59 protein-coding genes (2 of these 59 only partly in view) are annotated in these 55604 nt (G+C 63.0%); 25 read left to right on the plus strand and 34 right to left on the minus strand.

Annotated features, from left to right (window positions below; all coding sequences use genetic code 11):
• Positions 1–89, plus strand: the end of a protein-coding gene (locus B5525_RS05170) for a malate synthase G (protein ID WP_079565036.1). It extends 2074 nt beyond the left edge of the window; 89 of the gene's 2163 nt are visible here — the last part of the coding sequence; its start codon lies beyond the left edge, outside the window; its stop codon occupies positions 87–89.
• Between the two features lie 75 nt (positions 90–164).
• Positions 165–365 (plus strand): CsbD family protein, encoded by a 201-nt coding sequence (locus B5525_RS05175; RefSeq protein WP_079565037.1) that lies wholly within the window; start codon positions 165–167, stop codon positions 363–365.
• Positions 366–435: 70 nt separating this feature from the next.
• Here the strand turns inward: B5525_RS05175 and B5525_RS43605 are convergent, their stop codons facing one another.
• On the minus strand, positions 436–591 hold the full coding sequence (locus tag B5525_RS43605; protein ID WP_154073071.1) for a Thivi_2564 family membrane protein: 156 nt from the start codon (positions 589–591) through the stop codon (positions 436–438).
• Between the two features lie 192 nt (positions 592–783).
• On the opposite strand from B5525_RS43605, the gene B5525_RS05180 reads away from it, so the two are divergent.
• A complete protein-coding gene (locus B5525_RS05180) occupies positions 784–2877 on the plus strand; it encodes a methyl-accepting chemotaxis protein (RefSeq protein ID WP_079565038.1) in 2094 nt (697 codons plus the stop codon).
• A 62-nt stretch (positions 2878–2939) separates the two neighbouring features.
• On the opposite strand, the gene B5525_RS05185 is transcribed toward B5525_RS05180, so the two are convergent.
• Entirely contained in the window at positions 2940–3617 is a 678-nt protein-coding gene (locus B5525_RS05185; protein ID WP_079572964.1) for a DUF2865 domain-containing protein, read from the minus strand.
• Between the two features lie 23 nt (positions 3618–3640).
• Positions 3641–4450, minus strand: coding sequence for a L,D-transpeptidase (locus B5525_RS05190; protein WP_079565039.1), 810 nt, complete (start codon positions 4448–4450; stop codon positions 3641–3643).
• Between the two features lie 234 nt (positions 4451–4684).
• Between B5525_RS05190 and B5525_RS05195 the strand changes: the two genes are divergently transcribed.
• From B5525_RS05195 to B5525_RS05205, 3 genes are all read left to right on the plus strand, one after another.
• Complete coding sequence (locus tag B5525_RS05195; protein ID WP_079572966.1) at positions 4685–5797, plus strand: AI-2E family transporter; 1113 nt, start codon at positions 4685–4687, stop codon at positions 5795–5797.
• 75 nt (positions 5798–5872) lie between these two features.
• A complete protein-coding gene (locus B5525_RS05200) occupies positions 5873–6244 on the plus strand; it encodes a DUF883 family protein (protein WP_079565040.1) in 372 nt (123 codons plus the stop codon).
• A 166-nt stretch (positions 6245–6410) separates the two neighbouring features.
• Positions 6411–6863, plus strand: a complete 453-nt coding sequence (locus tag B5525_RS05205; RefSeq protein ID WP_079565041.1) for a hypothetical protein — start codon at positions 6411–6413, stop codon at positions 6861–6863.
• Positions 6864–7611: 748 nt separating this feature from the next.
• Here B5525_RS05205 and B5525_RS05210 read toward each other — a convergent pair.
• A complete protein-coding gene (locus B5525_RS05210; protein ID WP_079565042.1) occupies positions 7612–8022 on the minus strand; it encodes a hypothetical protein in 411 nt (136 codons plus the stop codon).
• Between the two features lie 957 nt (positions 8023–8979).
• On the opposite strand from B5525_RS05210, the gene B5525_RS05220 reads away from it, so the two are divergent.
• Together B5525_RS05220 and B5525_RS05225 are read left to right on the plus strand one after the other, a co-directional pair.
• Entirely contained in the window at positions 8980–9396 is a 417-nt protein-coding gene (locus B5525_RS05220; protein ID WP_172899818.1) for a GlcG/HbpS family heme-binding protein, read from the plus strand.
• 169 nt (positions 9397–9565) lie between these two features.
• Complete coding sequence (locus B5525_RS05225) at positions 9566–9994, plus strand: GNAT family N-acetyltransferase (protein WP_172899819.1); 429 nt, start codon at positions 9566–9568, stop codon at positions 9992–9994.
• 337 nt (positions 9995–10331) lie between these two features.
• On the opposite strand, the gene B5525_RS05230 is transcribed toward B5525_RS05225, so the two are convergent.
• A complete protein-coding gene (locus B5525_RS05230; RefSeq protein WP_079565046.1) occupies positions 10332–11132 on the minus strand; it encodes a response regulator in 801 nt (266 codons plus the stop codon).
• Positions 11133–11346: 214 nt separating this feature from the next.
• On the opposite strand from B5525_RS05230, the gene B5525_RS05235 reads away from it, so the two are divergent.
• Together B5525_RS05235 and B5525_RS05240 are read left to right on the plus strand one after the other, a co-directional pair.
• Positions 11347–11574: a NepR family anti-sigma factor gene (locus B5525_RS05235; protein ID WP_079572968.1), complete on the plus strand. Its 228-nt coding sequence runs from the start codon at positions 11347–11349 to the stop codon at positions 11572–11574.
• Positions 11574–12122, plus strand: a complete 549-nt coding sequence (locus B5525_RS05240) for a sigma-70 family RNA polymerase sigma factor (RefSeq protein ID WP_079565047.1) — start codon at positions 11574–11576, stop codon at positions 12120–12122. Before B5525_RS05235 ends, B5525_RS05240 begins: the two co-directional genes overlap by 1 nt.
• 134 nt (positions 12123–12256) lie before the next feature.
• On the opposite strand, the gene B5525_RS05245 is transcribed toward B5525_RS05240, so the two are convergent.
• From B5525_RS05245 to urtA, 15 genes are all read right to left on the minus strand, one after another.
• Positions 12257–13909: a CHASE domain-containing protein gene (locus B5525_RS05245; RefSeq protein WP_079565048.1), complete on the minus strand. Its 1653-nt coding sequence runs from the start codon at positions 13907–13909 to the stop codon at positions 12257–12259.
• A 424-nt stretch (positions 13910–14333) separates the two neighbouring features.
• The gene (ureG, locus tag B5525_RS05250) at positions 14334–14969 is read right to left on the minus strand and encodes an urease accessory protein UreG (protein ID WP_079565049.1); all 636 of its coding nucleotides are present in this window, start codon (positions 14967–14969) and stop codon (positions 14334–14336) included.
• A 154-nt stretch (positions 14970–15123) separates the two neighbouring features.
• Positions 15124–15813, minus strand: a complete 690-nt coding sequence (locus B5525_RS05255; protein ID WP_079572970.1) for an urease accessory protein UreF — start codon at positions 15811–15813, stop codon at positions 15124–15126.
• An 88-nt stretch (positions 15814–15901) separates the two neighbouring features.
• The gene (gene ureE / locus B5525_RS05260; protein ID WP_079565050.1) at positions 15902–16534 is read right to left on the minus strand and encodes an urease accessory protein UreE; all 633 of its coding nucleotides are present in this window, start codon (positions 16532–16534) and stop codon (positions 15902–15904) included.
• Positions 16535–16564: 30 nt separating this feature from the next.
• Positions 16565–16864, minus strand: a complete 300-nt coding sequence (locus B5525_RS05265) for a putative quinol monooxygenase (protein ID WP_079565051.1) — start codon at positions 16862–16864, stop codon at positions 16565–16567.
• 60 nt (positions 16865–16924) lie between these two features.
• Positions 16925–18637 (minus strand): urease subunit alpha, encoded by a 1713-nt coding sequence (gene ureC, locus B5525_RS05270; RefSeq protein ID WP_079565052.1) that lies wholly within the window; start codon positions 18635–18637, stop codon positions 16925–16927.
• Positions 18634–19062 (minus strand): endonuclease domain-containing protein, encoded by a 429-nt coding sequence (locus B5525_RS05275; protein WP_079572972.1) that lies wholly within the window; start codon positions 19060–19062, stop codon positions 18634–18636. Before B5525_RS05275 ends, ureC begins: the two co-directional genes overlap by 4 nt.
• 68 nt (positions 19063–19130) lie before the next feature.
• Positions 19131–19436 (minus strand): urease subunit beta, encoded by a 306-nt coding sequence (locus tag B5525_RS05280; protein WP_079565053.1) that lies wholly within the window; start codon positions 19434–19436, stop codon positions 19131–19133.
• Between the two features lie 141 nt (positions 19437–19577).
• Positions 19578–19880 carry an urease subunit gamma gene (locus B5525_RS05285; RefSeq protein ID WP_079565054.1) on the minus strand — a complete coding sequence of 101 codons (303 nt, stop codon included), beginning with the start codon at positions 19878–19880 and terminating at the stop codon, positions 19578–19580.
• 62 nt (positions 19881–19942) lie between these two features.
• Positions 19943–20779: an urease accessory protein UreD gene (locus B5525_RS05290; RefSeq protein ID WP_079565055.1), complete on the minus strand. Its 837-nt coding sequence runs from the start codon at positions 20777–20779 to the stop codon at positions 19943–19945.
• A 61-nt stretch (positions 20780–20840) separates the two neighbouring features.
• Positions 20841–21536 (minus strand): urea ABC transporter ATP-binding subunit UrtE, encoded by a 696-nt coding sequence (urtE, locus tag B5525_RS05295; RefSeq protein WP_079565056.1) that lies wholly within the window; start codon positions 21534–21536, stop codon positions 20841–20843.
• A 94-nt stretch (positions 21537–21630) separates the two neighbouring features.
• Positions 21631–22392 carry an urea ABC transporter ATP-binding protein UrtD gene (gene urtD, locus B5525_RS05300; protein WP_079565057.1) on the minus strand — a complete coding sequence of 254 codons (762 nt, stop codon included), beginning with the start codon at positions 22390–22392 and terminating at the stop codon, positions 21631–21633.
• A gap of 3 nt (positions 22393–22395) precedes the next feature.
• Entirely contained in the window at positions 22396–23571 is a 1176-nt protein-coding gene (urtC, locus tag B5525_RS05305) for an urea ABC transporter permease subunit UrtC (protein ID WP_079565058.1), read from the minus strand.
• The gene (urtB, locus tag B5525_RS05310; protein WP_244568000.1) at positions 23568–25103 is read right to left on the minus strand and encodes an urea ABC transporter permease subunit UrtB; all 1536 of its coding nucleotides are present in this window, start codon (positions 25101–25103) and stop codon (positions 23568–23570) included. The genes urtC and urtB overlap by 4 nt, the downstream gene beginning before the upstream one ends.
• A 279-nt stretch (positions 25104–25382) precedes the next feature.
• Entirely contained in the window at positions 25383–26705 is a 1323-nt protein-coding gene (urtA, locus tag B5525_RS05315) for an urea ABC transporter substrate-binding protein (protein WP_079565060.1), read from the minus strand.
• A 554-nt stretch (positions 26706–27259) separates the two neighbouring features.
• Between urtA and B5525_RS05320 the strand changes: the two genes are divergently transcribed.
• From B5525_RS05320 to B5525_RS05330, 3 genes are all read left to right on the plus strand, one after another.
• A complete protein-coding gene (locus B5525_RS05320) occupies positions 27260–28708 on the plus strand; it encodes a DEAD/DEAH box helicase (protein WP_079565061.1) in 1449 nt (482 codons plus the stop codon).
• A 24-nt stretch (positions 28709–28732) separates the two neighbouring features.
• Positions 28733–29017, plus strand: coding sequence for a translation initiation factor IF-1 (gene infA / locus B5525_RS05325; RefSeq protein WP_079565062.1), 285 nt, complete (start codon positions 28733–28735; stop codon positions 29015–29017).
• A 392-nt stretch (positions 29018–29409) separates the two neighbouring features.
• Complete coding sequence (locus B5525_RS05330; RefSeq protein ID WP_011474122.1) at positions 29410–29622, plus strand: cold-shock protein; 213 nt, start codon at positions 29410–29412, stop codon at positions 29620–29622.
• 122 nt (positions 29623–29744) lie between these two features.
• Here the strand turns inward: B5525_RS05330 and B5525_RS05335 are convergent, their stop codons facing one another.
• The 4 genes from B5525_RS05335 to B5525_RS05350 form a co-directional block, all read right to left on the minus strand.
• On the minus strand, positions 29745–30359 hold the full coding sequence (locus B5525_RS05335; protein ID WP_244567836.1) for a TadE/TadG family type IV pilus assembly protein: 615 nt from the start codon (positions 30357–30359) through the stop codon (positions 29745–29747).
• Between the two features lie 11 nt (positions 30360–30370).
• Entirely contained in the window at positions 30371–30940 is a 570-nt protein-coding gene (locus B5525_RS05340; protein ID WP_079565064.1) for a TadE/TadG family type IV pilus assembly protein, read from the minus strand.
• A 249-nt stretch (positions 30941–31189) separates the two neighbouring features.
• Positions 31190–31696, minus strand: coding sequence for a pilus assembly protein N-terminal domain-containing protein (locus B5525_RS05345; protein ID WP_079565065.1), 507 nt, complete (start codon positions 31694–31696; stop codon positions 31190–31192).
• 123 nt (positions 31697–31819) lie between these two features.
• Entirely contained in the window at positions 31820–32650 is an 831-nt protein-coding gene (locus tag B5525_RS05350; protein WP_079565066.1) for a sterol desaturase family protein, read from the minus strand.
• Between the two features lie 303 nt (positions 32651–32953).
• Here B5525_RS05350 and B5525_RS43610 point away from each other — a divergent pair, with 303 nt between their 5' ends.
• From B5525_RS43610 to B5525_RS05390, 9 genes are all read left to right on the plus strand, one after another.
• Positions 32954–33094 carry a hypothetical protein gene (locus B5525_RS43610; protein ID WP_154073072.1) on the plus strand — a complete coding sequence of 47 codons (141 nt, stop codon included), beginning with the start codon at positions 32954–32956 and terminating at the stop codon, positions 33092–33094.
• A gap of 108 nt (positions 33095–33202) precedes the next feature.
• Positions 33203–33727, plus strand: a complete 525-nt coding sequence (locus tag B5525_RS05355) for an A24 family peptidase (RefSeq protein ID WP_079565067.1) — start codon at positions 33203–33205, stop codon at positions 33725–33727.
• Between the two features lie 129 nt (positions 33728–33856).
• Entirely contained in the window at positions 33857–34651 is a 795-nt protein-coding gene (gene cpaB, locus B5525_RS05360; protein WP_079565068.1) for a Flp pilus assembly protein CpaB, read from the plus strand.
• 17 nt (positions 34652–34668) lie between these two features.
• On the plus strand, positions 34669–36135 hold the full coding sequence (locus B5525_RS05365; protein WP_079572974.1) for a type II and III secretion system protein family protein: 1467 nt from the start codon (positions 34669–34671) through the stop codon (positions 36133–36135).
• A gap of 20 nt (positions 36136–36155) precedes the next feature.
• Positions 36156–36896: a CpaD family pilus assembly protein gene (locus tag B5525_RS05370; protein WP_079565069.1), complete on the plus strand. Its 741-nt coding sequence runs from the start codon at positions 36156–36158 to the stop codon at positions 36894–36896.
• On the plus strand, positions 36893–38158 hold the full coding sequence (locus B5525_RS05375) for an AAA family ATPase (protein ID WP_079565070.1): 1266 nt from the start codon (positions 36893–36895) through the stop codon (positions 38156–38158). Before B5525_RS05370 ends, B5525_RS05375 begins: the two co-directional genes overlap by 4 nt.
• 22 nt (positions 38159–38180) lie before the next feature.
• Positions 38181–39647: a CpaF family protein gene (locus B5525_RS05380; protein ID WP_079565071.1), complete on the plus strand. Its 1467-nt coding sequence runs from the start codon at positions 38181–38183 to the stop codon at positions 39645–39647.
• Positions 39648–39655: 8 nt separating this feature from the next.
• Positions 39656–40633 (plus strand): type II secretion system F family protein, encoded by a 978-nt coding sequence (locus B5525_RS05385; RefSeq protein WP_079565072.1) that lies wholly within the window; start codon positions 39656–39658, stop codon positions 40631–40633.
• A 9-nt stretch (positions 40634–40642) separates the two neighbouring features.
• Complete coding sequence (locus B5525_RS05390) at positions 40643–41617, plus strand: type II secretion system F family protein (protein ID WP_079565073.1); 975 nt, start codon at positions 40643–40645, stop codon at positions 41615–41617.
• A 178-nt stretch (positions 41618–41795) separates the two neighbouring features.
• On the opposite strand, the gene B5525_RS05395 is transcribed toward B5525_RS05390, so the two are convergent.
• The 3 genes from B5525_RS05395 to B5525_RS05405 all read right to left on the minus strand — a co-directional run bounded on the left by B5525_RS05395 (position 41796) and on the right by B5525_RS05405 (position 43788).
• Positions 41796–42425, minus strand: coding sequence for a hypothetical protein (locus B5525_RS05395; protein ID WP_079565074.1), 630 nt, complete (start codon positions 42423–42425; stop codon positions 41796–41798).
• Positions 42426–42521: 96 nt separating this feature from the next.
• A complete protein-coding gene (locus B5525_RS05400; RefSeq protein WP_079565075.1) occupies positions 42522–43358 on the minus strand; it encodes a tetratricopeptide repeat protein in 837 nt (278 codons plus the stop codon).
• Between the two features lie 226 nt (positions 43359–43584).
• Entirely contained in the window at positions 43585–43788 is a 204-nt protein-coding gene (locus tag B5525_RS05405; protein WP_079565076.1) for a hypothetical protein, read from the minus strand.
• Between the two features lie 268 nt (positions 43789–44056).
• Here B5525_RS05405 and B5525_RS05410 point away from each other — a divergent pair, with 268 nt between their 5' ends.
• A complete protein-coding gene (locus B5525_RS05410; protein ID WP_079565077.1) occupies positions 44057–44350 on the plus strand; it encodes a hypothetical protein in 294 nt (97 codons plus the stop codon).
• Between the two features lie 104 nt (positions 44351–44454).
• Here B5525_RS05410 and B5525_RS05415 read toward each other — a convergent pair whose 3' ends face one another.
• Positions 44455–44841, minus strand: coding sequence for a hypothetical protein (locus tag B5525_RS05415; RefSeq protein ID WP_079565078.1), 387 nt, complete (start codon positions 44839–44841; stop codon positions 44455–44457).
• A gap of 246 nt (positions 44842–45087) precedes the next feature.
• Here B5525_RS05415 and B5525_RS05420 point away from each other — a divergent pair, with 246 nt between their 5' ends.
• Complete coding sequence (locus B5525_RS05420) at positions 45088–46470, plus strand: leucyl aminopeptidase family protein (protein WP_079565079.1); 1383 nt, start codon at positions 45088–45090, stop codon at positions 46468–46470.
• Complete coding sequence (locus tag B5525_RS05425; protein ID WP_079565080.1) at positions 46463–47308, plus strand: NlpC/P60 family protein; 846 nt, start codon at positions 46463–46465, stop codon at positions 47306–47308. The genes B5525_RS05420 and B5525_RS05425 overlap by 8 nt, the downstream gene beginning before the upstream one ends.
• A gap of 59 nt (positions 47309–47367) precedes the next feature.
• Here the strand turns inward: B5525_RS05425 and B5525_RS05430 are convergent, their stop codons facing one another.
• From B5525_RS05430 to B5525_RS05455, 6 genes are all read right to left on the minus strand, one after another.
• Entirely contained in the window at positions 47368–49005 is a 1638-nt protein-coding gene (locus B5525_RS05430; protein ID WP_079565081.1) for an ABC transporter ATP-binding protein, read from the minus strand.
• A gap of 7 nt (positions 49006–49012) precedes the next feature.
• Positions 49013–50191, minus strand: coding sequence for an ABC transporter permease (locus tag B5525_RS05435; protein WP_079565082.1), 1179 nt, complete (start codon positions 50189–50191; stop codon positions 49013–49015).
• The gene (locus B5525_RS05440) at positions 50191–51297 is read right to left on the minus strand and encodes a microcin C ABC transporter permease YejB (RefSeq protein WP_079565083.1); all 1107 of its coding nucleotides are present in this window, start codon (positions 51295–51297) and stop codon (positions 50191–50193) included. The genes B5525_RS05435 and B5525_RS05440 overlap by 1 nt, the downstream gene beginning before the upstream one ends.
• Positions 51298–51300: 3 nt before the next feature.
• Positions 51301–53169, minus strand: coding sequence for an extracellular solute-binding protein (locus B5525_RS05445; RefSeq protein WP_079572976.1), 1869 nt, complete (start codon positions 53167–53169; stop codon positions 51301–51303).
• A gap of 14 nt (positions 53170–53183) precedes the next feature.
• Positions 53184–55082 carry an extracellular solute-binding protein gene (locus B5525_RS05450; RefSeq protein ID WP_079565084.1) on the minus strand — a complete coding sequence of 633 codons (1899 nt, stop codon included), beginning with the start codon at positions 55080–55082 and terminating at the stop codon, positions 53184–53186.
• 237 nt (positions 55083–55319) lie between these two features.
• Positions 55320–55604: the 3' portion of a c-type cytochrome gene (locus tag B5525_RS05455; protein WP_079565085.1), read on the minus strand. Its footprint extends 264 nt past the window's final position; only the last 285 of its 549 coding nucleotides appear in the window; the start codon falls outside the window, past its right edge; its stop codon occupies positions 55320–55322.

A 55604-nucleotide genomic window follows, 5' to 3' on the forward strand; every position in this document is an offset into this window, starting at 1 on the left:
ACCTGATCTTCAAGGGACGCGAGCAGCCGAATGGCTACACCGAGTTCATCCTCACCGCGCGCCGCCGGGAAGCCAAGGCCGCGGGCTGATTGTCGCGGCCCAACGCCGGAACGTTTGACTTGCCCGTCCGTTGAAAGGCCATCTCAACGCAAGAGGAGATGGCAATGGATTGGAACCGGGTCGAAGGCAACTGGAAGCAGTTCAAGGGCGCCGCCAAGGAGAAGTGGGGCAAGCTCACTGACGACGATCTCAACGTGATCGAGGGCCGCCGCGAGCAGCTTGAAGGCAAGCTGCAGCAGCGTTACGGCTTCGCCAAGGACCAGATCCACAGGGATGTGGACGACTGGTTCAGGACGCTGAAATAGGTTTCGTGCGACCGATCAATCAAAAGCCCCGGCATCCGCCGGGGCTTTTTTCGTTGCGCCACCATCGTCGCTAGAACACCGTGATGTATTTCAGGAGCGAGATCACGCCAAGGATGATCACCACCACCCGGGCGATCTGTTTGGCGCGGCCGTCGAGCGGCAGCAAATTGATCAGATAGAGCACGAGAATGACGACGAGAAAGGTGACGAGTACGCTGACCAGCATCCGGAAAATCCCCCCTGAAGCGCGTTTGAGCCAAATTAACGGTTTCTTAACGCGCGAGGGACTCTTCGGTTCCCCACCGGGAACCACAGCTTGGGGCGATAGCCGGAGCTGCTGCCCCGTACAAATACGGCAGCTTGACTGCCTAAATATTTACCTAATTTGGCTCAAATGGCTGAAATCCTGGGGGCTGCCATGCTGAACCGCCTGACCGTATCCGCGCTGCTGCAGACCGTCATCCTCATTATGTCGTTCTGCGTGGTGGTCGGATTTTCGCTCGGCGCCTGGGATTCCTGGAACCGCCTGCAGCTGACCAACCGTATCGCCGTCATCGCCGATGCCTCGGCGAACGTGTTCAAGGCGATGCATAATATGCGCACCGATCAATCCACGACCTTCCGGCTTTTGAACTCCGACCAGCCGGTCGCAAGCGATATCGACAAATATCTGCGCGAGATTCGCGATTCCGAAATGCCCGCAATGGCCACCGCGCTTGGGCTGCTGCCGTCGATCGAGTTTGCGCAACAGAATACGCTGGTGCCCGAGTTCGATCAGTTGTTCAAGCGCCTGACGGCGCAGCAGAAGGAATTCTGGGACGAGGTCGCCAAGCCGAAAGCCTCGCGCCGTGCCGCGTTGGCGCAGGAATATTTCGACACCACGGCGGCGCTGCTGAAGAATCTCGACAGGCTGTCGGCAGCTCTTGCCGCCGCCGTCAACCACCAGGACGCCACCATCGACCAGTTGCTCGCGATCAAGCAAACCGCCTGGCTGTTGCGCAACACCGCCGGTGAGGCATCGCTGATAATTTCGAAGGGGCTCGCCGCCGGCCGCATCGCGCCGGAATTGCGCCCAACCTATATGAAATTCATCGGCGGCACCGAGATCGCCTATACCGCGGTGGAAACCGCCGCATCGGGAATGCAGTTGCCTCCCGCACTCGCCACAGCCATCACGGCAACCAAGACCGCCTATTTCGAGCCGGATTATCTCGCGCTGCGCGACCGTCTGCTGAACACCCTGCTCGCGGGTGAGAAGGCGGAATTGACCGCGAACCAATGGAGCCCGATCACGGTCGGCCGCATGGGTTCGGCCGTCACCGTCGCCGAGCGCGCGCTCGAGGCCGCCAAGGACCATACCGCCGTCCAGCATTCGGCGGCCTTGCGCTCGCTGACGCTGCAGCTCGTACTGTTGGCTGCGGCATTTGCTCTGATGTTCGGCGCCATGATCGCCGTCACCCGGCGTGTGATCAAGCCACTGCACAATATGCGCGACGCCATGCTGAAGGTGGCCTCCGGCGACCTCTCCGTCGATACCGGCTACACCGAACGCCGCGACGAAATCGGCGCGCTGGCGGGCGCGCTGGAAACCTTCAAGCAGCAGGCCCAGGACAAGCTCAGGATCGAGCAGCAGGAGCGCGAGCGCAACGCCGGCGCGGCGACGCGTCAGAAGACGATCGAGGCCTATGTCGGCGAGTTCGAAGGCATGGTGCGCCAGTCGCTGCAGCAATTGGGCGACGCTTCCGGCCAGATGCGGACCACGTCGTCGAGCCTAACGGCGGTTTCCCGCCAGACCAACGAGCGCGTTCAGGTCGCCGAGAAGGCCTCCAGCGAAGCCTCGATGAGCGTCGAGAGCGTCGCTTCGGCTTCCGAGCAGTTGAGCGCTTCGATCAACGACATCAGCCAGCAGGCCGCGCATGCCGCGGGCATTGCCAGCCGCGCCGTGGGCCACGCGCGGGAAACCGACGGCACCGTGCAGGGTCTGGCGAAATCGGCGGGCCGGATCGGCGAAGTGGTCGGCCTGATCAACACCATCGCCGCCCAGACCAACCTGCTCGCGCTGAACGCGACCATCGAGGCCGCGCGCGCCGGTGAGGCCGGGCGAGGTTTTGCCGTGGTGGCCTCCGAGGTAAAATCGCTGGCCAGCCAGACCGCTGAGGCGACCGAAGAAATCTCCGAGCAGATCGCCGACATCCAGAAGGTCGCCGGCGACGCCATCGACGCCATCAAGGGCATCGGCAGCATCATCGGCGAGGTCAATGAAGTCGCGACCGCGATCGCCGCGGCGGTTCAGGAACAGGGCGCCGCCACCCAGGAAATCACCCGCAGCACCCAATACGCCGCGCAGGGCACCAAGAACGTTTCCGACAACATCAGCGGCGTCAAAACCGACGCCGATGCCGCCGCGGCAGCCGCCGAGAACGTCAAGCAGGCCTCGGCGACGCTGGAAACCCAGAGCCAGCAACTCGGCGACCAGGTGACCCAGTTCCTCGGCAGGATCCGCGCCGCCTGATCCTCCGTCTATCGTTAGCCTGGGCTTGGACGGCTATGCCCGGCCATGACAGTGAGTTGAAACTATTCCTTCGCCACCACCGGCACGTGCTGATAGCGGGCCTGCAGCGCTTTCGAGGCAGGGGTAAAATTCAAGGAGGCGCCGCGCCTGTCGGCGCCGCGGCCGGCGACCATCAGCCCATCGGCGCCGGCGACGAGGTCGCCCCTGCGTAGCGTCGGGTCGTCCTCGACCCTGACCGGCGCGAGGCCGAACTGGTCCTTGCCGTTGCAGGTGCATCCCGCCACGATCTCGTTGCGATAGCGGAACGCGTTCGGCAATTCCGAATACGGCTTGCCGCTCGTGGTGGCGGCATCGTCGATATCGCTGCCATAGACCACTTCGGTCTTGCTCGCCGGGCAGAAGCTGTTGCACGAGGCGGCCCGGCTTTCCTGGTCGGGGCCTTGCAGCGGGAAATAGCGTCCGTCGCAACTGCGCACGCAGAAGGCCTGACCGCCGCCATAGGTGGCGATGCGTGGACCCGGGTTGCCGCCTTGCTGCGGACCGAAGTTTTGCGGACCGGCGGGCTCGCCTTCGTTGGCATAGGGCGCCCGGATGATTTCCGGTACGTGCGGGCGGCCGCCTCCGAACGCGCTGAACAGCGCCGAGAAAAAATCTTCGGCTTGCGCCACGGGCGCCAGCGCCAGCGCGCATAGCGCCACCGCCCCGCCCATCGCCGCCTGCCTCACCGATTTCCTCAACATGCCGGCCTCCGCAACGCGTTTCGTCAATGCAACGGCGAAATCGAAAGATTCATCGCCTGACGGCCGGTCGTGACCTGCGTCACCGCCGGGCGCGAGGCCGCCGTCGGGTGAACGGTGATCGTGCCGGTCGACTCCAGGCCGCCGCCGATCGCGCGAGCCGCAAGGTGCGGCGCGTTCTTCGGCATCACCACGACCCTGGTGCCGACATCGACGCGGCTGAAGAGATCGCTGACGTCTTCATTGGTCAGGCGGATGCAGCCGGAGGAGACGAACTTGCCGATGGTGGTGGGATCATTGGTGCCGTGGATGCGGTATTCGCTGGAGCCGAGATACATGGCGCGGGCGCCGAGCGGATTGCCGGGGCCGCCGGCCATGAAGCGCGGCAGATAGGGCTGGCGCGCGATCATTTCCGCCGGCGGATGCCAGTCCGGCCATTCCGCCTTGCGGCTGATGTTCTGCACGCCGGCCCAGGTAAAGCCTTCGCGGCCGACGCCGACACCGTAGCGAATCGCGCGGCCTTGGCCGAGCACGTAATAGAGCGCGGTATTGCCGGTATCGATGATGACGGTGCCCGGCGCTTCTCGGGTGTCGAGCGACACCACGGTCCGGCGCAGCCGCTCCGGCAGCACGCTGCCGTCGGCAGCCATCGGTTGGTCCGGCGCGATCATGTTGTCCGAGGGAAATGCGCTCTGCGGCGCGGGAGCGTAGCCGAGCACTTGCGCGCTGGCCGTGCTTGCGAAGATGACCGGCGCCATCAGCATGGCTCCGGCGAGAAGGAGCGCGTTCGTGACGCGCAGCGATGGCCTGCGAGTTCTTCCGAGTGCCTGTGTCATGATCTGCCCCAGTACGGATAGCGCATCACGCGATGCTTCTGCGCAACCAACACGACGGGGGCCGCATGGTTCCCTCCGGCTCGGTGAGACGGACGTGTGTCAAGCGGGCCAGCGCTCACGATTCCGCGACGGAACCTTTTGCGGAGCCTGCGGGTTGTGCCCGCCTGGGCCCGCCTCGTCAGGCGATGCCGGGTCTCGCCAGCCATGTCAGCCGCCAGCAGCGGGGAGAGCCAGTTGCGTGTCCTTCCCAATGACCGTGCGCTTCCGGAAGAGGCGACCGGCACGCCGCTGCCCGACAGCCGAACCGAATTGCCGCCGGTGATCCGGCGCGCCGAGGTGGTTGCCTTCGCGCTGGTCGCATTGCTCGTCATCTGCGTCGTCGCCGTTCTCTATGTTGCAAAGGCGTTCTTCCTTCCGGTCGTGGCGGCCTTCGTGGTGGGGACCATGCTGTCGCCGGCGGCGAGCTTTCTCGAACGACGCCGTATTCCCCGCGCCGTGGCGGCGATCCTGATCGTGGCGGCCGTGGCCGCGATAACGACCTTCATCGTCGGCCTGATCTCGTCGCCCTTGATGGAGTGGAGCCACCGCCTGCCGGAGCTCGGATCCATCCTGAAGGACCGACTGCACGTGTTCGACCGGCCGCTGGCGCTCTGGCAGGAGCTGCAGAGCATGCTTGGCGGCTCCGATCCCCTGACTTCGCTGCAGATGCCGAAATTCGACTGGGTCCAGCCCACACTCGAATTCCTGTCGCCGACCTTCACCGAATTCCTGCTGTTCTTCGCAACCCTGATCCTGTTTATCGCCAGTTGGCGGGACCTGCGCCGCGCGCTGATCATGACTTTTGCCGGTCATGCGGAGCGGCTGCGAATGCTGCGGATTCTCAACGAGATCGAGGAGCATCTCGGCGGCTACCTGCTGACGGTGACGATGATCAATGTCGGCGTCGGTATCGCCACCGGCTTCGTCTGTGCGGTGACCGGCATGCCCAATCCGGCCGGACTTGGCGCCCTGGCCGCGACCTTGAACTATCTGCCCATCATCGGACCGGTTGCCACGTTCGTCATCCTGGCGGCGGTCGGCATCGTCGCATTTCCCTCGATCACCGCAGGCCTGATGGCGCCGCTGGCCTTTGTCGGAATTGCCTTCCTGGAGGGGCATTTTGTCACACCGACCATCATCGGGCGTCGCCTCTCGCTGAACGCACTCGCAGTTCTGCTGGCGCTGGCGTTCTGGACCTGGCTGTGGGGTCCGGTTGGCGGCTTTCTGTCGTCGCCGCTTCTGATCGTCGGCCTCATCCTGAAAGAGCATCTGATGCCGTTCGATACGCCGCAGCTGCCGACGGAGTGACGGGTTCATTTCACGGAACTTACGGCTGGGCGAGACGTTTGTGCCGTAGATGAATTCAGGATCCGGGAGCTTTGGATGTCCAGCACAGACGGCGAGATCGGCATGAGGAACCTGTCGGACAAAGCCGCCCAGCAACGCCTTGAGAAGGATGTAGCAGCCGTGAAGAACGATATCGCAGCCCTGACCGACCAGATCACCGACGCGCTCAACACCTTCGCCGGCGCGGCCAAGAAGCAGGCGCGCCGCGGTTACAAGCAGGCCCGCGAAAACGTCGATACCACCGTCGACGACATGACGGAGCGCGGCAGCGCGATGATGGATGCAGCCCAGGACGCCGCCACTTCGATCGAGGAGACGCTGGAAGACGTCATCACCCAGCGCCCGCTCGCGACCGTCGGCCTGGCGCTCGGCCTCGGCTTCCTGATCGGCGTGACGTGGCGCCGCTAGAGTTTTTTTGTCTGCCGTGGCTTTCGTCCTTCGAGACGGCCGCACTGCCGCCTCCTCGGGATGAGGCCCCAAATTCCTCTTGGTGAGGAGCGCGGCAACGCCGCGCGTCTCGAACCACAAGGCCGCGTTGTCGCATCCAGCGTTTTCCTTTAGCGGGACTTTGAAAATGTTTACGCACATGATCGATGATTTCAAGGAATCCGCCAGCAGCGCCCTGCGGCTGACGTCGCTGGCGGCCGCGGCTGTGCTGGCGCTGTTCGTAACCACCTCGTTCCTGTGCGCCGCCGTCTTCGTGGCCGTGCTCGAGAAATATGGTCTGGTGCAAGCCTGTCTTGCAGGCGCTGCGGTGTTCTTTGTCGCCACGCTGATCGCGGCCATCAGCTACATGGTGCGCAAGCGGCAGATCGAGAAGCAGCGCGAGGCACGCGCGGCGGCGGCCGCGAAATCCGCCGTGCACAGCGCGCTCGCCGATCCCATGGTGATGGCGGCCGGCCTCCAGGTGATCCGCGCCATCGGCATCAAGAAGCTGATCCCGATCCTGGCGGTGGGCGGCCTCGCACTGGGATTTTTGGCCAGCCGCAACGCGGGGGCGGCGAGCGACGAGGCGCCGGCGGAGTAGTGCCCAACCGTCATTGCGAGCTTCGTTCTCAAAAAGTCGTAGCCCTATCTTTAAGACCGTCATTGCGAGCGAAGCGAAGCAATCCATCGTGTAGCAAAAAAGAAAGAATGGATTGCTTCGCTTCGCTCGCAATGACGACAAGATATAGCTTCGCGATCTCGCCGCGCGTTTCGCGCGAGGTTTGGCCTGCTCGTTCCGCCCTCTCGTATCGGCGCAGGGAATGCCGGGCGCCCGATGCGCCCGATAGCCGCGTGCGCAATGGTAGTGGTAGAGCGCACACGCGTTAGTCAGGTCACACCGGCAAACACCCGGCATTCCCCGCGCAATGGTTTTACGGCTTACTTCGTGCTCTTCCCGGCGATCGGGCTTTTTTGTCACCGTCACCCCTGAGAAGCTTGCTTCTCACGAGCTTGACGCCAGCGTCGAGGCGTCAGAACCACACGATTTTGCCGTCCGCCTCACGCGCCGTTCGTCAAGAGCGCATCAGCGTCCACCGCATCCCGTCCCGCGTTCGTGACGATCGCGAAACGCCCCTCTCGGTGGGACGGGATGGCGGGCGTTATAAGCTGATTTGATTCTTCGGAAAATCAGAATATTTTTGCAAAAGGCGCTGGACAGGCAAATCAGTGATTTGCCCGTCGGGTCGGATCGCTCATGATTTCCGGCGTCGTCCCTGCTTTCGCAGGAACGACGTTGGCGTGAGTTTTCTGGCCATCGCTCGTGCCCCGCCCGCAGTACCGAGGCGAACTCAGGTCACGCAGCGGCCGGGCTCGAGCTGCTTGGCGACTTCGGTCAGCACGCTGACGACGGGCTCGCAGGCCACCGCGCGCTTGTCATTTCCCGACTTGATCCAGGACGGCGCGAACGAACTGGGGCGCACCGCCTGGGCGACGGGGATGCGGACCAGCACCGAGGTGTCGGAGAGCGCGTCGAGCTTCAGCGAAATCGTCTGCATCGGAACGTCGGACCGGACACTGCCCGCGCGATCCGCCTTGGCGGCGCGATTGATCCCAGCCGCCGGCGCCGCCGGCGTCGCGGCGGGAACCTCCGAGCGATTGAAGACGCCGCCGGAAAGGTCGCGCCCGGCGGCCAGCGGGATGGCACCCAGCGTCAGCGCAATGGCGGACGCACCGAAAATTATGCGCGAGGTCTGTGACATGTTGGTTGGTCCCTCGCCCCATGGCGATCATTAGTAAGAACATCGGGGAACCGTCCCGGTTCAGGACACAGCCATCACTTAACCGTGTGCCAAAAAAATTTTTCGGACCTGCGGGAACGACTCAGGGGGGTTTTGAGTCATCCCGGCAGCCGGTTATCCCCCCTGCCCCATTGACCGGCGATGTAGGGCGCGGCTGTGGTGATGCCAGTCGCGCCCTGCTTTTATTCAGCGATATCAGGATGTACGACGCGGGCCGGATTTCACTTCGGCAGTTCGACCGCGATTTTGGCGGCCACGTCGGACAATTCCCGCATCGCTTTTCGGCCTCCACCTGAAGGTCATCCAGCGAGCATCCAAACGGAACCGGCGGGCCCAGCCGCCTATCGGGATCGTTGCCCAGAGACCAGCGAGACGGCCGATCGCTTTGGCGTGAGGTCATGAAACAGTCTGGTGCTCACGGCGCTACCGGCGGACAGGCTGCTTGCGGCCCTGGGCCTCTCGCGGTCGAGTAATGTCTTTCTCAGTTTGAGATCACTGCCTTCTCTCGGCTATGGGGCGGCAAAAACGCCAGGACGATCGAAGGAATAGGAAAGAACAGGGTACCCAACAGGAACCAGACTCCCCTTGAGCGCCCCCTCTGTGCCGCGAATTTCGCAGTCAGATGACCGCACCAAGACATCAGGGCGAGGACGAGGATCACGAAAAGGATCGACGCGAGCATGGCGGCTCCTATCGTTGCTTTCCGTCGAAGATATAAGATTGAGGTCACGAACGCGACAAGGGCGTCAAAGTCCCTCGAATTTCAAACTGAGGCTACCCGCGACGGGGGAGTAGACGAGGACCATTCAGCGGCTGGCCGGCTTGCTCAGCTGTTCCCGGCTGCGGTATAATCAGTAGCCATGTGAACGGCGCGGGGCTGTTTGCGTGGCGCGGCAGCGCCAGTTCGGAGACATGGCGATGCGCCCCAAATTTTCCCTTTCATTCGAAGATGCCCAAACCGTCGCGGCCGCCTGCCTGGAAGCGGCGCGGCAACAAGAGGTCGAGGTCAGCGTAGCCGTGGTCGACGATTCCGGCGCCCTGCTTGGCTTTTCCCGGATGGACGGTGCGCGCGCCTACACCGTCGAACTCGCCTCCCAGAAGGCCCGCACCTCCGCCAGCGTCGGCGTTCCGACCGGCGTCATCGAAGCGATGTCCCGCGAACGACCAAGACAATCCGGCGGGTCGAACGCCGGCCGCGGTGGCGTCCCCGTGCACTACAAGGGACAGTGCGCCGGTGCGGTCGGCGTATCCGGCGCCAAGCCGGAAATCGACGAGATGATCGCGCAGGCGGGGCTTGCGGTATTGACCGCCGCTTGGGCATGCGGTTCGAGTTAAAAAGATCCGGCGCGCCTTTCGACGCAACAGCGGGTACTCGACAATCATTGCAATCTGCGCGACGCTGGAGCGGTGTCGGGCGATGGCAAAATACGAGGGCGGCACGGAAATGGTCATCGTGAAACGTCCGGGAGATTGCGCCTCCGAGGAGATTGCGCAATTTCGAGCCATGGTGGTGAAGGGCGGAGAGGTCGCGTCGAAGACGTTGGACGCGCTCATTCAGCGCGCCGAAGCACTCGCGTTTGTTACGGTCGACAACGCGCTCGCGGGCGTCGCCGGATTGAAAAACCCGAATCCGAGTCACAAACGCGAGGTGTTCGAAACGGCCGGCTCCCTTGAGTTGATCGACGGCTATCGGTTCGAGTTAGGATGGATCTATGTCGACGACGGATTTCGCAACAAGGGATATTCCCGGCAACTTGTAGCAGCACTCTTGCCCAAGGCGAACAACATGGGGGTGTACGCCACCTCGTTGATCGACAACGAACCGATGCATCGATCGCTGGCGCGCGAAGGCTTCGTCAAAGTCGGAAAATCATGGCCTTCAAAACGGAAAGGGAAATTTCTTGCGCTCTTCTTGAAGGATCGAGCTGGCTAGACGCCATACGCTGGATTTCACTTCGGCGGCCGCGGCAACGACCGATCCATTCGACTCCCGATTGACACACAACGTTTTTGCACGATGATCCGCGCAGGACACGATTCTTCAGGCTGAGGGAAAACCCATGTCGATCCCGCTAAAGCTGCACAAAGCCACTCCTCAACCACAAACCTGAGTTATTCAGCGAGCTAGGCGGCTTGCTGACTCAGCAAGCACAGCACGCAGCTAAGCAGCGTCGCCGCGACTCAACAAAAATCCGGCGCGCCTTAAAGCGCGCCGGATTTGTTTCAATAGAGAATGTGTCGAGCTGGCGTTACGCCACCCTTGTCTCGGCTCACGCCACCCTCGGCGCCCTGTTGCGCGAGTTGCGCTGGAAGAACAGCGCCTGGCTGGCGACCGCCGAGACCATCGCGGGCTGGAACGGTTTCGAGATCAGGAACGCCGGCTCGGGGCGCTCGCCGGTCAGGAAGCGCTCGGGATACGCGGTGATAAACACCACCGGCACCTCGAAGGTGCGCAGCAGTTCGTTGACCGCGTCGAGGCCCGAGGAGCCGTCGGCGAGCTGGATGTCGGCGAGGATCAGGCCGGGCTTCCGGTTCTTGGCCAGCGCCACCGCGTCGGAGTGGGTGCGGGCGACGCCGATCACGTGATGGCCGAGGTTCTTCACCAGGCTTTCGAGATCCATCGCGATGAAGGTCTCGTCCTCGATGATCAGCACGTCGGTGGCGATCTCCGCCGCCATCTCGCGGCCGGCGATGTCCGCCAGCTTGCGGGTCTCGGCGACGTCGGTGCCGAGAATGAAGGCCACTTCCTCCTCCGAAAAACCTTCCAGGGACAGCAGCAGGAAGGCCTGCCGCGGTAACGGGGTGATGTTGGACAGCCGGCGCTCCGACGGCAGCGGCAGCGTGGTCACATCTGCGTCATCGTTGAGCGAGACCGAGTTCCAAATCTGGGTAAAGAGGCGGAACAGCCCGGCGCGGGGCCCGTGCTGCTCGTCGAGCAGCGAAGGGTCCTGGAGCAGGGCCTCCAGCATGGCCCCGACATAGGCGTCGCCCGACGCCTGGTTTCCCGTCAGGGCGCGGGCATAGCGCCGCAGCAACGGTAAATGTTCGGCAACGAGCTGTGATCGGGACATCCCCACTCCATCCTTTTTCATTGGGCCAAGCTTGGGTAACGGGGTGACCCCGGTTCCCCTGCACACGCCTGACTACGCCCTGGCCAGAGAAAAGTTCCATCAAGGGCGGAACTTTTCGCCCGGGTTCGAATTAGCTTGCCGACAGAAGGCCCGAAACCAGGGATAATTCTTGAAGCTACAGGGACTTAACTCTCGGGGAAGCGTGGAACAGGACATGAAAGATTTAAAGTCTCAAGCCAGCAAGAATCCGGCAACGGGCAAGCAGGGCGGGCTCAACGCCGAAATTCAGTCGAGAATCGGCCATCAACTTCGGGCGATGTACGACGACGTCGTGCGCCAGGGGGTGCCGGACCGCTTCGCCGAGCTCATCCGCAAGCTTGATGTTCCCGAGTCGGACCCCCAACTGGGTGGGGCGGGCGACAAAAATGATGGAGGGGAGTAATGCCTCTCACGGATGCCCTACGCGACGACATTCTGGCGTCGGTCCCAAGCCTGCGCGCTTTCGCCATCTCGCTTTCAGGCAACGGCGATCGCGCCGACGATCTTGTGCAGGAAACGCTGCTGCGCGCGCTGGCCAATATCGACTCGTTCCAGCCCGGCTCCAACCTGCCGGCGTGGCTGTTCACGATCCTGCGCAACCTGTTTCGCTCCGATTACCGCAAGCGGCGGCGCGAGGTGGAGGACGCCGACGGCAGCTATGCCAAGACGCTGAAAACCCAGCCGGCGCAAAACGCGCATCTGGAGTTCGAGGAGTTCCGCGCCGCGCTCGACAAGCTTCCGCAGGACCAGCGCGAAGCGCTGATCCTGGTGGGCGCCTCCGGCTTCTCCTATGAGGATGCCGCCGCCATCTGCGGCTGCGCGGTCGGCACCATCAAGAGCCGCGTCAACCGCGCGCGCTCGAAACTCTCGGCACTGCTCTATGTCGACGGCGCGGAAGATTTCGGCCCCGACGAAACCGTCCGCGCCGTGATCGGCGGCAGCGGCGGGTAGCGCGGCAACCATCAACACATCGACGTCATTCCGGGACGGTCCGAAGGACCGGGCCCGGGAATCTCGAGATTCCCCGATGCGCAATCGCGCATCTGAGGTTCGCGCTTCGCGCGCCCCGGAATGACGCTGGCGCGTCACTTCCGCCCCCGCGGCGGCATGGCGAGTTGTTCGGTGCGGTCGCGTTCGGTCATGTCGACCACGGTCACCATCGGCGCGGTGAGTTCGTAGACATAGCTGACATCGGTGAAATAGCGCTTGGAGACGCCGCCGAGCGCTTCCGGCGCGACGCGGTCGAGCAGGATCAGGCCGAAATCGCTGTCCGCGCGGCGCGTCGCGGCCGAAGTGTTGAATTCTTCCCAGCGGAAATGAAAGATGGTGTCGGGCTCCTCGCCCGTCACTTCCCAATGCGCCACGATGTGCGGGTGCTTGCCGACCAGCGAAAGCCCCTCGTCGGAATGCGACGCCAGTTCGAAGAACAGCAGCGACAGGCTTTGCGCGGCGCGCGCGCTGACCGCGATATCGGGACCGGAGACCGCGATCCGCTCGGCATGCGGGATCGCGCGGGCCTCGAACAGGCCCTTCAGCTTGACGCCCTGCCACTGGCTTTCGCTGAGCAGCGAGACCACGTTCGACATCGCATGGATGCGGCCGATCAGCAGCTCGCGGGCGACGTCGATGTCGGAGCCATGGCGCAGCGTACGCGTCACGATCGACTGGATCACGGCGAGGATATTTTTCACCCGATGATTGAGCTCGTCGATGACGGCGGTCAGCCGGCGCTCGAAGCCGATCCTGACCTGGATTTCCCGGCTGAGCCTCAAATTGTTGTAGGCGACATAGCCGAACAGGCCGCAGACGATGATGGTCAGCGCCAGCCCGATGGCGGCCGCCACCGCCGCCGTCTCTTGCGCGCGCTTCGTCATGTTGGTCTTGGCGTAATAGCCGAGCGTCCAGTCGCGGCCGCCGAAGGTCACGGTCCGCAGCATCGACGGGGCCTGCGCCGATGCCGGCCGCGTCGTGACGTTGCCCTGATGGTCGGCGATCAGCTCGCTGCCGGCATCGCGCGGATCCCTCAGCACCACCGAGAACAACGAGAGATCGTCATTGGTCAGCATCAGCGACGCCAGATCATAGGAGAAGGTCACGAAGCCAACAGGCGAGGCGCCGCCTTGCTGCAGAACCGGGGCGGCCAGCACCAGCCCGATCGCCCCGTCCGGACGCAACAACGGGAACGGATCCGAGGCGACCGGCTTGCCGTCGGCCATGGCCCGCGCCAGCATCGGCCCCAGCACCGGGTGCCGGTCCAGCGACCAGCCGGCAAACGCCATCGTCTCCGGATTGCGCGGCTCGACATCCATCAGCACATCGAGCGGCCGATCGAGCGCGCCCTTGTCCAGCGGCTGATCGTCGTAATTGCGGATCACCGGATTCGGAAATCCCGCCGACTTGAGTTCCGCCCGCGCCGCATCGAGCTCATTCGGCTGGAGCCGCGCGATCCAGCTCGCAACCACGAAATCGGTCTTGAAGGCGTAGATCGATGCCCGCAACGGCTGCAGCATATTGGCCTTTATCACCGACGGCGTGCGGAAGAGGCCGGATGCGACGCGGGCCAAAAGCTCACGCTCGGTGAGCCGGTCCTGAACCAGGCTGGCATGGACGTCGATGGCGCGCGCCAGCGCAATCCCGTTAACCGTCAATTCCTGATCGTGGACACGGTAAGCCGCAAGCCCGGAGAGCAGAACCCCGATCAGTGCGATAAACCCGATGATGAAACCCAGCCGAACCACTCGTTTACTCTGGGAATGAGGAGTTGGCGAAGAACGGAAGCAGCAACATCTTTCGTCCGCCGTGGCGGCAACAATCCGATTGAGGCAACGCGTCGAAGCAGAATGAATGCCAAATGTCTTTGGATATTGGAGGAGCAGGCATCAGGACGCAACTGCGGTTGGCGATGAAGAACGGGAAGGCCACCCAAGGTGTGGTCCCGGCAAGGACCGGAAGATGTTAATTGCGCCGAGCCGTTTTTGTTCCATGGCAGCGCAAAGGTTGTAGCCGCGATGTGCAATTGCACATCGGAGTTCGATGCTCCGCATCGGCCCGGAAAGACGAATACAGGTTTTTCGCTCGCCACAATCGTTAACGCCAGAACCGCTGGCCAACAGCGTTAACGAATTCGCTCAGGCCGTCTTGATGCTCAGCCCGCCTTGATGCTCAGCCAGCCTTGGCCTGCGCCGGCTTCAGACCGCCCTTGGCCTCGATGAAGTCGATGATGCGCTCGAGCCCCTCGCTCTTCTTCAGGTTGGTCATGACGAACGGCCGCTCGCCGCGCATCCGTTTCGCGTCGGTGTCCATCTTCTCCAGGGAAGCGCCGACATGCGGGGCGAGGTCGATCTTGTTGATCACCAGAAGATCGGAACGGGTGATGCCTGGACCGCCCTTGGAGGGGATCTTGTCGCCGGCGGCGACGTCGATCACATAGATCGTGAGGTCCGCGAGTTCCGGCGAGAAGGTGGCGGCGAGATTGTCGCCGCCGGATTCGATCAGCACCAGATCGAGACCGGGGAATTTCGCGCGCATGTCGGCGACCGCGGCGAGGTTCATCGAGGCGTCCTCGCGGATCGCGGTGTGCGGACAGCCGCCGGTCTCGACGCCTGCGATGCGATCCGGCGTCAGCGATCCCGAGCGCACCAGGAATTCCGCATCCCATTTGGTGTAGATGTCGTTGGTGATGGCGGCGATGTCGTAGCGCTGGCGCATCGACTTGCAGAGCAGGTCCATCAGCGCGGTCTTTCCCGATCCGACCGGACCGCCGATGCCGACGCGAAGCGGGCCGTTCAAGCTGGACATGTGAAGCACTCTCTCTGATGTCGTCCCTGCGAAGGCAGGGACCCATAACCACTGGCGGTCGCGTTTGCAAAAGGTCTCTGCCCTCGTGCCCTCACGATGGGCCGCGGCGTATGGGTCCCCGCTTTCGCGGGGACGACGAAGATCGCGTGTCCCCTCATGACCGGAACAGCCTGGTATACTGCGTCTCGTGGCGCAGGCTGGCCAAATCAGCGCGGAAGGTGGCGCTGCCGAGATCGTCGAGCGCGGCGCCGAGCGCGCGGCTGGCAGTGGCGGCGACGACGGGCTCGAGCTGCGCCAGCACGCGCTGGCTGTCGGTCTGTCCGAGCGGCACCAGCCGGGCGCCGGCGGAGATCCAGTTCGACACCACCGCGTGCAGGAAGGCGTGCATGGTGGGGGCGAGCGGGATCGCATGCACTGAAGCGACAAGGCCCACCGCGACGGGATAGACGATGGCGCCGTCGCACTCGGCGATCACGGCATCAAGACCATCGCAATTCCATGCCGCGCGGGCGATCTCGATGAAGGCGCGGCCCTGCGCCGAGGTTTCAAGCTGGCGCTCGCGCGAGGGCACGAAGGCGGCCGAAAGCTCCGCGATTTCCCTCAAGGCGCGCGCGTCGCGCGAACCCGCGGCGCGGTGGGCATGGGCCAGGAATACGCCGTCGCAAAAGCCGCTGCCTTCCGCCAGCATCGCCGCCAGCCAATCGCTCAACGACGCGGCGTCGCCGATATCGCCGGCCTCCACCGCCCATTCGATGCCGCTGGAGTAGGAGAACGCGCCGACCGGAAAGGCCGGCGACAGCCAGGTCATCAGCCGGTACAGCGCCGCCGCCTCGGCTTCGTCCATCCTGGTCCGACGATCGATCGGCCGCGCGATGCCTTCGCCTGCCGCGCTCGCCTCCACCGCCCTGCTCCGCCGCGGCTTTGGCGGCGGCTTACTTGTGGTCATGAGCATGGGAATGGCCGTGATGGTCGTGCTCGCAATGCTCGTCGTGCTGATGGTGGTGGTCATCATGGCCATGATCATCATGATGAGCATGACCATGCGACGAATGGGCGTGGCTGCTGGCTTCCGCGTGGGCATGCGAATGGGCCTCGACATGGGCGTGCGAATGGGTTTCCGCATGCGCGTGGAAAGCCTCGGCATAGGCGCCGCCTTCGGGATCGAACGGCGCCTCGATCTCGATCACGCGCGCGCCGAGCCCCTTCACCATCGCCTCGATGACGTGGTCGCGGCGGATCCGCAGGCCCTTCGCCATGATCTGGGTCGGCAGATGACGGTTGCCGAGATGCCAGGCGACGCGGACCAGATGCTGCGGATCGTTGCAGCGGATCTCGGTCAGCGGCTCGGGGGCGGCGACCACCTCGATCAGCCTGCCGTCGTCGAGCACCAGCGCGTCGCCGCCGCGCAACGCCACCGCGTGTTCGAGGTCGAGCAGGAATTCAAGCCCGCGGGTGCCGGTCATTGCCATCCGCCGCCGGTGACGGTCGTCGAAATCGAGCACGACGGTATCGGCCGGCGGCGAACTCCAGCGATGCTGGCCCTGGACTCGGGTGGCGCGGATCATTTGAAAATGCTCACGGGCTTCTCGACCTTGTTAGCGGACGTCGACCTTTTCGGGCGTGATGACCTCGATCTTCGGCGGTGCGGCGAAGCATTTCACGGCGACGCGGCCGAACGTCTTCATGTGCTCGGCGGCGCGGTGCGGCACCAGCGCTTCGGCGTTTTCCCACTGCTCGACGAACACCATCTTGGTCGGATCGGTCACGCTCTCATGCAAGTCATAAGCGATGTTACCGGGCTCCTTCCGGGTTCCGGCGATGCAGGCGGTGGCGGCGGCGATGAACTCGGCGCGAGTTTCAGGTTTCACGGTCAGCGTGGCAACGACATAAATCACTTCAATCCTCCCAGCTTTTGTTCTGGCTTTGATCGCCGGGCGGGACCTTAGAACAGGACATCAGAACATGAAATAGCGCTGGGCCATCGGCAGCACCTCGGCGGGCGCGCAGGTCAGCAATTCCCCGTCGGCGCGGACCTCGTAGGTCTCGGGATCGACCTCGATCCTGGGGGTGGCGTCGTTGTGGATCATGCTCTTCTTGGAGATGCGGCCGCGGGTATTTTCAACCGCATAGAGCTTCTTGCCGATGCCGAGCTTGCGGGCAAGCCCGCCCGCCACCGCGGCCTTGGAGGAGAAGATCACCGAAGACGCGGTCAGCGACTTGCCGAAGGCGGCGAACATCGGCTGGTAATGCACCGGCTGCGGCGTCGGGATCGAGGCGTTGGGATCGCCCATCGGAGCGGCGACGATCGAGCCGCCCTTGATGATGCATTCCGGCTTGACGCCGAAGAACGCCGGCGACCACAGCACGAGGTCGGCGAGTTTTCCCTTTTCCACTGAGCCGATCAGTTTCGAGACGCCATGCGCGATCGCTGGGTTAATGGTGTATTTGGCGATGTAGCGCTTGACGCGAAAATTGTCGTTGTTGCCCTTGTCCTGCGGCAGCGATCCGCGCTGCTTCTTCATCTTGTCCGCAGTCTGCCAGGTGCGGATGATGACTTCGCCGAGCCGCCCCATAGCCTGCGAATCCGACGACATCATCGACAGCGCGCCGATGTCGTGCAGGATGTCTTCCGCCGCGATGGTTTCCTTGCGGATGCGGCTTTCGGCGAATGCGAGATCCTCGGCGATCGAGGGATCGAGATGGTGGCACACCATCAGCATGTCCAGATGCTCGTCGATGGTGTTGCGGGTGAACGGCCGCGTCGGGTTGGTCGAGGACGGCAGCACGTTCTTCAGGCCGGCGATCTTGATGATGTCGGGCGCATGGCCGCCGCCGGCACCTTCGGTGTGGAACGCATGGATGGTGCGGCCCTTGAAGGCCTTCACGGTGTCCTCGACGAAGCCCGATTCGTTCAGCGTATCGGAATGGATCATCACCTGGATGTCGTAATCGTCGGCCACCGACAGACAATTGTCGATCGCCGCCGGCGTGGTGCCCCAGTCCTCGTGCAGTTTCAAGGCGCAGGCGCCGGCCTTGATCATCTCCACCAAGGCGGCCGGCCGCGAGGCGTTGCCCTTGCCGGAAATGCCGAGATTGACCGGGAAAGCGTCGAACGACTGGATCATCCGCGCCATGTGCCAGGGGCCGGGCGTGCAGGTGGTCGCATAGGTGCCGTGCGACGGCCCGGTGCCGCCGCCCAGCATCGAGGTGACGCCACTCATCAGCGCATGCTCGATCTGCTGCGGGCAGATGAAATGGATGTGGCTGTCGAATCCGCCGGCGGTGAGGATTTTTCCTTCGCCCGCGATGACGTCGGTGCCGGGGCCGATCACGATGGTTACGCCGGGCTGGATGTCGGGGTTGCCGGCCTTGCCGATGGCGCTGATATAGCCTTTCTTGATGGCGACGTCGGCCTTGACGATGCCCCAGTGATCGACGATCAGCGCGTTGGTGATGACGGTGTCGGCTGCGCCCTGCTTGTTGGTGGCCTGCGACTGCCCCATGCCGTCGCGGATCACCTTGCCGCCGCCGAATTTCACTTCCTCGCCGTAGACCGTGAAGTCTTTCTCCACCTCGATGATGAGATCGGTGTCGGCGAGCCGCACCCGGTCGCCGGTGGTCGGCCCGAACATGTCGGCATAGACGGAACGCTTTATTTTGGTGCTCATGATTCCGCTCCATCGGCTGAGAAGTTTCCTCCCCCCTTGCGGGGGAGGGTTAGGGAGGGGGGTGCTCCTTGCTCCGCTGCCAGACCAATGGCAATCACGACGCCCTCTAGATTTTTGATCACGTCGTCGTTGGTGAACCGGAGCACGCGATATCCGCGGGAGGAAAACCATTGATCGCGCACCGCGTCGTGGCGAATACGCTCTTCGAAGTCATGGCTTTCGCCATCGACCTCAACGACGAGCTTGCAAGAGTGGGAAACGAAGTCCGCTATGTAGTTGCCCATCGGGCTCTGCCGGCGAAAGCCAAGCCCAGCGAGTCGATTTGCCTTCAGGTGACGCCATAATAAGGTTTCGGCGCGCGTCATCGTGCGTCTCAAGTGTTTGGCACGATCGCGCTGAATCCTGTCGACCTCGTTGTGCGGCATACCCCTCTCCCCAACCCTCCCCCGCAAGGGGGGAGGGTGCGCGACAGCTCCGCTCGCCTCCAGAAGAATCACAGCTTCCCCATCACCTCGCCGCGGAAGCCGTAGACCGTGCGCTTGCCGGCGAGCGTCACCAGTTGCACGTCGCGGGTCTGGCCGGGCTCGAACCGCACCGCGGTGCCGGCGGCGATGTCAAGCCGCATGCCGTGCGCCTTCTTGCGCTCGAATTTCAGCGCCGGATTGGTCTCGAAGAAATGGTAGTGCGAGCCGACCTGGATCGGCCGGTCGCCGGTATTCGCGACTGTGAGTGTCACCGTCTTGCGGCCGGCATTGAGTTCGATCTCGCCGTCCTGAATGAAGAGTTCGCCTGGAATCATTTTTCACCTTCCTACGTCATTCCGGGGCGAGGCGAAGCCTCGAACTCTGGTGTGCGATTGCACATCAGAGAATCTCGATCAATTACCTCTGGATTCCGGGTTCGGCCGTTCCGGCCGCCCCGGAATGACGACTTAGAATTCTCACCGGATCGGCTCGTGCACGGTGACGAGTTTTGTCCCGTCCGGAAACGTCGCCTCGACCTGGATGTCGTGGATCATCTCGGCGATGCCGTCCATGCACTGCGCGCGGGTGACAACCTGCGCACCGGCCTGCATCAAATCGGCCACGGTGCGGCCGTCGCGGGCGCCCTCAACGATGAAATCCGAGATGATGGCGATGGCTTCGGGATGGTTGAGCTTGACGCCGCGCTCCAGCCGGCGCCGCGCCACCATCGCCGCCATGGAAATCAGCAGCTTGTCCTTTTCGCGGGGAGAGAGATTCATGCGAGCACTCTGATAAATTTCGTCTGATCTGGTTGAGCCACAATCGAATCGAGCCTGCGCATCTAATTGAGCCATAGCCGCGGCAGCGCCTGACCCGAGGCACGGCCGAGCACCGCCATCATGTCGGCGCGAAGCTTCCCCGCATCTTGGGCACAGAAACGCGCCATTGCAAACCCGTTCCAGGAGGAGATGCCGACCTCGCCGCCGAAGGATGTCGTCAACTCGCGGATCCGCTCCACCAACGCCTCGTCGCCGGGCACGATCAGCGCGGTGCCGATTGCGACGCCACCCCTGGCGACCGCCGCTCTGCCGAGCTTTTCGCCGATGTCACCGTCGAGTCGGATATTCTCGGCGAATACCAGCCGGCCGCCGCGGGAGAGCCGCCAGCGGTCGGTGAACTCGCCCGACAGCATTCGTTCGCCCATCGCGGTGCGGCCGAACACCACGATTTCGCAGAGCAAGAGCGAGGCGCTGTCCGCAAGGTCAATATCGATGTGGCGCGATACCCGCGCCCGGTCGAACAGGATGGTTTCCTGCGGCAGCCAGGCGATCTGCGCGCCCGCAGCCGCCTTCAGGGAGATGTCGAGCTGCGCGGCCGGTCCCTCGGCCCGGTAGATTTTTTCCGCCGCCGCGGTCGTCACCGAAAGGCGCGTCCCCTCGCCTGCCGCGATCTCGATGCCGAACCGGTCGCCGCCGGCGACGCCGCCGGCGGTGTTGACGAACACCGCCGACAGCCCGTCGGCCTCGGGCGAGGGAAAGCGGACGCGCAAGGAACCTGATTCATGCAGATGGTGGCGGCGGGTCAGCCCTTCGACCTGATGCACGTCGAAAATCACCGAGCCCTGGGCCCGATTGGCCGCGAAGATCGCCGAAGTCGCGCTGGTGGTCCCGGTCCGCATCCGTCCCCAAATTCTTCCAGACAGGACGCGCGACCCCTGCCGGTCGCGTCATAAATCCAGTCTACAGCGCCATTTGACGGCTTATTTCGGCGGGGTCCATAGCGCTGCGATCGCAGGCATATTTCACCGCGCCCCGGTCCATCACGGCAAAATTGTCGCCGAGCTCGCAGGCAAAGTCGAGATATTGTTCGACCAGCACGATCGCGATGTTGCCGAGGCTGCGCAGATACTGGATCGCGCGGCCGATGTCCTTGATGATCGACGGCTGGATACCCTCGGTCGGCTCGTCGAGCAGCAGCAGCTTGGGCCGCATCACCAGCGCGCGTCCGATGGCGAGCTGCTGCTGCTGGCCGCCGGAAAGGTCGCCGCCGCGGCGGCCCAGCATCGACTGCAGCACCGGAAACAGCGAGAACACGTCATCCGGGATATTGCGATCGTCGCGCTTCAAGGGCCCAAAGCCGGTCTTGAGATTTTCCTCCACCGTCAGCAGCGGGAAGATCTCGCGGCCTTGCGGCACGAAGCCGATGCCCTTGCGCGCGCGCTCATAGGGTTTCAGCCCCGTGATGTCGGCGCCGTCGAACACGATCGAGCCCGAGGCGATCGGATACTGGCCGACCATGGCGCGCAGCAGCGAGGTCTTGCCGACGCCGTTGCGCCCCAGCACGCAGGTCACCTTGCCCGGCTCGGCCGAGATCGAGACGCCGCGCAGTGCCTGCGCCGCGCCGTAATAGAGGCTGATGTTGTTGACGTCGAGCATGTGGCACGTCCTCAATATGGCGAGTAGCGAATAGCGAGTAGCGAATAGTCAGAAAGAATTCCCATTCGCCATTCGCTACTCGCCATTCGCCCCTTCATCTACCCAGATACACTTCGATCACGCGCTCGTTCGACGAGACCTGATCGATGGTCCCCTCCGCCAGCACCGAGCCTTCGTGCAGGCAGGTCACCTTGACGCCGAGTTCACGGACGAAGGTCATGTCGTGCTCGACCACCATCACGGTCTTTTCCTTGTTGATCTCCTTCAGAAGCTCGGCGGTCTGATGGGTTTCGACGTCGGTCATTCCTGCGACGGGTTCGTCGACCAGCAGCAGCTTCGGATCCTGCGCCAGCAGCATGCCGATCTCGAGCCACTGCTTCTGGCCATGCGACAGGCTGCCGGCCAGGCGGTTGCGCGCATCGGCCAGCCGGATGGTTTCCAGCACCTTCTCGATGCGCTCGCTCTCGGGCCGGCTGCCACGCCAGAACAGCGTGCCCTTGACGCTGTGGTCGACATTGAGCGCCAGCAGGAGATTGTCCTCGATGGTCTGGCTCTCGAACACCGTCGGCTTCTGGAATTTCCGGCCGATCCCGAGCTCGGCGATCCGGGTCTCGTCCAGCCGCGTCAAATCGGTGACGCCGTCGAACAGCACCTCGCCTTCGTCCGGCTTGGTCTTGCCGGTGATGATGTCCATCATCGTGGTCTTGCCGGCGCCGTTGGGGCCGATGACGGCACGCATCTCGCCGGGCGCCAGCGTCAGCGACAGGTTGTTGATGGCGTGAAAGCCGTCGAACGAGACGTGCACGCCGTCGAGATAGAGCAGCGCCGAAGTCGCCCGGGAATCCATGACGTTCATCGCTCACTCCGCCATGTTCGGTTCTGAGACGCCGTCTTCGCGCGCAGCACTGGCGGCATTGGCCGTGACCGCCATTCGGTTCGCTTTCCACGGCTCCCACCAGGCATTGAAGGTGCCGACGATCCCCTTCGGCAGCAACAGTGTCACCAGGATGAACAGCGCGCCCAGCATGAACAGCCAGTACGGCGCCAGCGCGCCCGAGGTGAAGAAGGTTTTTGCGTAATTGACGACGACGGCGCCGAGCGCGGCGCCGATCAGCGTGCCCCGGCCGCCGACCGCGACCCAGATCACCGCCTCGATCGAATTGCCCGGCGCGAATTCGCCGGGGTTGATGATGCCGACCTGTGGCACATAGAGCGCGCCGGCGACGCCGGCCATGCAGGCCGACAGCGTGAACACGAACAGCTTGTAGGATTCGACACGGTAGCCGAGAAACCGCGTGCGGGATTCGGCGTCGCGCACCGCGATCAGGACCTTGCCGAGCTTGGAAGTCACCACCGCGCGGCAGATCAGGAAGGCGATGATCAGTGCTACGCAACTCAGCGCAAACAGCGCCGCGCGTGTGCCCTCGGCCTGCACGTTGAGGCCCAATATGTCCTTGAAGTCGGTGAGGCCGTTATTGCCGCCGAAACCGAAATCGTTGCGAAAGAACGCCAGCAGCAGCGCGTAGGTCATCGCCTGCGTGATGATCGACAGATAGACGCCGGTGACGCGGGAGCGGAACGCCAGCCAGCCGAAGCAGAAGGCCAGTAGCCCCGGGACCAGAAGCACCATCACGGCCGCGAACCAGAACATGTCAAAACCGTTCCAGTACCAGGGCAGCTTCGGATAGTTCAGGAACACCATGAAGTCGGGCAATATCGGATTGCCGTAGACGCCGCGGCTGCCGATCTGGCGCATCAGATACATGCCCATCGCGTAGCCGCCGAGCGCGAAAAACGCGCCGTGGCCGAGCGAGAGGATGCCGCAATAACCCCAGATCAGGTCGATCGCCAGCGCCAGGATGGCGTAGCAGACATATTTGCCCCACAGCGCGACCAGATAGGTCGGCACCTGCAGGAAGGAGCCCGCCGGCAGCAGCAGGTTCGACAGCGGGATCAGCACGCCGCAGGCGGCAACCACGAGCAGGAATACGGTCGCGCTGCGATCCAGCGAGCGGGTCAGCACGTGCGGCATCATGCTTCCACCGCCCGCCCCTTGAGCGCGAACAGCCCGCGCGGCCGCTTCTGGATGAACAGGATGATGAGCACCAGAATAGCGATCTTGCCGAGCACGGCGCCGGCCACCGGCTCGAGGAACTTGTTGGCGATGCCGAGCGTGAACGCGCCGACCAGCGTGCCCCAGAGATTGCCGACGCCGCCGAACACCACCACCATGAAGGAGTCGATGATATAGCTCTGGCCGAGGTTCGGGCTGACATTGTCGATCTGCGACAGCGCCACACCGGCGATGCCGGCGATGCCGGAGCCGAGGCCGAAGGTCAGCGCGTCGACGCGGGAGGTCGCGATCCCCATCGAAGCCGCCATCCGGCGATTTTGCGTCACCGCCCGCATCTCCAGACCGAGCGCGGTGTAGCGCAGCATCGCCAGCAGGATCGCAAACACGGCAAGCGTGAAGCAGAGAATCCACAGCCTGTTGTAGGTGATGGTGATCTGGCCGAGATCGAAGGCGCCGCTCATCCAGGAGGGATTGCCGACCTCCTGGTTGGTGGGGCCGAACATGGTGCGCACGGCCTGCTGCAGGACCAGCGACAGGCCCCAGGTGGCCAGCAGCGTTTCCAGCGGCCGGCCGTAGAGGAAGCGGATGATGGTGCGCTCGATCAGCACGCCGATGGCACCGGCGACGAGGAAGGCGAGCGGCACCGCGATCAGCAGCGAATAGTCGAACAGGCCGGGAAAGCTGGTGCGGATGGTCTGCTGCACCACGAAGGTGACATAGGCCCCGATCATCACCATCTCGCCATGCGCCATGTTGATGACGCCCATCACCCCGAAGGTGATGGCAAGGCCGATGGCCGCCAGCAGCAGCACCGAGCCGAGCGACAGGCCGTACCAGGCATTCTGCACCATCGACCACAACGCGAGCTTGTTCTGGATCGCGGTCGTGGCGGCGGCCGCGGCGCGCGCGACCAGCGGCGGCTGCTCGCCGGTCAGGCCCGTCAGCAGCGCCAGGGCTTCCTGATCGCCGCGGGCCCGGATGATGCCGATGGCTTCAAGCTTCTCGGGTTCGGTGGCGTCTTCCTTGAACAACAGGATTGCGGCGCGGGCCTCGGAAAACGCCAGCCTGGCGTCCTTGTTGGTCTCCTTCGCCAGCGCGCTGTCGATCGCCGGCAGCATGGCCTCGTCGTGGGTCTTGAACACCGACTGCGCGGCCTGCACGCGTTTGGCGGGGTCGGGCGACTGCAATGTCAGGCTGCCGAGTGCGGCCTCGACGTGACGGCGCAGCTTGTTGTTGAGACGTACGGACGCGGCGCTGTCGGGAATGCTGTCGACCGGCGCGCCGGTCAGGGCGTCGATGATCTTGCCGTCGGGCTGCTTGACATAGATCTTCTTGGTGTCCGGATCGGCCATCAGCCGGTCGTCCTGCAGCGCGCTGACAATGGCGTAGGCGAGCGGATTGCTGCTGGTGGCGAGCGTATCGACGGCTTCCTCGGTATCAGAAAATTCGTCGTTTGCGAATTTGGCGACCGCGTCTTCAAACGCGCCCGCCATCGCGGGCAATATCGTCGCGACGATCAACAATATGGCGAAGGGCAGCGCGCGGAAATTTCTCAAAACCTGGCTAAGCACTGGACGACCCCGGCAGGAGCAACAGGAGGGCGGCGGACATCGCCGCCCTCCCTTGTTGATTGCGACTTGGATCATGATCCGATTGGATTAAATCGGATCATGATCTCGTCTCTTTGGTTGAGCATGATCTCCGAGCAAACGCTTCGCGTTTGTCGAGGGAAAACCGGTACCCACTTTGCCGGATCATGCTCTAGAGGTTGATCAGGAGCCCTGACCGCCGCACTTGTTGGTCTTGGTGTTGTAGTTGCCGCACTTCTTGCCGACCCAATCGCCGATCAGGTCCTTGGAATCAGGCAGTTCCTTCGACCACGCATCGCCGGCGACCAGGCCGGGGGTCTTCCAGACCACGTCGAATTGGCCATTGCCCTTGATCTCGCCGATGAACACCGGCTTGGTGATGTGGTGGTTGGGCAACAGCTCGGACGTGCCGCCGGTCAGGTTCGCGGTCTTGGTGCCGGGCAGCGCGTCGATCACCTTGTCGGCGTCGGTCGACTTCGCCTTCTCGACCGCCTTCACCCACATGTTGAAGCCGATATAGGTGGCTTCCATCGGATCGTTGGTCGTGCGCTTCGGGTTCTTGGTGTAGGCCTGCCATTCCTTGATGAACTTCTCGTTCGCCGGGGTCTTGATCGACTCGAAGTAGTTCCAGGCGGCGAGATGGCCGAGCAGCGGCTTGGTGTCGATGCCGGCGAGTTCTTCTTCGCCGACCGAGAAGGCGACGACCGGGATATCGGTAGCCTTGATGCCCTGGTTGCCGAGCTCCTTGTAGAAGGGAACGTTGGCGTCGCCGTTGATGGTCGAGACCACCGCGGTCTTCTTGCCGGCGGAGCCGAACTTCTTGATGTCGGCGACGATGGTCTGCCAGTCGGAGTGACCGAACGGCGTGTAGTTGATCATGATGTCTTCCTGCTTGACGCCTTTCGACTTCAAGTAGGCTTCGAGAATCTTGTTGGTGGTGCGCGGATAGACGTAGTCGGTGCCCGCCAGCACCCAGCGCTTCACCTTTTCTTCCTTCATCAGATAATCGACGGCAGGGATCGCCTGCTGGTTCGGCGCCGCACCGGTATAGAACACGTTGCGCTCGCTCTCTTCGCCTTCATACTGCACCGGATAGAACAGGATCGAGTTCAGTTCCTTGAATACCGGCAGCACCGATTTGCGCGACACCGAGGTCCAGCAGCCGAACACGACCGCGACCTTGTCCTTGGTGATCAACTCACGGGCCTTTTCCGCGAACAGCGGCCAGTTCGACGCGGGGTCGACGACGACAGCCTCGAGCTTCTTGCCAAGCACGCCGCCCTTCTTGTTCTGCTCATCGATCATGAACAGCACCGTGTCCTTCAGCGTGGTTTCGCTGATGGCCATCGTGCCGGAGAGGGAATGAAGGACACCGACCTTGATGGTGTCGTCGGCCGCCTTGGCTGAAGTAAAGCCGGCCAAGCCCAAAACGAGCCCGGCGGTGGCCGCCAGCCAGCGGCGGCGGCTCAAAGGCGTCGCTATATCGTGAGAAAATTTAGTAAGCATGAGGTGTCATCTCCCTGACGCAGGCGTTAAACGCTGCGAACGGCCCCACGGCCGCCTGCGTTAATGGAATCGCAAGAACCATGCCACGGTGTGCAATGGCAGCAACCCAATGATTCAACTTGTGAATTTGGCAAATAACGCCAAAACTTCGAGGCTATCTGCCTAATTTTTGAACCAAAAAAATGTATGCCTAAGCGGCAAACTGTCTATTTAATGAGCAAATAAGGCGGATTGTCTATATTTGCGGCATCGCATTTTTTGCAGCGCAGCGCGTAAACAGGCCTCAAATCGGCATGAAACGCCTCGTTTGACGGGCTTTCTTAACCGCGTAACCGGCCGACGGCGCGATTGACCTTGAAAGCGCCGCGTTCGTGTTCCATATGAGTACCACGACCCAGGGAATCACCGGGTCATTGCGAGCCGCGTGTTCTGAGCCCGTCCAACGGTTTCTGGCTTGCCCCTTCAGCTAACCAAAACCGACGCCCCAAACACGCGGGTGTCTCTGACACCCTCGCGCGCTCCTGGCGAACACCGCCGGGCGCCTGCCTTGTTTAATGGAAAGAACCCTCCTTTTGACCTCCTTTCAGGATTTCGGCCTTGCCGATCCCATCTCGCGTGCACTCAAAGAAGAGAATTATCTCACGCCCACGCCCATCCAGGCGCAAACCATCCCCCTCGCGCTAGCCGGCCGTGACGTCGTCGGTATCGCCCAGACCGGCACCGGCAAGACCGCGTCCTTCGCGCTTCCGATCCTGCATCGGATCCTCGAAAATCGCGTCAAGCCGCAGCCCAAGGCCTGCCGCGTGCTGGTGCTCTCGCCGACGCGTGAATTGTCCGGACAGATCCTCGACAGCTTCAATGCCTATGGCCGCCACATGCGCCTGACCTCGACGCTGGCGATCGGCGGCGTCCCGATGGGACGGCAGGTCCGCTCGATCATGCCGGGCGTCGAAGTGCTGGTCGCCACGCCCGGCCGGCTGCTCGATCTCGTGCAGAGCAACGGGCTGAAACTCGGACAGGTCGAGTTCCTGGTCCTCGACGAGGCCGACCGCATGCTCGACATGGGCTTCATTAACGACATCAGGAAGATCGTCGCCAAGCTGCCGGTCAAGCGGCAGACGCTGTTCTTCTCGGCGACGATGCCGAAGGATATCGCCGAACTCGCCGAGGCGATGCTGCGGGATCCGGCGCGGGTGGCGGTGACGCCGGTCGCCTCGACCGTCGAGCGCATCACCCAGCGCATCATCCAGGTCGATCATTCGGCCAAGCCCACCTTGCTGGCGCAGCTCCTGAAGGAGGAGACAGTCGGCCGCGCGCTGGTCTTTACCCGCACCAAGCACGGCGCGGACAAGGTGGTGAAGGGCCTCGCCCGGGCCGGCATCACCGCCGACGCCATTCACGGCAACAAGTCGCAGAACCACCGCGAGCGGGTGCTGGCGGCCTTCCGCACCGGCGAGATCCGCACCCTGGTCGCCACCGACATCGCCGCCCGCGGCATTGACGTCGATGGCATCAGCCATGTGGTGAATTTCGATCTTCCCAACATTCCCGAAACCTATGTCCACCGCATCGGCCGCACCGCGCGCGCCGGCGCCGAAGGCATCGCGATCTCGCTGATCGCGGGCGCCGAGGAAATGGGCTATCTGCGCGACATCGAAAAGCTGATCCGCATCGCTCTGCCGAGAGAAGACCGCCGCACGCCGGGCCATCGCGAGGCGGCACCGGCGCCGGCGCAACATCGCGGGGCCAGATCCGGGCCGCGCGTGCACGCCGGCAGGAGCAATGAAGCCGCGCCGGGCGCGAAAGGGCCTCGCCGTAACCGCCGTCCTGGTGGTAATAATGGTGCTCCGCAAACCAACCGGCACGAGGCCAGCCGGCATGAGCCGATCCGTCCATCGTCGCCGCACGGCGGCGGCAAGGCTGAAGGGATGCAAGGCGTCGCCTTTTTGCATCGCGAAAGCCGTCCGAATACCAAGCCCAACCGCACACAACGACCACGCTAAGCGTCGATCGATCTGGAGATAAACATGGCTAAGGAAGAGCTAATCCAGTTCGAAGGACTGGTGACCGAAATCCTCCCCGATGCACGCTACCGCGTGCAGCTCGATGCAGGACACGAGATCGTGGCCTACACCGCGGGCAAGATGAAGAAGAACCGGATCAAGACGCTGGCTGGCGACCGGGTGACGATCGAGATGTCGCCCTATGACCTGGAAAAAGGCCGGCTCATCTTCCGGCACAAGGACGAACGTCCGGGCACCGGGGGTGCACCGCGTGGTGCACCGCCGCGCGGCCAGTTCCGCCGCAGGTAAGCGCTCGAGCCTTGGTTCTGATCGCACCCGGACCAAGGCCCTGTTCTTTGTTTTGACGCGTTTTCTGCCCCCGAACCGGCATCGCACGCGCTATCCGAGTGCGGCGCGGGCTTCGCTCCAAAACGCGATAAGACCGCGCGCGTGACGAAATCGTGTCGACGCGTGGGCAGCAGCCTCCAGGTTGCAAATCCGGCGCGAACAAAAAATCGTGCACGTCAGGATTGTTTCGAAGGCTATTTTGGAATAATATGACTTATCGATTTTCGGCCGGACGACATTAGCTATCCACCGGTACAGCCGGTTTAGACGCTGACGACCCTTCCAAAAATTCGATCTCACCAGCCTGTCGAAAGCAGGCTTCTAGTATACCTATCTTGAGAAGGGACTATCCCGTGAGCATGGGAACCGTGAAGTGGTTTAACGCAACCAAGGGCTTCGGCTTCATTCAACCGGACGACGGTGGCAACGACGTGTTCGTGCACATCAGCGCCGTAGAACGCGCCGGCCTTGGCACGCTGCGTGAAGGCCAGAAGATCTCCTACGAAATCGTGGCGGATCGCCGCTCTGGCAAGTCTTCGGCCGACAATCTTCGCGCCGCCGGCTAAACGAATTTCGACAGCTTACGCTGCGAAATTTTATCCGAAATAAAAAGGCCGCGCACCGTGCGCGGCCTTTTGATTTGAACGGCGTTTGGATTTGAAGGGCGCGCGTGAATTTGGGGGTAAAGCTAGTGCGGACAGGCAGGCCAGACGCCTGACGTCGGGGTCGGATAAATGACGCAGGACGACTGACGCGGCCGCGTATAAGCGTTGTCCTTCAGATTGATCCCGGCCTTTGCCATCACATAGCCGACAGTGGGCTTGTAGAGATAACTGGTTTCACTGAAGATCAGATACTGACCCGCAACTACGTTGCCCGCTGTGTCCTTCGCTATGATCGTCGACGGAATTGCAACCACAGTGCCTGGCGTGCGCCGCCCCGGTCCCAGCGGTTCGCTCCACTGGACATAGGCATTGGAAGTCGCAGGATCGATCCACAATTCGGTTATCGTTAAATTCAGCGGCGTCGGATCATATGGGTACAGCTCCGCCTTGGCCGTGATCGTAAAATTCGTGATATCGGCATCGCTCACGGAGAGCGATTGCGACGTGAGATCGCTCAGCAGCCGCGCCACCAGCGTCATCTTGCGATCGACCGCGACGCCCGATGAAAACTCGATCGTGCCGAAGAACATCAGCAGCATGACCGGCACAATCACGGCGAATTCGGTCGCCGCGATGCCGCGGCAATCATGGAGCAGACCGCAAAGCAAACGGCCTGTGCGATGTGCTATCTTCTGCATCGGCGTAACCATCAATAGGGTTCGACGTGAAAGGCGGTCGTGGCGGACAGCAGCCTTTTGCTGTTACTGGTGCCACGACCGATATTTGCAATGTTGTAGCCGAGACCGGTCACGAACAGCGGCCATTGATAGAAGCCGCGGACCACGACGGTCGCCGAGCTGTTCTTTGGCGGCAGCTGAAACGTAAGATTGCTGTTATCGTAATTTCCGGAACCGTCGATCGGGTCGGTGATCACGATCGCCGTGCCCGCGGGAGCGAATCTTACATCGATATCGATGGGGCAGGTCATCAGCACCTGAACGCGATTGCAGAGATCGGCCTTGAACGCCGCTTCCTGTTGCGCCGTGCTCAATCCGCTGTCCTGCAATTGATGCGTATAGAGCTGCCGACCGCTGTCCTGGATGCCCGACTCAAGATACTGGCTTGCAAAAAACACCATCGATGTCTCGATGATCGCAAACAGCAGGGCGATGAACACCGGCGCGACCAGTGCGAATTCGACGGCGGCCGAGCCCCGCCGGCTGCGGCGGAATCGGCGCAATCTGTTTCGCAACGAGGCTGTTGAAGCGGCACGCGACATCGAGAAATCCTTGCAGTCGAACAGCGACGAGCTGACCGCAAGGATTACCCGAAAGTGATTGTCGATTGGTTTCAGCCGACCGCGGCAGCGGGCCCCCTTCGGTTAACCTCGCGTTAGCCGTTTCCAGAGGAGCGACGAAACGCAAAAAAAGGACCGCGGCGAGGCGGTCCTGCTGTTGGCGATGCGGCGAGGTCGCCGCCACCGTGGCGCCTGCCGCCAGGCGGCTGTGGCCGAACCCGGCTGGCGTGGTTAGTTGGTCTTGCCTGCCGCCACGGCGCTGCCGCTGGCCTGGCTGGAGAGCGTGCCGGCCTGATCCATCACCGCCTTGAAGTAGCTATCGCCGTCACCAAGCGTGGCGCGCCGCTGGCAGATCGGCATGCAGCTATAGGACTCGCGGTCGATCCCGCGATAGATCGTGACCAGCTGGTCGGTGGGACCTTCGACCTGGATGACGCGGTCCACCAGCACCTCGCCGGCGCGGTCCATGGCAATGAAATTGGTGGCGCCGTACCCCTTGCCGGTGACCACGAGAATTCCGCCGGTCTGCAGGGTTACATCCGCAATCAGCGGGTTTCCGACCACGATGGTGGCGACACGGGTGGGAAGTTTGACGAGCTTGGCCTGATCGACATTGACCGCGATGGCATCCACGGACGGCTCCGCCATCACGGCAGCCGGCCACAGCAGCATCCCGATCGCAAGCGACCGAAATCCGAACGACGCGCGCGCGCGCCCACGCAGGAAACTGAACGACATACTCTACCCCGGGACGTTGACTAGCCGGCTAAAGCGATATGCAGCGGACCGGCGCCCGACAGGGGCAATCTAGCCGTCAATGTGTGAACGTTCCGCAAACGGCGCGGAACAAAGCTTACAGACCTAGAGTTGCCGGAACGGATAGACCAGCTGCCCGGCGATCTCGTGCGGAATCGCCGGTTCGTCCTTGCCGTAAACCTCGGGCAGCTTGTTTTCCGGCATCCGGAAGGTGCCAAACATCAGGTCCCAGAGCGGAAAAGTCCCGGCGAAGTTGGTATTGCCGCCCTCTTCCAGCGCGGTGTGATGCCAGCGGTGGAACACCGGCGTCGCCAGCACGTATTTGAACGGGCCGAGCGTCCAGTTGAGGTTGGCGTGAACGAAAGCCGAATGGAAGGTCGTGAACGGCCCGACCCACAGCATGATGTTCGGCGAGATCCCGGCCATCAGCAGGATGACGTCGACCATGATGGTGCCGAGGAACAGGTTCACCGGATGGAAGCGCGCCGCCGAAATCCAGTCGAGCTCCTCGGAGGAATGGTGGATCGCATGGTATTTCCAGAACCCGCCGCCGTGAAACAGCCGGTGCAGCCAGTACAGCATGAAGTCCGACGCCACCAGGAACAGAACCGCCTGGAGCCAGAGCGGCAATTCGGACAAGGGCCCGTGGCCATTGTCGTAGAAGGCGATCAGCGCGTCGGCGTCATGAATCTTGAAGACCACGCCGGCGCCGAGCACCATTAGCCCGATCCGCAATACCCGCGCGAACAATGGCACCAAGAACCAGTAGCAGAGGTCGGTGACCAGTTCGCGCTTGCGCCACCAGGGTGTGCCGGGGTTGCAGGCCCAGAAATGGGTCGCCACCGAGAATACCAGCGCCAGCCCGATCGTGATCGGCACTACCTTGGCAATCGTCCCGCCGAGCATCTCGACGACTTCGAGCGGTAAATTCGACATGGCGGCCTCATCTGATCAGGGACTTAAGGGGTAGCGCCCCGCGCTTAAGGAGCGGTGAATCGGGCCGGCCCATACTCTATAATCGAGGCGGCCGAAGCCCACACCGCATTGTAATCAATCCCTTCATTGGAAATTTACTCTGCTCGACAACTGGCCGACGCGGCGATGTTTGCGCGATCGAATTAACCGCACCTCAAGCTCCCGACCGTAGCGTTGCGCCGTGGTCACGGTGCTGAGAACGCGGCAAGGCCCTCGGCAGTCCGGGGCCTTTGTTGTTTCCACCGTATGTTGAGTGGCGTAACGATGCGTAAGCCAGAAGCAACCGCGGTCCGGAAAAACCCGCTCACGGCCGGTCACCGGGAAGAGGCGCCGACGGAACTCGTCTGCCTCGCGCTGGCGCTGGCGGTCGTCGTTCTCTTCATACGGATCGCCAGCATATGGTGACGCTTCCAGGGGACCAGCGCTGCGGGCAGTTTCCCGATTGTTCATTTCTCGCCGCTAGGCTTCTGCGACGCTTCGACCTCGCGTCAGCCACACGCGTCCGGTAAGCCCATGATCCTCGACATCGCGCGCCTTCTGCTGTTTCCCGCTCTGATGGCGTTCGCCGCCGCGAGCGACCTTTTCACCATGACGATCTCGAATCGGGTGTCGCTGGTGCTGGCGGCGGGCTTTCTGGTGCTCGCGCTGATGAGCGGCATGGCGCCTTACGACATCCTGATCCATGTCGGCGCCGGCGCGGCCGTGCTCGTGGTGGGCTTCGGCTGCTTCGCCATGGGCTGGATGGGCGGCGGCGATGCCAAGGTGGCGGCTGCGGCGGCGCTCTGGTTCGGCTTTGCCCACCTGTTGGACTATCTGGTTTATGCCTCGCTGTTCGGCGGCGCCCTGACGCTGCTGCTGCTGCAGTTCCGGCAATGGCCGCTGCCCTACCAGCTCGCCGGACAGCCCTGGCTCATCAAGCTGCACGCCAAGGAAAGCGGCATTCCCTACGGCATCGCGCTCGCGATCGGCGCGCTGATGGTCTACCCGGAGACCGAATGGATCAACGCGGTCGACCTCGCTCGCTTCGCGATTGGCTGATCGCGCCGGATAAACCCCGCGTTAAGGCGATTTAGATACGCCTCATTAACCATGCTTTGACGAATAGCTGGTCAACTCCCATCACGGCGGCGGAACCGTCGCGCGGGTTTTGTGGAAAGTGAAGCGTAAATGAATAGGGCACGCATTGTCGTCCTGAGCATCGCTGTCGGTGCCGGCGGCGTCGCCGCATATCTTGCTAGCGGGTCGGACGACAAGCCACAGCCGGCGGCACCGCAAGCACAGCTGCAGACCGTCGACGTTCTCGTCGCCAAGGCCGATATCGGCCTCGGCCAGACCGTCACGCCCCAAGACATGGTCTGGCAGACCTGGCCGGCGGCGTCGGCCAGCAATACCTTCATCCGCCGCAACGAGCGTCCCGACGCGACCACCCAGGTCGCCGGCTCGATCGCACGCGCCCCTTTCATCGCAGGCGAACCGATCCGCGAGCCGAAACTCGTCAAGGCCAACGGCTCCGGCTTCATGGCGGCCATCCTGCCCACCGGCATGCGTGCCATCTCGACCGAAATCTCGCCGGAAACCGGCGCGGGCGGCTTCATCCTGCCCAACGACCGCGTCGACGTCATCCTTTCCAAGCGCGAGAAGAATGCCGCGCTGCCGGGCTCGCCCGACGTCGTCAAATCGGAAATCATCATGTCGAATATCCGCGTTCTCGCGATCGACCAGGCTCCGAAGGAAAAGGACGGCCAGAACGCCGTGGTCGGCAAGACCGTCACGCTGGAGCTGAAGCCCGAGCAGGCCGAGATGCTGGCCCGCGCGCGCCAGACCGGCACGCTGCAACTGGCGCTGCGCAGCCTCGCCGATATGCACATGGTCGAAAACACCCAGGATCCGTCCGCGAGGGGCGGTGACACCATCAACGTGGTTCGCTACGGCGTCTCAAGCTCGACGACGACACAGAAGTGATCGAAAGGACGCTCGATATGAAATGCGGGGCAATTCAGCCGGCGATGCGGACCTTCCTGGTCCGCGCCCTGTCGTTTTCGGCGGTCACGGCGCTCACGATCAATCCGGCGCTGACGCCCGTGCTGGCGGCCGATTATCGCGCGCCGGCCCCCGTGGTCGCCGATGGCCAGCTGAATGCGCGTTTCCTCTCGCTCGGCATCGGCAAATCGATCGTGATCGACCTGCCGCGCGACATCAAGGATGTGCTGGTCGCCGATCCCAAGATCGCCAACGCCGTGGTCCGCTCGGCGCAGCGCGCCTACATCATCGGTGCCACGGTCGGCCAGACCAACATCGTGTTCTTCGATTCCGCGGGCCAGCAGATCGCCGCCTACGACATCGCGGTCAAGCGTGACCTCAACGGCGTGCGCGCCGCGCTGAAGCAGACGCTGCCCAACGCCGACATCCAGATCGACGGCCTCGGCGAGGGCGTGATCCTGACCGGCTCGGCAGCCAGCCCGATCGACGCGCAGCAGGCGGGCGATCTGGCGGCGCGGTTGGTCGGCGGCGCCGACAAGGTCGTCAACTCGATCACGGTCCGCGGCCGCGACCAGGTGATGCTGAAGGTTACGGTCGCCGAGGTGCAGCGCTCGATCGTCAAGCAGATGGGCATCGACCTCAGTGCCAGCATGAATTACGGCACGACGGCCGTGACCTTCAACAACAGCACCCCATTCACCGCAAACAACGGGCCTCTTGTCCCCACCAACAATTTGACGACATCGTTCGGCTCGACGCCGTCGGTGCAGGCCACGCTGCGCGCGATGGAAAGCGCGGGCGTGGTGCGGACGCTGGCGGAGCCGAACCTGACGGCGATCTCCGGAGAGTCCGCGACCTTCATTTCGGGCGGCGAATTTCCGATTCCGACCGGCGTGACCTGCCAGACGACCACGAACGGCGCGATCGGAAACTGCGTTCAGACCGTTAGTTTCAAGAAATTCGGCATCTCGCTCAACTTCACACCGGTGGTGCTGACCGAGGGGCGGATCAGCCTGCGGGTGATGACCGAAGTGTCGGAAGTCTCGCTCGAAAACTCCTTGAACGGCGGCGCCGGTGGAACCTCGATTCCTTCGATCAAGACCCGCCGCGCGGAGACGACGCTGGAGATTCCGTCGGGCGGCGCGATGGCCATGGCGGGCCTGATCCAGGATCAGACCAAACAGGCGATCAACGGATTGCCCGGCCTGTCGACATTGCCGGTTCTCGGGTCGCTGTTCCGCAGCCGGGATTACGTCAACAACCAGACCGAACTGATGGTGATCGTGACGCCCTTTATCGTTCGCGCCGTCGCGCCGAAGGATCTGTCGCGCCCGGATGACGGGTTTGCGGCGGCATCCGATCCGCAGGCCGATCTGCTCGGCAGCATCAATCGCATCTACGGCGTCCCGGGCCGCGTCGAGCCGGCGCGGAATTATCGCGGCACCTACGGCTTTATCACCGACTGAGCCGGGACGAGGATCATACGATGACAACCCAAATACCCCTCGATTGCAATCGAGCCCTGCGCATCGCCGGCGCGCTTGTCGGTCTGGCCCTGGCGCTGGGAGCCTGCACGCACACCGATGAGGCGTTGACGACGGCGAGCGTTCCCGCCGATTACCGCCTGCGTCATCCGATCGCCGTTCAGGAAGCCGACCAATCCGTGGTGATCTTCGTCGGTCATGCCCGTGGCGGTCTCTCCGCCGAACAGCGCGCCGACGTGATGGGACTGGCACAAACCTGGCTCCACGAAGGCACCGGCGCGATCAACGCCGACGTGCCGGTCGACACGCCCAACGCCCGCGCGGCCGCAGACGCGGTGCGGGAAATCCAGTCCCTGCTCGCAGCCGCCGGCGTGCCGCCGCGCGGACTTCTCGTGCGCCATTATCATCCCAACGACCCGCGCCAGCTGGCGGCGATCCGGCTGAGCTATCCGAGAATCTCGGCGGTCGCCGGCCCCTGCGGCGTCTGGCCGGAGGATCTCGGCCCCTCGATCAAGAACAAGAGCTATCTCGAGAACCAGCAGTACTTCAATTTCGGCTGCGCCTATCAGCGCAACATGGCGGCGATGGTCGACAATCCCGCGGACCTCGTGCAACCGCGGGCTGAAACGCCGCCCTACACGATGCGACGCGCCGAAGCGTTCGAGAAGTATCGCAAGGGCACTTCGACCGCGACCAGTTATCCCGAGTCCGACAGGGCCAAACTCAGCGATACAGGCAAATGATCAGCTACGCACGCCAGAATCCCGAGGAACAGCCGGAGGGCACGCCGCCGGCTGAGGATCATATTGCGCCTGCCCCGCGGGTCTCCGTGCAAGCCTTCTGCGAGACGGTTGAAACCGCCGCCGCCGTGCAATCGGCTGGCGAAGACCGCCGGCTCGGCAAGGCGCACCTCAAGATCCAGATGGGCGGCATGGCTGCCGCCATCGAGGCCTATCGCACGGCGCCGACGCCGAACGTGATCATCCTGGAAACCGAAGGCCGCACCGATATCCTGACCGGGCTCGACCAGCTCGCCACCGTGTGCGATGCCGGAACCCGCGTCATCGTGATCGGCCGCATCAACGACGTCACGCTCTATCGCGAACTGGTACGCCGCGGCGTCAGCGACTACGTGCTTGCGCCGGTCAACACGCTGGACGTGGTGCGCTCGATCTGCGGGCTGTTCTCGGCGCCGGAGGCCAAGTCCGTTGGCCGGGTCATCGCCATCGTCGGCGCCAAGGGCGGCGTCGGCGCTTCCACCATCGCGCACAACGTGGCTTGGGCGATCGCGCGCGATCTCGCGCTGGATTCCGTCGTGGCCGATCTCGACCTCGCCTTCGGCACCGCGGGTCTCGACTACAACCAGGATCCGGCGCAAGGCATCGCGGATGCGGTGTTCTCGCCCGACCGGGTCGATACCGCTTTCATCGACCGCCTGCTGTCGAAATGCACCGACCATCTCAGCCTGCTGGCGGCGCCGGCGACGCTGGACAAGGTCTACGATTTCGGCGCCGACGCGTTCGACTCGATTTTCGACACGCTTCGCACCACCATGCCGTGCATCGTGCTCGACGTTCCCCACCAATGGTCGGGCTGGGCCAAGCGCGCTTTGGTGAGCGCCGACGATATCCTGATCGTCGCGGCGCCTGACCTCGCCAATCTGCGCAACACCAAGAATATCTTCGACCTGCTGAAGGCGTCGCGGCCCAACGACCGCATGCCGCTCTACTGCCTCAACCAAGTCGGCGTGCCGAAGCGGCCGGAAATCAATTCGAGCGAGTTCGCCAAGGCCATCGAGAGCGACCCGATCGCCACCATCCCGTTCGAACCGCAATTATTCGGCTCGGCGGCCAACAACGGGCAGATGATCGCGGAAATCTCCGCCACTCACCGCACCACCGAGATGTTCCTGCAGATCGCGCAGCGGCTGACCGGCCGCGGCGAGACCAAGAAGCCGAAAGGTTCGTTCCTGTCACCCCTGATCGAGAAGCTGCGGGCAAAGTAAGCCACCCGCGTGGAGTGAAGTCGTGTTTGGTAAGCGTAGCGGACCTGATATCGAATCCCGGGCGGTCAAGCCCGCCACCGGCGCGCTGGAACCCTCCAGCGCGGCGCCGGCTGTTCCGCGCAGCGCATCGCCTCCGCCGACCGTTTCCTCCCCGCCGCTGGCGCCGGCCAAGCCGGCCGCGCCCGTTGTCGAAAACCGGCGCTCGGACAATTATTACCAGGTCAAGGCGACCATCTTCGGCGCCCTGATCGAGGCGATCGACCTCGCCCAGCTCGCCAAGCTCGACGGCGAGTCGGCGCGCGAGGAAATCCGCGACATCGTCAACGAGATCATCGCGATCAAGAACATCGTGATGTCGATCGCCGAGCAGGAGGAACTGCTCGACGATATCTGCAACGACGTCCTCGGATACGGTCCGCTGGAACCGCTGCTGTCGCGCGACGACATCTCCGACATCATGGTCAATGGTGCGGGCACGGTGTTCATCGAGGTCTCCGGCCGCATCCAGCGCACCGGAATCCGCTTTCGCGACAATCAGCAATTGCTGAACATCTGTCAGCGCATCGTCAGCCAGGTCGGCCGGCGCGTCGATGAATCATCGCCGATCTGCGACGCGCGCCTCGCCGACGGCTCCCGCGTCAACGCCATTGTTCCGCCGCTGGCGCTCGACGGCCCCGCGCTCACGATCCGCAAATTCAAGAAGGACAAGCTGACGCTGGATCAACTGGTCAGGTTCGGCGCGATCTCGCCGGAAGGCGCGGAGATCCTGCAGATCATCGGGCGCTGCCGGGCCAACGTGCTGATTTCCGGCGGCACCGGCTCCGGCAAGACGACGCTCCTGAACTGCCTGACCAACTATATCGACGACGAAGAGCGCATCATCACCTGCGAAGACGCCGCCGAACTTCAGCTGCAGCAGCCGCACGTGGTGAGGCTGGAAACTCGCCCGCCCAACATCGAGGGCGAAGGCCAGATCACGATGCGCGAACTGGTCCGCAACTGCCTGCGTATGCGTCCTGAACGCATCATCGTCGGCGAAGTTCGCGGACCCGAGGCATTCGACCTGCTGCAGGCCATGAACACCGGTCACGACGGCTCGATGGGCACGCTGCACGCCAACAACCCCCGCGAAGCCCTGTCGCGCTGCGAATCGATGATCACCATGGGGGGATTTTCGCTGCCGTCGCGAACCATCCGCGAGATGATCTGCGCCTCGATCGACGTCATCATCCAGGCCGCCCGCCTGCGCGACGGCTCACGCCGCATCACCCACATTACCGAGGTGATGGGCATGGAAGGCGATACCATCATCACCCAGGACCTGTTCCTCTACGACCTCGTCGGCGAGGACGCCAACGGCAACCTGATCGGCCGGCATCGCTCGACCGGTATCGGACGGCCGCGGTTCTGGGATCGCGCCCGGTATTACGGCGAAGAGAAGCGGCTGGCCGCGGCGCTCGACGCCGCCGAAGTCAAGTCAGAGACCTAGAGGAGCCCATGAAAATTCAAGCGCTCGCACTGGCCTTCCTCGCCGCCACCGCAATCGGCGGCATTGCCTGGGTGTTCATCTATCCCCTGCTGTCGGGGGAGAGAAAAGCCGAGAGCCGCCGGGCGTCGGTGGCGAAGTCGGAGCCGACCGCCGCCCGCGGCGTCGACAAGACCCAGCGCTCGCGCCGCGAGCAGGTCGAATCGTCGCTGAGGGATCTCGAGGCGCGGCGGCAGAAGGAAAGCAAGGTGGCGCTGTCTACGCGCCTGATGCAGGCCGGACTCGACTGGTCTACCCAGAAATTCATGGTCGTCTCGGGCGTTCTTGCCGCGGTCTTCTTCGTGGGCGCCATTGCGGCCGGCGGCGGGCTGCTTGCCGCCGTGGGCCTCGCCTTCGCCGCCGGTTTCGGCCTGCCGCGCTGGGCTTTGAGCTTCCTGAAGAAGCGGCGGGAAAAGAACTTCCTCAAGGCACTGCCGGACGCCGTCGACGTGATCGTTCGCGGCATCAAGGCCGGCCTGCCGCTGTTCGAATCGATCAAGGTCGTCGCCGCCGACGCGCCGGAGCCGCTCAAGGGCGAGTTCCTCGCCATCATCGAAACCCAGGCGATCGGCATGCCGCTCGGCGAGGCCTGCGCGCGCCTGTTTGAACGCATGCCGGTGCCGGAGGCGAACTTTTTCGGAATCGTCATCGCGATCCAGCAGAAATCCGGCGGCAATCTCTCCGAGGCGCTCGGCAACCTGTCCAAGGTGCTGCGCGACCGCAAGAAGATGGCGGAGAAGATCCAGGCGATGTCGATGGAAGCCAAGGCGTCGGCGGGGATCATCGGCTCGTTGCCGCCGATCGTCATGCTGCTGGTCTATCTATCGACCCCGGAATACATCTCGCTGCTGTGGACCCATCCGACCGGTCAATTGATGCTGGTCGGCTGCGTGGTCTGGATGTCCATCGGCATCTTCGTAATGAAGAAAATGATCAACTTCGACTTCTGAAGGTGCAGTATGATCCAGTTTCTGATCGAAAAGATCCACGATGCCCACTTCATGGCGATGTTGCTCGCCGCCATCGCCGTAAGCGCGACTGCCTACACGCTGATCATGCCGCTGTTCGCGGGCGAAGGCCTGCAAAAGCGCATGAAGGCGGTCGCCAATGAACGCGAACGGATCCGGCAGCGGGAACGCGACCGCCTCAACAAGAGCGAAAAGGTAACCCTGCGCCAGACTCCGAAGCAGCTGGTTTCCAAGGTGGTGGAAGACTTCAACCTCGGAAAATGGCTGGCGCAGGAAGCCGCGCGCGAAAAGCTCACCATGGCCGGCTATCGCGGTCAGGCGCCCTACATCACCTTCCTGTTCTTCCGGTTGGTGACGCCGATCGTCATGTTCCTGGCCTCGATCCTGTACGTGTTCGTGATTTCGCATATGGAGAAATCGCTGCCGGTCAAGATCGGTATTTGCATCGGAACCGCTTATCTCGGATTACAGGCGCCGATGATGTTCTTGAAGAACGCGATCAGCAAGCGCCAGCTGTCGATCAAGCGGGCCTTTCCCGACGCGCTCGACCTGCTCTTGATCTGTATCGAAGCCGGCATGTCGATCGAAGTCGCGTTCCGCAAGGTCTCGACCGAGATCGTGGGCCAGTCGATCGCGCTGTCGGAGGAATTCACGCTGACCACGGCCGAACTGTCCTACCTGCAGGACCGCAAGGTGGCTTACGAAAACCTGGCGAAGCGCACCGGGCTTGAAGGCGTCAAGTCGGTCTGCCTGGCGCTGATGCAGTCGGAGCGCTACGGAACGCCGCTGGCGCAGAGCCTGCGCGTCATGGCACAGGAAAACCGCGACATGCGCATGAACGAGGCCGAGAAGAAGGCCGCAGCGCTGCCGCCGAAACTGACCGTGCCGATGATCCTGTTCTTCCTGCCGGTGCTGTTCGTCGTCATCCTCGGGCCGACCGGCATCAAGGTCGCCGCGATGCAGTGAGGCCGGCGGACTACCTCAACACCATGCAACCGCTCACCGTAATTTTGTGTGATGCCGTCATCGCCCGGCTTGACCGGGCGATCCAGTAAAGGCCCCGGGTTCGAAACCTGTGGTCCTGCGAATATCCGGAACGCTCCCCCGAAATGAAGAGGGTGGCGGAGCGTGCAGCACGGGAGGCTCAGACGTTGACGCCAAGGTTAGCGACGAATCGCATGAAGTCCTGCAAGCCCAGATCTTTGGTGTCTTCTAGCAACAGAAGGTTCTCTCTGGCTCTCACTGATAGCTCATCCGCTCGGCCAAGAATCTTGGCGAGCCCAACGATTCGCTTTGCCCGAGAGGCGTGAATTGGGCTGTGCAGCCATGCGTCACGTCCTGGACCTGTCAATAGCTTGTATGCGCCTTCCGGAGTAGCCGCTCTGTCAAGATACGGCAGTCCAATCTCCTTGAAGGCTGCCACGAGCTGATCAGCAACTTGGTTAACATCGGCAGACGAGGCCACACTCCAACGCATCTGGCCTTCCCCCGCATTGTTCCCCAGCTCGGCCCCCAGCGAATACGTTTGTCCCTTATCCTTCTTGCTAAGCAGCGCGTTATTCGCATTGATGAGATCTTCAAGATCATCACACCTGACAGCAACATCCGCAACGACATCAAAGTCGCGTGGGTGCTTAATGAACGCAAGGTGCAAAGAGGCTCTCCCGGCAGGAACGCGCCGAAGGAAAGACCGACTGACTGGTTTGCTCTCGAATCCGTCAGCCGCAATACGCGCCCCGACAGCCTCTAAGAGTGCGCGCTCGATATTCTTCATCAAACGAACCTCACCGGCGATTACTGGACTGGATCCCTTGGGTTCACAGGGATGACGATCTTGCCCAGATTTTGGGTTCAGCGCGATCCGTCCCGATCAATTCGGCCGACTGGCCAACGCCACCGGAATCGTCGCAGGCGCGCCGACGCGCGGAGCATCCGCTCCGAGGCGCGGACCGTCCTTGCGGTTCAGCATCTCCTTGAGATAGGCGACATTCGCCGCCGCCTCGTCCGCCGGCAGATCACCCTTGACGATGGTTTCGGCCTCGGCGAAGCGGCCCTGCAGGCCGACCACCAGGCCGAGATTCTGCCGCACCCGCGCATCTGCCTTGCCGCTGGCGTAAGCCCGGCGGAGAATCTCTTCCGCCTTCGGCAGATCCTTGGAAAGCACATAAGAGAGGCCGAGGTTCGACAGCACCGAGGGCTCCTCGGGCACGATCTTCAGGGCGCTGTCGTAATAGCGCCGCGCCTCGTCGTGCTTGCCGAGCTGATCGAGCGCGGTGCCCTGCACCGACAGAATGCGCCAGTCCGGATTGTCGGGCGAATGGGCGCGGCTGAGCACGTCGAACGCCTGCTGGAAATTTCCGTTATCGGCGAGCGCGCGGCCGTAACCGGCCATCAGCGCCTTGTTGCCGGGATGGACGAGGGTGGCCTGCTCGAACACCGCGACGGCCTGGGCGCGCTGCCCGGTGGCGCGTAGCGCCTGGCCGTAGGCCAAGGCGGCGTCGGGATCCTTGGGGCTGGCGCGATAACGATCGCCATAGGAATCCACCGCGCGCCGCGGATCGGCATCAGGGCCCGGCGCAGCTTCGGACTTCGATGTGATCGATCCGGTGATGTCGGACATGGTCTGGCAGCCGCCGAGGCCGACGGCCAAAATCGCCGTCATTGCCGCGGACGCAAGAAGCCGCGCAAGACTGGACTGCTGACGCATGCACTTAACTCATGATTTTGGCGGATAGACAGAGCCGGACGTGTCAGCAATAGGCTGTTAACCCTAACGTCGGGTTAATTGCCGCGTGCAGCGCAACCGGGCCCGGCGGCCGGGATGCAGAGGCCGGTGATGAGATCTGGGCCGGAGGCCTGAATCGGGATGCGCTCGCTTGCGTGATGAAAGTTCGGATCAAGCCACCCACTGGACGGCGGCCGAGCCCAACCGGTCAATACTCGATAGCCAGGCGCTTCCTGATTTCATCGATCCGCTTGTCGAGCGCATCGAAGCGGGCATGCAAGCTTCTGTCCTGAAGGTAGAAGATATAGCCCAGTGCCAGAAATCCGAAGATCCAGTGATGGCTCTCCAGATAGGCGAACACCGCTTCGATCGCGTGACCGACGACGACGACAATACTCCACGCAACGTCCATCGCATTCCCTCCCCGTTCAGAGAATGACATTCCGATAGTGCAAGACCGGCGTTGATGGTGAAGCGCCGACCCCCAATGCATCCTCGCCGGATTTTGTGATCGCGAAAGCCTATCACGATCGCCCCACGCCGTGTAGTGCATGCAGGCTCGATCATGATCCGATTGATCGGATCATGATCTCATCTCTTGTTCGAGCATGATCTTTTCGGAAAACCGGTATCCACTTTTCCGGATCATGCTTTGGGCCCGAACGGGAAGGACGTCTTGAATGTTGCGAAATCTCTTCGGTCCGATGGCGGTCGCGGTCCTGCTGTTGTCGGCGACGGCAACAATGGCGGCGCCGGCGCATGGCAAGCGGCCTGTGGTGCGCCACTGGCACGGTTACGGCTTTTTGCCCGGCTACCGTACACCCGAGCAGATCGAGGCGCAGGAAGCGCGACACCCGAACCAGGTCTGGTGGTATGGCGGCCCGCGCTTCTATCGCGGCCGCTGGAACGGCGGCGGCTTCGGTCCGTGCTGGACCCAGACGCCGATCGGCAATGTGTGGAATTGCGGCCGATAATCGGTCGCAACTGCACCGGGCCCTTCGGCGCTCGCCGAACTTAAGGCGCTTCGCACACTCGCGAGAGAAATGGCCTCAACCGACGGCGCCGAGCGGCATTGCCATTATTCGCAGACCGAGACGCGGCGAATTCCCCAGCCATGGCGCGTCTTCACGCGCTGCCGAACCACATAGCAAACGCCCTCGTCGTCGTAATAGGGCCAGTATCCGCCGTAGCCATAATAGGGGTAGCCGAAACCGAATCCGCCGCGAAAGCCGCCACCGCGGAAACCACCCCCGCCGAAACCGTGGCCGCCACCGAAACCGTGACCTCCGCCGAAACCGTGACCTCCGCCACCACCTCCATGACCGCCGGCAAGCGCCGATGTCGTGGATGCTCCCAACAGCAGCGCCGACCCGCCGATCAGGCTGAAACCGTACATGAACAGCAACGTGGTGACGGCAAGGCTGCGCGTCAGGAAATTGCGAAAACGGGTTGGATTCTGGACCATCGTTTCTCCCGGCTCCGTCGCCTGATACGCAAAGGCAACGCTCTTAGCAACAGCGTAGACAGGAGTCACGCGTGCGCGTCAAATCACCTGGATGTCACCGCGCGAAACATCCGGAAACAACGCTGGACCAGCCGTCCAGGCTGGTTTGGTCCCGCAAGCCAATGTAGAAGCAAAGAGCCCGCGAATGTCAGGACAATTCACCCGTTCCGCGGTCCTGATCCGTTTCAATCGAAGCCCGAGAACAGCATGCCTTCCTGGTTCGAGACCGCGCCCGACGTAACTGCCATTCCCATCAGCTTCGCAACCAAAGCGAATTGGGAGGCGATCTGCGCCGGCCTTGCCCCAGAGGCCCGGCAGTTCGCGCTGGCAAACGGCTTTGCCGCCAAGCCCGGATCGTACCTTGCGCTGCCGGCCGTGGACGGCAGCATCGCGCACGTGCTGTTCGGCCTGGAAGACGCGAGCAGCAAATACCGCGATTTGTTCAGGCCCGGGCAGTTGCCGGGCCTGCTGTCGCCTGGCGTCTATCGCTTTGCCAACGCGCCGCACGATGCGCGCCTCGCCGCGCTGGCCTTCGCGCTCGGCAGCTATCGCTTCGGCCGCTACCGCAAGGCGGATGGTTCGGACGTAAGATTGGTGCCTCCTGACGGCGTTGACATCGCCGCCATCACGCGCATGGCGGAGGCGGCCACGCTGGCCCGCGACCTCATCAATACGCCGTCGAACGACATGGGGCCGGAAGAACTGGCGCTGGCGGCGCAAGTTCTTGCCGAGCGCTTCGGCGCCAGTTTCAACTGCATCGTCGGCGAAGAGCTGACGCGACAGAATTTTCCGCTGATCCACGCGGTCGGGAGGGCATCATCGCGCGCGCCGCGGCTGATCGATGTCCGCTGGGGCGATCCCGGTCATCCCAGGGTGACGCTGGTCGGCAAGGGCGTCTGTTTCGATACCGGCGGGCTCGATCTGAAACCGTCCGCCGGCATGCTGATCATGAAGAAGGACATGGGCGGCGCCGCCAACGTGCTGGCGCTGGCGCAGATGGTGATGGATGCGAAGCTGAAGGTGCGGCTGCGGGTGCTGATCCCCGCGGTCGAGAACGCGGTTTCAGGCAACGCCTTCCGCCCGCTCGACGTCTTCCCCTCGCGCAAGGGCATCACGGTGGAGATCGGCAACACCGACGCCGAGGGCCGGCTGGTGCTGGCGGATGCGCTGGCGCTGGCGGACGAGGAAAAACCGGATCTGTTGATCGATATGGGCACGCTGACCGGTGCGGCGCGCGTAGCGCTGGGGCCGGATTTACCGCCCTTTTACACCAATGATGAGACGCTGGCGCAAGACGTGGCGCGCTGCGCCAGCGAGGAGAACGATCCGTTATGGCGATTGCCGCTGTGGCCGCCCTACGACGCTTGGCTCGATTCCAAGGTCGCCGACGTCAACAACGCGCCGGGCGGCACCTTTGCCGGCTCGATTACCTGCGCGCTGTTCCTGCAGCGCTTCGTCGAGGCCGCGAAAAGCTGGCTGCATGTCGACATCTATGGCTGGACGCCATCGGCAAAGCCAGGGCGCCCGGAAGGCGGCGAGTGTCAGGCCGCGCGCGCGATCTTCAAACTGCTCGGGGAACGCTATGGATGATCCACGCCTGACGCCGGCGCGGCCGGATCTTGCCGCCAAATATCTGGAAGGCAAGGTCAAGGCTGAGCGTTTTGTCACAGGCGAGGAGTTCGAAATATCGGACGTCATCGCGCCTGTTCGCGAGCGTCCTTCCAGCGAAGCCCCGCTGTTGACGCAGGCATTGAAGGGCGAGCGCGTCACCATCTATGACCGGGATGGCGAAGGCTTTGCCTGGGGGCAGCTCAACAGCGACGGCTATGTCGGCTGGCTGCCCGATCGCGCGCTGACTAAGCCTGCCGCGGCGCCGACGCACAAGGTGACGGCGATCCGAACCTTTGCCTTTCCCGGGCCATCGATCAAGCTGCGGCCGGCCGAGACGCTGGTGATGGGAGCGCTGGTCGGCGTGATCCGCGAAGACGGCCCGTTCGCCGTCACGCGCGAGGGCTGGTATCTGCCGCGCCAGCATCTCGGCGGCATCGATCGCTTTGTGGGGGACTTCGTCGCGGTGGCCGAACGCTTCGTCGGCACGCCGTATTTGTGGGGCGGCAAGAGCAGTTTTGGGATCGATTGTTCCGGCCTGGTCCAGGTCGCGCTGAACGCTGCCGGCACCGGCTGCCCGCGCGACAGCGATATGCAGCAGGAGAGCCTCGGCCGGTTATTGGGGCTATCGGAATCCAGCCGGCTTGAGCGCGGCGACCTGATGTTCTGGAAGGGCCATGTCGCGATCGTGCGCGACGCCGGCACCATCGTCCACGCCAACGCCCATCACATGGCGACCGCGATTGAAAACACGCGCGAGGCCATCGCCCGCATCAAGGCCGCCGGCAGCGAAATCATCGCGATCAAGCGGCTGGGGTGAGATGCCGAGACTCTATCTTCACCTCTCCACCGGCAGAGGTACAAGGGAATCCGCGGCAATCATTCCGCGACCGCGCCGCCCGGCGCCGCCTCGATCCGGAACGCGGCGGCGAACAGAGCGCGGGTATAGTCGGTCTTCGGGTTCTTGAACAATTCCGAAGCCGGGCCCTCCTCGACCACCTTGCCGTGCCGCATCACGATCAGATGGCTCGCCAGCGAGGCTACCACGCGCAGATCGTGCGAGATGAACATGTAGGTCAGATCGCGCTTGCGCTGCAGCTCGCGCAACAGGTCGACCATCTGCGCCTGGAACAGCATGTCGAGCGCGCTGGTCGGCTCGTCCAGCACGACGAAATTCGGCTCCAGCACCACCGCGCGCGCGATCGAGATGCGCTGGCGCTGGCCGCCGGAGAATTCATGCGGATAACGGAACCGCGTCGCCGGATCCATGCCGACATCCCTGAGCGCCTTGATCACCCGCATTTCGCGCTCCTCCCGCGACAGCGCGGATTGATGCACGCTCAGTCCTTCGGCGACGATATCGCCGACCGACATGCGCGGGGAGAGCGCGCCGAACGGGTCCTGGAACACGATCTGCATGTCGCGGCGGAACGGCCGCATCGCCTTGAAGCGCAGGCCCTGGATGTCCTTGCCCAAAAACACGATCGGCCCGTCGGAGGAGATCAGCCGCAACAGCGCGAGCCCCAGCGTGGTCTTGCCGGAGCCGGATTCGCCGACCACGCCCAGCGTCTCGCCCTTGCGCACCGACAGCGTGACGCCGTCGACCGCCTTGATATGCCCGACGGTCGCGCGCAAGAGGCCGCGCTTGATGGGAAACCACACCTTCAGATCGCGCGAAGAAATCACGACCGGCGATTCCGGGCGCGGCGGCGCCGGATCTGGCTTCGGTTCCGCCGCCAGCAGCGCTTTTGTGTAGGGATGTTTCGGGGCGTTGAACACCTGCTCCACCGGCCCCTGCTCGACGATCTTGCCGCCGTTCATGACGCAGACGACGTCGGCGATACGGCGCACGATGCCGAGATCATGGGTGATGAACAACAGGCTCATGCCGAGCCGGGTGCGGATGTCCGCCAGCAGCGCCAGGATCTGCGCCTGCACGGTGACGTCGAGCGCGGTGGTCGGCTCGTCCGCGATCAACAGGTCGGGTTCGTTGGCGAGCGCCATCGCGATCATGACGCGCTGGCGCTGGCCGCCGGACAATTGATGCGGGTAGCTGGCGAGCCGCGTTTCCGGTTCGGGAATGCCGACCTGCGTCAGCAGGTCCAGCGTCCGCGTCCGCGCCATCGCGCCGCTGACCGGCTGGTGCAGGTGCAGGATCTCGACGATCTGCGACTCGATCGTGTGCAGCGGATTGAGCGAGGTCATCGGTTCCTGGAAGATGATCGAAATGTCGTTGCCGCGGATGCCGCGGATATTGTGCTCCGAGAGCTCAAGCAACTCCCTTCCCTTGAAGCGGATGCTCCCCGAAGGGTGCGACGCGGTCGGGTACGGCAGCAGCTTCAGGATCGACAGGGCGCTGACGGATTTGCCGGAACCGGACTCCCCGACCAGCGCCACGCACTCGCCGCGCCTGATTTCGTAGGAGATATGATCGACCGCGACCGAGGTGCCGCTCGGCTGGTGGAACGCCACCGACAGATCGCGGACATCGAGCAGGGGCTGGTTGATGGCGTCCATGCGGGTCCTACCTGAACGTCTTGCGCGGATCGAACGCGTCGCGCACGGCTTCGCCGATGAAGATCAGGAGCGACAGCATGATCGCGACCGCGAAGAATCCGGTGAAGCCGAGCCAGGGCGCCTGCACATTGGCCTTGCCCTGCGACAGCAATTCGCCGAGCGACGGCGAGCCCGGCGGCAATCCGAAGCCGAGGAAGTCGAGCGCGGTCAGCGTCATCACCGAGGACGACACGATGAACGGCAGGAAGGTCATGGTCGCGACCATGGCGTTCGGCAAGAGATGCCGGAACATGATGGTGGCGTTGGAGACGCCGAGGGCGCGCGCCGCCATGATGTATTCGAAATTGCGGCCGCGCAAAAATTCCGCGCGCACCAGGCCGACCAGCGACACCCAGGAGAACAGCAGGAGGATGCCGAGCAGGATGAAGAAGCCCGGCGGCAGCACCGCCGAGATGATCAGCAAGAGATACAGCGAGGGGATGGCGTTCCAGATCTCGATCACGCGCTGGAAGATCAGATCGGTCCAGCCGCCGAAATAACCCTGCACGCCGCCGGCGGCGACGCCGATGATCGACGAAAATAAAGTCAGCGTGAGGCCGAACAGCACGGAAATGCGAAAACCGTAGATCAGGCGCGCGACCACGTCGCGGCCCTGGTCGTCGGTGCCGAGCCAGTTGTATTCGAGGTCGCGGCAGCTCTTGAGGCCCTTCTTCTCGACCACGCTCTTGCATTCGGCCTCGGTCAGCATCCAGGTCGGCTTCGAGGGCGCCGGCGTCGGCAAGTCGAGATTGTGGGTGTCGTAGGAATAGCGGATCAGCGGCCAGACGATGAAGCCGTTCTTTTCCTTGATCAACTTCTGCAAATAGGGATCGCGGTAGTCGGCGGCGGTCTCGAAGTCGCCGCCGAAGGTTGTCTCCGAATAGGTGATGAAGGCCGGCCAGTACAGGTGGCCGTTGAACTTGATCAGGAACGGGCGATCGTTGGCGATCAGCTCGGCGAACAGCGAGACGAAGAACAGGATCATGAAGATCCAGAACGACCAGTAACCCCGTCGGTTCGACCTGAAGTTCTGCCAGCGGCGGCGATTGAGCGGCGACGGCGTGAAGCGGTGCCGCGTGACCGGTACGGCCTCGCCGAGCGGGGCCTGCGTGGTGGTTTCGACCGGGGGCGGCGCGATGATCGTCATCAGACTTCCCGCGCCTCGAAATCAATCCTGGGATCAATCCACATGTAGGCGAGATCGGAGATCAGATTGACCACAAGGCCGACGAGAGAGAAGATGAACAGCGTTCCGAACACGACAGGATAATCGCGGTTCAGCACGCTCTCGAAGCCGAGCAGGCCGAGCCCGTCCAGCGAGAAAATGGTTTCGATCAAGAGCGAACCCGAGAAGAAGGCGTGGATGAACGCGCCGGGAAAACCGGCGATCACGATCAGCATGGCGTTGCGGAAGATGTGATTGTAGAGCACCTGCGTCTCGCTGCAGCCCTTGGCGCGCGCGGTCATCACATATTGCTTGCGGATTTCATCGAGGAACGAGTTCTTGGTCAAGAGCGTCATGGTGGCGAACGCCCCCAGCGCCATCGAGATCAGCGGCAGCGTGATGTGCCAGAAATAATCGATGATCTTCCAGTACCAGGGAAACTGCGACCAGCCGTCGGAGGTCAGTCCGCGCAGCGGAAAGATGTTCAGAAACGAGCCGCCGGCGAACAGGATGATCAACAGGATCGCGAACAGGAAGCCCGGAATGGCGAAACCGACGATGATCACCGCCGAGGTCCAGGTGTCGAACTTCGTGCCGTCCTTGACCGCCTTGCGGATGCCGAGCGGGATCGAGATCAGGTAGGTCAGAAGCGTCATCCAGATCCCGAGCGACATCGAGACCGGCAATTTCTCCTTGATCAGCTGCAGCACGCTGACGTCGCGGAAATAGCTCTTGCCAAAATCGAATCTGGCGAAATTCCACACCATCAGCGCAAAACGTTCCGGCGCCGGCTTGTCGAAACCGAACTGCTTTTCCAGGCTCTTGATGAAATCCGGATCAAGCCCCTGGGCGCCGCGGTATTTCGAATTGACGGCGTCGGCGGAAGCGCCGACCTGGCCGCGCGGGCCGAAATCGCCGCCGCCGCCTGAAATGCGAGAGGTGCCACCGGTGTCGGCACCGGAAAGCTGTGCAATGACGCGCTCCACCGGGCCACCCGGCGCGAATTGCACGACGATGAAGGAAACGAACAGGATGCCCAATAGCGTGGGAATCATCAAGAGAATGCGGCGGGCGATATAGGCGTTCATGAATTATTTCGCCTGCTCGGCCTTGGCCGCCTTGTTGGCGTTGAACCACCAGTTTTCCGGCGCGCCGACGCCTTGGGCATACCGCGCGGGCTTGGCAGGATGGTCGAATACGTCCCAATAGGCGATCGGATGCGTGGACCTGAACCACTGCGGCACCCAATAGCGGCCAGCCCGAAACACCCGGTCGAGCGCCCGGCAGGCAAAGGTCAAATCGGCACGCGTCTCGGCGCCGATGGCCTTTTCGATCAGAGCGTCGATCGCGGGACTGGCAACGCCCGCGAGATTAAAGGAGCCTTTGGTGGCGGCAGCCTGCGACGAAAAATACGGCCGCAGGCTGTCGCCCGGCGTCGCCGACATGCTCATGCGCTCTGTCGTCACATCGAAATCAAACCCCTCGACACGCGCGCGGTATTGCACGGCGTCGATCAGCCGGATGCCGGCTTCGATCCCGAGTTGACCGAGATTCTTGATGAAGGTCGCATGGTGCGGTTGAAACGACGGTTCGTCGAGCAGAAATTCGATCGTGAAAACCTCGCCGTTCGGCAGCAACCGCTTGTTGTCCCGGACGACGCAGCCAGCCTCCTGCAACAATTGCGACGCCTTGCGCAGCAGTGTCCGGTCCTGCCCCGATCCGTCCGACACCGGTGGCACGAACGGCGAACCGAACACCTCGTCCGGCACCTGGCCGCGGAACGGCTCGAGCAGCTTCAGCTCTTCCGGCGACGGTGGTCCCTCCGCCACCATGTCCGAATTCTGGAACGGCGAACAGGTACGCGCGTAGGCGCCGTACATGACGGTCTTGTTGGTCCACTCGAAATCGAACGCGCAGCCCACGGCCTCGCGCACGCGCGGGTCCTTGAATTTGTCGCGGCGAGTGTTGAAGAACCAGCCCTGTCCGCCGGACGGCGTTTGATCCGGCAGGGTCTCGCGCTTGACGCGGCCGTCCTTGACGGCCGCAAAGTCATAGCGTGTGGCCCAGATCCGCGCGGTGAACTCCTCCCGATAGAGATAATTCCTGCCCGAGAAGCCCTCGAAAGCGACATCGCGGTCGCGGTAGAATTCGTAACGCACAATATCGAAGTTGTAGCTGCCGCGGTTGACGGGAAGATCGGCGGCCCACCAATCCTTGACGCGCTCGTATTCGATGTAGCGGTTGACCTCGTACTTGCCGACCTTGTACGGGCCCGAGCCGAGCGGCGTGTCGAGCGTCGATTCCTCGAACGGGCGCGTCGCATAATAGGCCTTGGAGAAGATCGGCAGGCCCGCGACATAGAGCGGCACGTCGCGTGCATGCTTTTCGGCCAGCGTGACCACCACGGTCACATCGTCGAAGGCTTCGGCTTTCACGAGGTCGCGCAGTTGAACCACGATCAGCGGATGGCCCTTTTCCTTCAGCGCGGTCAGCGAGAAGGCGACGTCCTGCGCGGTCAGCTTCGAGCCATCGTGAAACCGCGCCTCGGGCCGCATCGAAAAGCGGTAGGTGAGCTTGTCGGGCGAAATCTGCACCGATTTCGCGGCTAGCCCGTACATCGCGTCGGGCTCGTCATTGGCGCGCGCCATCAGCGAGACGAACGTCATGTCCATACCCTGCGCGCCCTCGCCCTTCAGGATATAGGCGTTGAGGGAGTTGAAGGTGAAATAAGACTGGTTGTAGGCGCGAACCGACGGGATCAGTGAAAACAAGCCACCCTTCGGCGCGTCGACATTGACATAGTCGAAATGATGGAAGTCAGCCGGATATTTCAGGTCACCGAACACCGAAATGCCGTGAGCCTCGGTCCCGACTTCGGCCGCGGCTGCCGGCCGCAGCAGCGGCACGCTCAACGCGCCGATTCCCAGGCCGAGCACATGACGGCGGGAAGGCAGCGCCATGCGCGAAAGATCCTTCAAGATCGTTTGCCGATCTTGGCGGCCTTGTCGGCGTCGAACCACCACAATGACGGCAGGCCGGAACGACCGTATTTCGGCAGCGGCTCGGCGTGGCTGAAACGGTCCCAGCGCGCGTAGCGGGAGAAGGGATAGGTGAACTGCGGCACGACGTAGAAATTCCACAGCAGCACGCGGTCAAGCGCCTTGGTTGCGGCCACCAGGCCAGCGCGATCCTTGGCGAAGATCACCTTGTCGATCAGCGCATCGATGGCGGGATTCTTGATGCCCACAGTATTTTTCGAGCCGGGCTGATCCGCGGTCTGCGATCCCCAGAATTCCCGCTGCTCATTTCCGGGAGACAGCGATTGTCCCCACTGGTCGATAATCAGATCGAAGTCGAAGGCGCGCAGACGGTTCTGATATTGGGCATCATCGACCACGCGCACCGAGGCCGTCACGCCGATTCGTTCCAGCGACGGTTTGTAGAACAGCGCGATGCGCTCGGCTGCCGGATCCTGAACCAGGATTTCGACGGTCACTGGCTTGCCCGCGGCGTCCACCAGCTTGTGGTCGCGTACCTCGTATCCTGCATCCTTCAGAAGCTTCATGCTCTCCCGCAAATTGGCGCGCACCGCTTCCGAATTGCCGCCGACGGGATTGGTGTAAGGGGTGGTGAAGACTTCCGCAGGCACCTTGTCGCGCACGGTCTCGAGAATCTGAAGCTCCTGCCCCTCCGGCAAGCCCGAAGAAGCGAGCTCCGTTCCAGAGAAGTAGCTGTCGATACGCTTGTATTGACCATAGAACAGCTGCTTGTTCATCTCCTCGAAATCGTAGGCGAAGTTGAATGCCCGGCGCAGCCGGGCGTCCTTGAACTGGTCGCGGCGCAGATTAAAGGCGAACGCCTGCATCCGGCCGGAATCGTTGACCGGAAACTCTTCCTTCACGACGCGCTTTTCCGCAACCGCCGGAAAGTCGTAAGCCGTGGCCCATTGCTTTGCCGAATTCTCGGAGATCCAGTCGGCCTGGTCGGCCTTGAACGCCTCCAGGGCGACCGAATTGTCGCGGAAGAATTCAAAGCGCAACTCGTCGAAATTGTTCTGGCCCAACTGCGTCGCCTGGCTGGCGCCCCAATAATCCTTGACCCGCTCCAGCTTGACCGACCGGCCGGCAACGAATTCCTTGATGCGATAGGGCCCGGAGCCCAGCGGTGGTTCGAGCGTCGTTGCCGATATGTCGCGCTGGCGGCCCTGACTATCGGTGCCTTCCCAATAGTGCTTCGGCAAGACCGTCAGTTCGCCCACGATGGTCGGCAATTCGCGATTTCCAGGGGAATCGAAGCTGAACTTGACATCGAGGTCGCCGCTCTTTTCGGCTTTCACGACGTGGCGATAATACGAGGCGTACATCGGACTGTATTTCTTCAACACATCGAGCGAGAAGATCACGTCCTCCGGCGTCACCGGCTTGCCGTCGTGCCAGCGGGCCTCCTTGCGAAGGCGATAGATCACCCAGGCAAAGTCATCGGGGTGAGCGACGCTTTCGGCGAGCAGGCCATACTCGGTGGCGACCTCGTCCTGAGACCGCGTCATCAGCGTTTCGTAGATGATCGTTGCCGCCGGCGCGATCGAGCCCTTCACGCCCATGACGGCGGTATTGAAATTATCGAAGGTGCCGATCGATATCATGCGGGCGATGCCGCCCTTGGGCGCATCCGGATTGACGTAGTCGAAACGCTTGAAATCGGCCGGATATTTGATGTCGCCGAACAGCGACAGCGCGTGCCGCCAGGCCGGTTCGCCGCTCGCTGTTTGTGCCGCCGCCGGGCCGACCGACGGGAAAACGGCCGCGGCTCCCAAAGCGGGGGCGACCGTGGCAAAGGCTCCACTCTGCAGAAAATGTCGTCGGGTAATTGCCAAAGAAGAATTCCTGTCGCTTGCGAAACATTACCCCTTAGAAGCGCAATATAAGGCAAGGTTTCGACCGATTAAGTTGCTTTTTCCTCATGATACTAGGTTGTGAAGGCCGATCCTGCGACCAAACGTCCCGATGGGAAGGGCCGCCGGCCGGCCTGGGAACCGATGCGCCCATAGCAAAACGGCCAGGCGGTGGGCCTGGCCGTTTGCACTCAATTTAATCGGAAAGCCGAAACGCCGTTACTTCGACGCGGTCGGCAGCGGAACCGGGCTGTCCGAGAGCGAGCGCAGATAGGCGATCACGTCGGCGCGCTCGCTGTCCTTCTGGATACCGGCAAAGCCCATCGCGGTGCCGGGGACGAAGCCCTTGGGATTGTCGATGAACTTGTTGAGGTCGTCGAAGGTCCACTCGCCGCCCTTGGCCTTCATGGCGGCGGAGAAATTGAACCCGCGGCCCTCGCCCTTGTGGTCGCCGACGATACCGAAAAGGTTGGGACCGACGCGGTTGGGTCCGCCCTTTTCGAA

Source organism: Bradyrhizobium erythrophlei (assembly GCF_900129505.1).
Lineage (GTDB): Bacteria > Pseudomonadota > Alphaproteobacteria > Rhizobiales > Xanthobacteraceae > Bradyrhizobium > Bradyrhizobium erythrophlei_D.

Bases quoted from the DNA above. Each gene is read 5' to 3' on its own strand.
- infA (WP_079565062.1), top strand. From the start codon at position 28,733: ATGGCTAAGGAAGAGCTAATCCAGTTCGAAGGACTGGTGACCGAAATC.
- ureC (WP_079565052.1), bottom strand. From the start codon at position 18,637: ATGAGCACCAAAATAAAGCGTTCCGTCTATGCCGACATGTTCGGGCCG.
- B5525_RS05430 (WP_079565081.1), bottom strand. From the start codon at position 49,005: ATGGACGCCATCAACCAGCCCCTGCTCGATGTCCGCGATCTGTCGGTG.
- urtA (WP_079565060.1), bottom strand. From the start codon at position 26,705: ATGCTTACTAAATTTTCTCACGATATAGCGACGCCTTTGAGCCGCCGC.
- B5525_RS05390 (WP_079565073.1), top strand. From the start codon at position 40,643: ATGATCCAGTTTCTGATCGAAAAGATCCACGATGCCCACTTCATGGCG.
- B5525_RS05180 (WP_079565038.1), top strand. From the start codon at position 784: ATGCTGAACCGCCTGACCGTATCCGCGCTGCTGCAGACCGTCATCCTC.
- B5525_RS05385 (WP_079565072.1), top strand. From the start codon at position 39,656: ATGAAAATTCAAGCGCTCGCACTGGCCTTCCTCGCCGCCACCGCAATC.
- B5525_RS05225 (WP_172899819.1), top strand. From the start codon at position 9,566: ATGGTGGTGAAGGGCGGAGAGGTCGCGTCGAAGACGTTGGACGCGCTC.
- B5525_RS05275 (WP_079572972.1), bottom strand. From the start codon at position 19,062: ATGCCGCACAACGAGGTCGACAGGATTCAGCGCGATCGTGCCAAACAC.
- B5525_RS43605 (WP_154073071.1), bottom strand. From the start codon at position 591: ATGCTGGTCAGCGTACTCGTCACCTTTCTCGTCGTCATTCTCGTGCTC.
- B5525_RS05235 (WP_079572968.1), top strand. From the start codon at position 11,347: ATGAAAGATTTAAAGTCTCAAGCCAGCAAGAATCCGGCAACGGGCAAG.
- B5525_RS05370 (WP_079565069.1), top strand. From the start codon at position 36,156: ATGACAACCCAAATACCCCTCGATTGCAATCGAGCCCTGCGCATCGCC.
- B5525_RS05210 (WP_079565042.1), bottom strand. From the start codon at position 8,022: ATGTCACAGACCTCGCGCATAATTTTCGGTGCGTCCGCCATTGCGCTG.
- B5525_RS05190 (WP_079565039.1), bottom strand. From the start codon at position 4,450: ATGACACAGGCACTCGGAAGAACTCGCAGGCCATCGCTGCGCGTCACG.
- B5525_RS05335 (WP_244567836.1), bottom strand. From the start codon at position 30,359: ATGCAGAAGATAGCACATCGCACAGGCCGTTTGCTTTGCGGTCTGCTC.
- B5525_RS05240 (WP_079565047.1), top strand. From the start codon at position 11,574: ATGCCTCTCACGGATGCCCTACGCGACGACATTCTGGCGTCGGTCCCA.
- B5525_RS05350 (WP_079565066.1), bottom strand. From the start codon at position 32,650: ATGTCGAATTTACCGCTCGAAGTCGTCGAGATGCTCGGCGGGACGATT.
- B5525_RS05425 (WP_079565080.1), top strand. From the start codon at position 46,463: ATGGATGATCCACGCCTGACGCCGGCGCGGCCGGATCTTGCCGCCAAA.
- B5525_RS05255 (WP_079572970.1), bottom strand. From the start codon at position 15,813: ATGGACGAAGCCGAGGCGGCGGCGCTGTACCGGCTGATGACCTGGCTG.
- B5525_RS05415 (WP_079565078.1), bottom strand. From the start codon at position 44,841: ATGGTCCAGAATCCAACCCGTTTTCGCAATTTCCTGACGCGCAGCCTT.
- B5525_RS05435 (WP_079565082.1), bottom strand. From the start codon at position 50,191: ATGACGATCATCGCGCCGCCCCCGGTCGAAACCACCACGCAGGCCCCG.
- B5525_RS05205 (WP_079565041.1), top strand. From the start codon at position 6,411: ATGTTTACGCACATGATCGATGATTTCAAGGAATCCGCCAGCAGCGCC.
- B5525_RS43610 (WP_154073072.1), top strand. From the start codon at position 32,954: ATGCGTAAGCCAGAAGCAACCGCGGTCCGGAAAAACCCGCTCACGGCC.
- B5525_RS05440 (WP_079565083.1), bottom strand. From the start codon at position 51,297: ATGAACGCCTATATCGCCCGCCGCATTCTCTTGATGATTCCCACGCTA.
- B5525_RS05420 (WP_079565079.1), top strand. From the start codon at position 45,088: ATGCCTTCCTGGTTCGAGACCGCGCCCGACGTAACTGCCATTCCCATC.
- B5525_RS05355 (WP_079565067.1), top strand. From the start codon at position 33,203: ATGATCCTCGACATCGCGCGCCTTCTGCTGTTTCCCGCTCTGATGGCG.
- B5525_RS05365 (WP_079572974.1), top strand. From the start codon at position 34,669: ATGAAATGCGGGGCAATTCAGCCGGCGATGCGGACCTTCCTGGTCCGC.
- B5525_RS05395 (WP_079565074.1), bottom strand. From the start codon at position 42,425: ATGAAGAATATCGAGCGCGCACTCTTAGAGGCTGTCGGGGCGCGTATT.
- ureE (WP_079565050.1), bottom strand. From the start codon at position 16,534: ATGATCCGCGCCACCCGAGTCCAGGGCCAGCATCGCTGGAGTTCGCCG.
- cpaB (WP_079565068.1), top strand. From the start codon at position 33,857: ATGAATAGGGCACGCATTGTCGTCCTGAGCATCGCTGTCGGTGCCGGC.
- urtD (WP_079565057.1), bottom strand. From the start codon at position 22,392: ATGAACGTCATGGATTCCCGGGCGACTTCGGCGCTGCTCTATCTCGAC.
- urtB (WP_244568000.1), bottom strand. From the start codon at position 25,103: ATGGCGGGCGCGTTTGAAGACGCGGTCGCCAAATTCGCAAACGACGAA.
- urtC (WP_079565058.1), bottom strand. From the start codon at position 23,571: ATGATGCCGCACGTGCTGACCCGCTCGCTGGATCGCAGCGCGACCGTA.
- B5525_RS05375 (WP_079565070.1), top strand. From the start codon at position 36,893: ATGATCAGCTACGCACGCCAGAATCCCGAGGAACAGCCGGAGGGCACG.
- B5525_RS05285 (WP_079565054.1), bottom strand. From the start codon at position 19,880: ATGAATCTCTCTCCCCGCGAAAAGGACAAGCTGCTGATTTCCATGGCG.
- B5525_RS05345 (WP_079565065.1), bottom strand. From the start codon at position 31,696: ATGTCGTTCAGTTTCCTGCGTGGGCGCGCGCGCGCGTCGTTCGGATTT.
- B5525_RS05340 (WP_079565064.1), bottom strand. From the start codon at position 30,940: ATGTCGCGTGCCGCTTCAACAGCCTCGTTGCGAAACAGATTGCGCCGA.
- B5525_RS05230 (WP_079565046.1), bottom strand. From the start codon at position 11,132: ATGTCCCGATCACAGCTCGTTGCCGAACATTTACCGTTGCTGCGGCGC.
- B5525_RS05400 (WP_079565075.1), bottom strand. From the start codon at position 43,358: ATGCGTCAGCAGTCCAGTCTTGCGCGGCTTCTTGCGTCCGCGGCAATG.
- B5525_RS05405 (WP_079565076.1), bottom strand. From the start codon at position 43,788: ATGGACGTTGCGTGGAGTATTGTCGTCGTCGTCGGTCACGCGATCGAA.
- B5525_RS05185 (WP_079572964.1), bottom strand. From the start codon at position 3,617: ATGTTGAGGAAATCGGTGAGGCAGGCGGCGATGGGCGGGGCGGTGGCG.
- B5525_RS05410 (WP_079565077.1), top strand. From the start codon at position 44,057: ATGTTGCGAAATCTCTTCGGTCCGATGGCGGTCGCGGTCCTGCTGTTG.
- B5525_RS05445 (WP_079572976.1), bottom strand. From the start codon at position 53,169: ATGGCGCTGCCTTCCCGCCGTCATGTGCTCGGCCTGGGAATCGGCGCG.
- B5525_RS05280 (WP_079565053.1), bottom strand. From the start codon at position 19,436: ATGATTCCAGGCGAACTCTTCATTCAGGACGGCGAGATCGAACTCAAT.
- B5525_RS05200 (WP_079565040.1), top strand. From the start codon at position 5,873: ATGTCCAGCACAGACGGCGAGATCGGCATGAGGAACCTGTCGGACAAA.
- ureG (WP_079565049.1), bottom strand. From the start codon at position 14,969: ATGTCCAGCTTGAACGGCCCGCTTCGCGTCGGCATCGGCGGTCCGGTC.
- urtE (WP_079565056.1), bottom strand. From the start codon at position 21,536: ATGCTCGACGTCAACAACATCAGCCTCTATTACGGCGCGGCGCAGGCA.
- B5525_RS05220 (WP_172899818.1), top strand. From the start codon at position 8,980: ATGCGCCCCAAATTTTCCCTTTCATTCGAAGATGCCCAAACCGTCGCG.
- B5525_RS05290 (WP_079565055.1), bottom strand. From the start codon at position 20,779: ATGCGGACCGGGACCACCAGCGCGACTTCGGCGATCTTCGCGGCCAAT.
- B5525_RS05175 (WP_079565037.1), top strand. From the start codon at position 165: ATGGATTGGAACCGGGTCGAAGGCAACTGGAAGCAGTTCAAGGGCGCC.
- B5525_RS05320 (WP_079565061.1), top strand. From the start codon at position 27,260: ATGGAAAGAACCCTCCTTTTGACCTCCTTTCAGGATTTCGGCCTTGCC.